Genomic DNA, 57,671 nt, shown 5'->3' with positions numbered 1-57,671 from the left:
TTTATTGCCATGCCCCTATTAACGCTGATGTTTAATTTGGTCGGTATTTGGGGCGGGTTCTTAGTTGGCGTGGAATGGTTGGGGGTCGATAACGGCAGCTTTTGGTCGATTACCGCAGCATCCATAGAGTTTGGCCAAGATATTGGTAATGGGATTATCAAGAGTGCGGTGTTTGCGATTACGGTGGTTTGGGTAGCATTATTCAATGGTTACGACTCAACCCCTAGCGCTCAGGGGATTAGTCAGGCGACGACGCGAAGTGTGGTGCATGCTTCGTTGCTGGTTTTGGCTTTAGATTTTGTATTAACTGCACTAATGTTTGGCAGCTAGGTTTAGGGAATAACATGAAAGTAAATAAAGTTGAGTTGTCGGTTGGATTGTTTGTATTACTGGGTTTCGCTGCGCTATTAATCTTGTCGTTGAAAATTGCGAATAGTCAGTTTAGTAGCAGTAATGATCTGTATACGCTGTATGCTAAGTTTGACAATATTGGAGGGCTTAAAGTACGCGCGCCAGTAAAAGTGGGAGGGGTCGTGGTTGGTCGAGTTGAAGCGATTGAACTTGATGTTGATGATTATATGCCAAAGGTGACTTTGAATATGTATCGCCAATACGGTTTTTACCCAGAGACAAGTTCTCTTTCGATCCTTACCGCGGGCTTGTTAGGAGAGCAATACATTGGTCTCACCCCTGGCTTTGTCGTTGAAGGTATTGAGCACCTCAATGATGGTGCGTTGATTGAAGATACTAAATCAGCGTTGGTGTTGGAAGATTTGATTGGCCAATTTTTATATTCAGCCAAGGAGAAGTAATGATGACCATGAGAGTAGTATTTTTGCTGTTGCTGACGAGTTTGTTTAGTGCCACAAGCCAAGCGGAAAATGTGGATCAAAACCCTTACCGTTTGATGAACTACGTTGCTGAGCAAACTTTTAGTCGCTTGGCTAAAATTGACCGAGATAGCTCTACCGTGGATCAGCAAGTCGAAGATATTGTGCGTCAGCAGCTGATGCCTCATATTGATTATCGCTACGCCGCGTTGGTGGTATTGAGTAAACACCTCAAAAAAACTGATGAACAACAGCGTGCTAGGTTCATTAAGGCATTTCAGGAGTATTTAGTTGCAACTTATACCCAAGCATTAGCTCAGTATAAACAACAGAAAGTACTCATTGAACCGGAACGATCGGTCGAGGGGCAAACTAAGGTCACCGTAAAAGCTCAATTTATTGATGGTGAGCGGCCTCCGATCAACTTGTCTTTTAAATTTAGAAAGCTGAGAAATAAAGATCAATGGTTAGCTTATGATCTGGTTGCGGAAGGCGTTAGTTTGCTGGCGACCAAACAATCAGAAATAGACAGTTTGATCCGCTCTAGCAGTGTGGATGAAGTGATTGAACTCTTAGAGAAAAAGAATTTTGAATCTGTTGGGCCTTCAAAATGAGTGCAATTTTACAAATTGACCCGCAACGCTTAACGATCCGCGGTGACTGGACGGTTTCTCAGGTTGTTAGTCAGTGGCCGCTACTGGCCGAGTGTCAGGCCGCTACGCTCGACTTGTCCAAGTTAAAGCGGATTGACTCTGCTGGAATAGCCGCTATTATCACCGCCTTAAAACCAGAACCTAGTCATCCTTTAAAAATCGAACACTGCCCAGAGCAGGCGAAGCAACTTTTTGAGCTCTATGAACTTAATCCTTTGCTGCAGTTTGAAAAATAAAGCACTTTTGCGGAGCGTCATTATGCAAGCCGAACAAATTGAACAGATATTAATGCAAACGCTTGAACTGGAACATGTGCAGGTAACTGGAGAAGGCAATCACTTTCAGGTGATTGCCGTGGGTACCATGTTTCAGGAATTATCGCGGGTTAAAAAGCAACAAGCGATATATGCACCATTGAAAGACTACATTGCGAGTAACGAAATTCACGCTTTGGGGATTAAGGCTTTCACTCCTGATGAATGGCAAAAACAACAAAAATTTGGCCAACTGTAGTAGGAGTTGAAGTGGATAAATTTAGAATACAAGGCGGCTGTCGTTTACAAGGCGAAGTTGTTATTTCTGGGGCAAAAAATGCCGCGCTACCGATCTTGTTTGCTACCTTGTTATGTGAAGAGCAAGTGGTGTTACACAATGTGCCTCAGTTAAGAGATATTGGCACCACCTGTAAGATGTTACAGCATTTGGGCCGTGAAGTGCTGGTCGATGGTGAAACTGTCACAGTGAAGGCGGGTAAAGCCAACGACTTTGTTGCGCCTTATGAGTTGGTCAAAACTATGCGTGCTTCAATCATGGCGCTTGGCCCTTTAGTCGCTCGCTATGGTGAGGCCGATGTATCCTTGCCTGGTGGTTGTGCAATTGGAGCTCGTCCGGTAAATCTGCATATTCATGGCTTAGAGTTGATGCAAGCCGATATGAATGTGGAAGATGGTTATGTAAAAGCGCGAGTTTCTGGCCGATTACAAGGCGCGCGGATCTTTATGGATATGGTGAGTGTTACAGGCACCGAGAACTTGATGATGGCGGCGGCTCTCGCTGAGGGTCAAACGATTATTGAGAATGCAGCCCGCGAACCTGAAGTGGTTGATTTGGCTAACTTTTTAAACACTCTTGGGGCGGATATTCAAGGTGCCGGAAGTGATACCATTGTGATTCAAGGTGTGGAGCAGTTGCATGGCGGTGAGTACAGTGTACTCCCCGATCGGATTGAAACGGGGACCTACTTGGTGGCCGCTGCAGTGACGGGTGGAAAAGTCCGTTGTACCAATACCGATCCCGCATTAATGGATGCGGTATTGGCGAAGTTAGCGGAAGCTGGCGCTAAGCTTAGCAGTGGTTCGGACTGGATTGAAGTGGATATGCAAGGCTGCGAGCTTAAAGCTGTGAATGTGAAAACAGCACCTCACCCGGCCTTCCCTACTGATATGCAAGCCCAGTTTACAGTATTGAATATTCTCGCTCAGGGAACTGGTCATGTCACCGAGACGATTTTTGAAAATCGTTTTATGCATGTGCCTGAATTGACGCGCATGGGGGCCGAAATAGAGCTGGAGGGTAATACGGCGATTTGTAAGCACACCGAGCAACTCAGTGGTGCACAGGTGATGGCTACCGATTTACGTGCTTCTGCGAGCTTGGTGATAGCAGCCTTAGTTGCAGAAGGTGAGAGCGTGGTCGATAGGATTTATCATATCGACCGGGGCTATCAAGACATCGAAACTAAGTTTGCGCGGCTAGGAGCCAATATTACGCGGTTTAATGAACGTTCTTAGGCCGGGTTGGTAATTTTAATTCGGTTACGGTCACGGGGAGCTCTAGTTGTTCCCCGTTTCTATATAGGCGTATTCGAATTTCGCTACCCGGTCGGGTTTCGGCAACAATATCCATCGCCTGTTTGATTGAGACAATCTCTTGGCCGGCAATATTGACTAGAATATCGTTGGCTTGGATGCCTGCTTTACTGGCTGGCCCCACAGGATCTACACCGCTTACAATGACCCCTTGGGTATCGTGTAATTTTAAGCGAGAAGCGAGAAGTGGGGTGATTTTTTGTCCGTCTAAACCCAGATAGCCACGCACGATAGTGCCATCTTTAATCAGACTCTGCATGATCTTTTTAGCCAGCAAATAAGGAATAGCGAAGCTAATCCCATAGGTATCTGTAGCATCGTTTAGGTGGTAAGCAGAGGTATTAATCCCCACCAGTTCGCCACGGGTATTGACTAATGCACCCCCAGAGTTTCCACGGTTAATTGCGGCATCGGTTTGTAAAAAGTCTTGTCGACCGGTAGAGCTCATGCCGCTGCGTCCAGCCGCACTAATGATCCCTTGAGTGATCGTTTGACCTACATTATAGGGATTGCCGATGGCGAGAACGATATCGCCGACTTGAGTGGTTAGTTGATCATCTTGTGGGATGACGGGTAAGTCAGAAGAGTTATCGATTTTTAACACCGCTAAGTCAGTCACAACATCACCTCCGACTAATTCAGCATTAAAAATGCGTCCATCCTGTAAAGCGATGACAATTTGATCGGAATTTGCGATGACATGGAGATTAGTCAGTACGAAACCTTGACTAGACATAATCACCCCAGAGCCTAAGCCTTGAGATTCCAATTGAGTATCGGCCTTCACGTAAGATTGTAGAAAGCTACGGGTGTAAATGTTAACGACTGCGGGGGCAGCTCGTCTCGAAGCGAGGGCGTAACTACCGAGTGGGGTTTCGGTATAGTCATTTAACAGCTGTTTACTATTTTCCCTAAATTCAGGGAAAGCAAATAGAATGCCGATAGCCATGGCTAAACCAAAAATAGCGGGTTTGAGTAAATACTTGATTATAGCTAACAATTGTTCTTCTCCAGCGACCAACCCAGCATAGCACGCGACTTGTGCAGACAAAAGAAAAGGCGAGCAATATGTCGCCTTTGTTGATTGCGTGGAGCAGGCTTACTGAATGATCCGATAGAGGTTTTCTTCACCGCGCTGGATATTTATCGCCAAGATTCTTGGCTCGCTCTCGAGTAATTCGCGTAAATCAGCGATACTGGAAATGCGAGTTTTGTTGATACCGATAATGATATCACCTTGCTCAAAACCATTGGCGAAAGCCCGCGAATTTCGTTCTACTTTGTTGACCAGTACACCGGCCATTGGTGCGTTTTTGTCGGTAGAGCTAAGACTTGCACCATCTAAGGCTGGGTGCATAATTTTAGCATTTATATTTTGCTCTTCGGCCTGTTGCAAAGTGACTTTGAAGTCAATCGGTTTACCATCCCGAATCGCACCAATCAGGATACTTTTCCCTGCGCCCATGGTGCCAATTTTGGCGCGTAATTCAGCGAAACTTTTCACTTTTTTACCATCAACCGCGATAATAATATCGCCAGCCTTCACACCAGCTTTGTCGGCTGCTGAACCGTGCATGACTTGATTCACAAAGGCGCCATGCTTGGAGTCGGTACCAAAGGCTTTTGCTAAATCACTGTTAAGCTCACCACCTGTCACGCCTAATATCCCACGGCGTACTTCTCCGAATTCAATGATCTGAGCGCTAAGGTTGCTCACCATGTTACTGGGAATGGCAAATCCTATCCCAATATTGCCGCCACTGGGGGCGATGATGGCGGTGTTAATACCGATCAGTTCACCACGTAAGTTGATGAGAGCTCCGCCAGAGTTGCCGCTATTAATTGCAGCATCGGTTTGAATAAAGTTTTCTAAATGCTCAATATTTAAACCGCTGCGACCTAAAGCACTCACAATACCTGAGGTGGCCGTTTGTCCTAAGCCGAAGGGATTACCAATGGCAATGGTAAAATCACCGACCCGCAATTCATCAGAATCGGCGAGTTTCATATCGGTTAAGTTATCAGCTTCAATTTGCAGTAGTGCGATATCGGTTTGGCGGTCACTGCCTAATACTTTGGCATCGAAGCTGCGGCCATCTTTTAAGCTGACGACAATCTCGTCGGCCTGATGGATCACATGATAGTTGGTGATCACATAACCTTTGCTGGCGTTAAGCACCACCCCAGAACCGAGGCCTTGAAAAGGCTGCTTTTGTTCTGCACTGCTTGGGGCTTCTCCTGGACCAAAGAAATATTTAAATAATTCTGGAAGTTGTTGTTGCGAGACTTTGGTCCCTGCGACCGAAATGCTGACTACTGCTGGGGTCACTTGCTCTAAGACTGGCGCTAGGCTGGGGAGCTCTTGTTCACCAACGGCCATGGGTAACGCGGCTTGCGCTGGTAGTGTATTAAATCCAAAAACTAATGATAAGCACAAGATAGCGAATTTCTTGGTGCGATAGTGCATAAATACCCTCGATAGACAAATATATTAAGCTAAGCTGGATCTGTTAGATCTAGCTTAGCTAATAAAGTTCAACGAATTAGCCCGCTTTACGTTGCGCTTCGGTAAATAAACCTGATGGTTCGTTAGAGTAGTCTTTAGGTTGTGCTTCTGTTTCTGTCGCCACCGTGTCATCTAATTCTAACTTTTGCTGATAGTCGGCAAATAATTGCGGTTGAGCGACTTCATCACCGATTAAAGCTTTCGATTGACTCGCCATATGCTCATACATGCCTTGATATTGCTTGGCCATGTCTTCTAATAACTGGGCACTGGCAGAAAAATGTTGCTGAACTTGTTCCTTATAGCTGTCTAATTCGGCTTTATTGTTCTCGAATTCTTGTTTCATTTTGGCATCGTTAACAACAGGCTTAGACGCGACACGACTAAGGAAGAAGCCAATAGCGACACCAATAAGAAGAAAAATTATACTGCTAATTGCGCTCATATTATTCCTTTGTTGATCTTGATGAACTTTCAATATACTTGAGAATGCTTTCACATGGTACTATCAATTCTGCTCTAATTTTAGTGGGTTTTAGGAATAGGGAAAGGATGACACCACAGCTTCAATACCAACAAGATTTACAGCGCAGTGATTTTATCCATGACAAGGCGCAAGCCTATGCAGTTGCTCAACTTCAGCAGATTTTTCAGCAATTAACTGATAATACTCAGCTTGAAATCGAGTCGCCATCATTATTTGGCAAATTTAAAAAGCGTTTTGTGAGCCCTCCAAAGCTAAATAAGCCAAGGGTCAAGGGTTTATATATGTGGGGCGGCGTTGGTAGAGGTAAGACCTATTTAATGGATACCTTTTTTAACTGTCTGCCTGTTGAAAACAAAATGCGGGTGCATTTTCATCGTTTTATGCAACGAATTCATCAAGACTTAAAGCAACTTGCTGGCCATCGAGATCCGCTGTTAGCGGTTGCTGCCGGGATCCGAGCAGAGGCGGAAGTGATCTGCTTTGATGAGTTTTTTGTATCAGATATTACCGATGCAATGTTATTGGGAACTTTATTTGAGGCCTTGTTTGCGCAAGGGGTTACCTTGATCGCAACCTCTAATATCCCACCAGAAGAGCTCTATCGAAATGGATTACAACGTCAGCGCTTTCTCCCAACGATAACTCTGATTCAAGAGCATTGTCAGGTTATTAATGTGGATGGCGGTCATGATTATCGAATGCGTACGCTTACCGAAGCAGAGATATATCACTACCCTTTAGGTGAGGCGGCGGAGCAAAATTTGGCTCATTACTTTATGCAATTGTCCAATGAGCCGAGGCAACATTTAGGCGAGATTGAAATTAATCAGCGGATGATTGGTTTTGTCAACGAAGCCGACAGCGTCATACATCTGGAATTTGCTGAGCTATGTGAAGGGGCTCGTAGTCAACTTGACTATATTGAATTGGCTAAGCTTTATCATACCGTGTTGTTGTCTGGGGTGGTTTCGATGAACGCTAAAAATGATGATGCAGCACGCCGTTTTATTGCCCTGGTTGATGAGTTTTATGAGCGTCATGTGGCCTTGATTATTTCTGCCGAAGTCGAAATGTCAAAACTGTATCAGGGGGGACGCTTAAGTTTCGAGTTTGAACGCTGCTTATCTCGCTTACAAGAAATGCAATCCCACGAATATCTTGAGAGAGAACATTTACCGTAAATAAAGTCGATTAGGGGTGGTTTTTTTTTGTACTTCCCCTATAATCTTGCAACCCCACGTTACATGTCACCGATTTGGTGATACTAACAGTCCAGCTTACTCCGTATTCGAAGGGATATAATGAGTGGCTATTTTCACGTTTGTGGTTTCACAAACACGTGTGTAACAGTTATTTTGGGTTATATATACAAATGAAAACTTTTGTAGCCAAACCAGAAAGCGTAAAACGCGACTGGTATGTTGTTGATGCAGATGGTAAAACTCTGGGTCGTATCGCAACTGAAATCGCTTCTCGCCTACGCGGTAAGCATAAAGCTGAATATACTCCTCACGTTGATACTGGTGATTACATCATCGTTGTTAATGCAGAGAAAGTAGCCGTAACAGGCAACAAAGCGAAAGGTAAAATTTACCACTCGCACACTGGTTACCCTGGTGGTTTGAAATCAATTAGCTTTGAAAAGTTGATTGAGAAAGCACCTGAGCGTGTTATCCAGTCTGCAGTGAAAGGTATGTTGCCAAAAGGTCCTCTAGGCCGTGCAATGTTCCGTAAACTGAAAGTATTCGCTGGACCTGAGCACACTCATGCGGCTCAGCAACCACAAGTATTAGACATTTAAGTTACGGAATTTTAATAATGGCTGAGAATCAATACTACGGCACTGGCCGTCGCAAAAGCTCTACTGCTCGCGTATTTATGAAAGCAGGTAGTGGTAAAATCACAGTAAACGACCGCACTTTAGAAGTTTACTTTGGCCGTGAAACAGCTCGTATGGTTGTTCGTCAACCACTAGAGTTGACTGAATTGTCAGAGAAAATTGACTTGCTCATCACTGTTAAAGGTGGTGGTACTACAGGTCAAGCTGGTGCTATCCGTCACGGTATCACTCGTGCACTTATGGAATATGACGAAAGTCTACGTCCTGAATTACGTAAAGCTGGCTTCGTTACTCGCGATGCTCGTAAAGTTGAACGTAAGAAAGTGGGTCTACGTAAAGCACGTCGTCGTCCGCAATTCTCTAAACGTTAATTGCTATCACACGATATGTTACAAAAAGCTCGGCTATGCCGGGCTTTTCTTCATTCTGAAACGTTAAAATCTTTGATTTCCCTTGTCAATTTGTGTGTTTTTTATTACTATTTTGTTCGCATTTATCTGCAATAATGTAGTACTACGTAAATGCAACCAGTAGCAGAAAAACGCTACCTTGTGCAGTAAGCCGCAAGGAAAATTACAATAATTGCGCGGATCCTTACCGGAGAGACATTGGATGAGCAACGCTCCAGTCGACGCTGGCCGACGTCGTTTCCTCACCTGGACAACAGCTGTTGTCGGTGGTGTAGGTGCAACGTTTGCCGCAGTACCTTTTATCAGTTCATGGAACCCTAGTGCTAAAGCTAAAGCAGCAGGTGCACCAGTGGAAGTGGATATTAGTAAAATAGAACCAGGACAGTTACTTCGTGTTGAATGGCGCGGAAAACCTGTTTGGGTGGTGAAACGCCCTCAAGCTGTTTTGGATAATTTAAGCACTATTGGTGATAAGTTACGGGATCCTCAATCAGAGGAACCTCAGCAACCCGATTATGCCACCAACGAGTACCGTTCTATTAAGCCCGAGTTGTTTATTAGTGTCGGGATTTGTACTCATTTAGGTTGTTCTCCTACCTACTTGCCGGGCAGTTTCGCCGAACAAGTAGAAGGCGTGGAATACGGGTTCTTCTGTCCTTGTCATGGCTCTAAATTTGATATGGCTGGACGTGTATTTCAAGGCGTACCTGCCCCCCTAAATTTGGTTATTCCTCCTCATTATTACATTGATGAGACAACCGTTTTAGTTGGTTTGGACCAGGGAGAAGCATAAGATGAAAGCACTTATCGCTTGGATCGACGAAAGGATCCCGTTGACGAAAACCTACAATAAGCACGTAGGTCAGTATCCAACACCGAAAAACTTTAATTTTTGGTATATTTTTGGCTTCATTGCCATGGTGGTGTTAGTTAACCAAATTCTTACTGGGATATGGTTAACTATGAACTATAACCCATCGGGTGATGGGGCATTTGCATCGGTCGAATACATCATGCGTGATGTCGATTACGGCTGGTTATTACGTTACATGCACTCCACCGGGGCTTCGGCTTTCTTTGTGGTGATTTATCTGCACATGTATCGTGGTTTGATTTACGGCTCCTATCAAAAACCTCGTGAATTAATATGGCTGTTTGGCATGTTAATTTTCTTAGTGTTGATGGCCGAAGCATTTATGGGTTATTTACTGCCTTGGGGACAAATGTCCTATTGGGGCGCGCAGGTGATTATTTCACTGTTTGGCGCAATTCCGGTGATTGGCGACGATTTGACCCTGTGGATCCGAGGTGACTATGTAATCTCTGGGGCCACGCTCAATCGCTTCTTTGCCTTACATGTGATTGCCTTACCATTAGTATTGGTGATGTTGGTGTTCTTGCATATTGTCGCCTTACACGAAGTTGGCTCTAATAATCCCGATGGTATCGAGATCAAAGCGAACAAAGATGAGAATGGTTGGCCGAAAGATGGTATTCCTTTCCATCCTTATTTTACGGTTAAAGATTTAGCCGCCATTGTTGGTTTCTTATTTTTCTTCTGTTGGGTGATGTTTTTCTTCCCCGATGGCGGAGGTTATTTCTTGGAAGCGCCAAACTTTGAAGCCGCTAACCCGTTGAAAACGCCGCCTCATATCGCACCCGTTTGGTATTTTACCCCGTTTTATGCAATTTTACGGGCGGTGCCGAACAAGTTGGCGGGAGTTGGCTTGATGGGGGCATCCATTGTGATCCTGTTTGTGTTGCCGTGGTTAGATCGCTGTAAAGTGAAATCGATACGTTATCGCAGTACCTTGCATAAATTGAATATTGCTCAGTTTATTATTTGTTTTGTGATTCTGGGCGTTCTGGGGGCTTTGCCATCGACACCCGCTTTAACGGTATTGGCGCAAGTCACTTCATTTGGTTATTTTGCTTACTTTTTACTGCTGTGGATTTACAGTAAAAACGAAAAAACCAAGCCACTTCCAGACAGGGTGACCAAATGATGAAGAACTTTTTTTTAGCATTCGTGTTACTTGTTCCTAGTTTAGCATTTGCATCTGGCGGCAATGAACACTTAGATGAAGCCAATTATGATTTAAGCGATAAAGCCTCATTACAAAATGGCGCCAAATTGTTCATGAATTATTGTTTCGGCTGTCACAGTACTCAGTACCAACGATATAATCGAGTGGCCGAAGATTTGGGTATTCCTATTAATTTAATGCAAGAAAACTTGATTTTCACCGGGGTAAAACCGGGCCAATTAATGGAAAATGCTATTCCAGAGAAAGATGCTGCCAAATGGTTTGGCGCTGCGCCACCTGACTTAACGTTAGTTGCTCGAGTCAGAGGTGCAGATTGGATCTATACTTATTTACGTTCGTTTTATGTTGATGAGAGCCGCCCATTTGGGGTGAACAATATAGTTTTCCCAAGTGTCGGCATGCCGCATGTTTTGCAAGAGCTGCAAGGGGTGCCTAGCGCGGTCTATGAGCAGAAAATGATCGATGGTGAAGAACATCACGTCTATGTTGGCATCGAATCTGATGGTAGCGGCGAGATGAGTAATGATGAATATGATCAAGCGGTTTTAGACTTAGTTAACTTTTTAGTTTATTCTGCTGAGCCTATTCAACTTGAACGTAAGCGCTTGGGTTATTGGGTGTTGGGTTTCTTATTTATCTTCTTCATCGTTAGTTATTTATTGAAGAGAGAATACTGGCGCGACATACATTAAGTCGTAAGCGAGTGTTCAGTGATCGGCAACAGCAGTTATGCTGTTGCCGTTTGTGTATTTTTTTTTATGGTTTTTGGAGGGTTCAATGGCTGTAGCTGCCAATAAGCGTTCGGTAATGACGCTATACTCTGGTGCTAACGACTTATATAGTCATCAGGTACGCATCGTTTTAGCCGAAAAAGGCGTCAGCGTAGAGATTAATCAAGTTGACCCGGATAACTTGCCGGAAGATTTAATTGATCTGAATCCGTACAGCTCAGTTCCTACTTTGGTTGATCGTGAATTAGTTTTATACCAATCACAGATCATCATGGAGTATCTGGACGAGCGCTTTCCTCATCCACCATTAATGCCTGTTTACCCCGTATCTCGTGGTTCTAGTCGTTTGATGATGCATCGCATCAAGAATGATTGGTACAGCCTAGTGGCGCAAATTGAGAAAGATCAAAATGCGGATGCTGCACGTAAACAATTAACTGAAAGTCTATTAACTATCGCTCCGGTGTTTGCTGAGATGCCTTATTTCATGAGCGAAGAGTTTAGCCTCGTAGATTGTTATTTAGCACCTTTATTGTGGCGTTTGCCGACTTTAGGTATTGAACTACAAGGTATCGGTGCGAAAGAAATCAAATCGTATATGATCCGGGTATTTGATCGTGAATCTTTCCAAGCTTCATTGACTGATTCCGAACGTGAAATACGCGATGGGTTTCTTGGCTAATGAATATTGAAATGACGCCAAATCGACCGTATTTGTTACGGGCGTTTTTTGATTGGTTGTTAGACAATGAGCTTACGCCACACTTGGTTGTGGACGCGACACAGGCGAATGTGACAGTCCCTACTCAGTTTGTGAACGATGGTCAAATCGTGTTAAATATTGCACCTTCGGCAGTCGTAGCATTTGATATGGACCTGCACCATGTGGGATTTAATGCCCGCTTTGGCGGTAAACCATTTCAAATTTATGTACCTATGTCGGCAGTGGTTGCGGTTTATGCGCGTGAAAATGGTGCCGGCATGGTATTTGAGCCGGAAGCCGCTTATGAGGCGGAGCAAGTCGAATCTGCTGAACAGGCTGAGTCGCCTGAAAAAAGGACTGACGACGCACCTAAAAAGCCAAGCTTAACCATCGTAAAATAAAAAAAGCGCCTATTGGCGCTTTTTTATTGCTTAGCGATTATTTAATCGTCTATCACCAGTTCAAATAATTTCACTACCTTGCTCACACCGGCTTCATTACGGGCAATATTAATTGCTAAACTCTGTTCTTGTTCGGTGACAAATCCAATCAAAAACACTTCGCTATCTTCGGTAATTACTTTTATTTTTCCCGGTGCTAATTCATTATCACCATAGATTTTTAGCTTGATTTTAGTGGTGATCCAAGCGTCATTGCTGCGAGTGCTTAACGACACAGGATCTTTGATTCGAACTTCGTTCAATACCTCTTGAACACCTTCTGTGGCACGAACGATTTGAGTTATTTGGTTGTAATTTTCTTGACTCGGAGTCTGTCCAACAATCAAAACTCGGCCACTTAAAGAGACGATCGAAAGTTTACTTTCTTGCCATATTTTTTCTGATTTACCCAGTGCGCTGAGGGTTTGTAATTCAATGGTTTGGTCATCGATTTGGGTGCCGATGGTTCGTCGGTCGGTCGCCGCACCAGCGGCGACGCTGGCCCCTACAACGACTGCTCCAGCACAGGCCTGTAATAGGCCTGCTAGTACTACAATGGTGATAATTCGCAACATTCTCTAATCCTCTTGTTGGGGGAATAAGGTTCGGTCGATTAAGTCACATAAACTATTTAAGGCCAGCAGGTGTACCTCGTTTATTCTTATGCTTTGCTCTGCTGGGACTCTAACTTCAACATCTTGCTCGCTCAGTAATCCGGCCATTTCGCCGCCATCTTTTCCGGTGAGAGCGATAATGCTCATGTCGCGGTTCACCGCAGCTTCCATTGCTTTAATTACATTACGACAGTTACCAGAATCAGAAATAGCAACCAGTACATCACCTTGTTGTCCTAAGGCGCGAATTTGTTTGGCAAATACTTCGTCAAACGAATAATCATTGGCGATTGCTGATAATAAGGAATTATCGGTGTTGAGGGCTAAGGCTGGGAGGCTTGGGCGTTCGGTGTCAAAACGGTTTACTAAACTTGCGGCAAATTGCTGGGCTAAGGCAGCCGCCGAACCATTGCCAGCAATTAATAATTTATTCCCATTTAGCAGGGCGTGAGCAATGATAATGGTTGCTTTTTCGATGGCGTCTGGTAGCGCTTCGGCAGCAGCGATTTTGGTTTGAATACTCTCTCGGAATATCTCTTTAATACGTTCTTGCATGTTTATTCCCCAAATGCGTTTTGGAACCATTCTAGATAGGGAGCTTGTGCTTGTATGGCGATCACATCGAAACGCATGGCTGTATCAAATTGGTTTAAATTTTGTTGCTGTAAGTAGTATTGAGCACTTAGTATAATTCGGCGGATCTTATGTTGGTCAACGGCCGCGACCGCCCCTCCAAAAGTATTCGCACTACGATACTTTACTTCGACAAATACCCAAATATCGTTTTGTTTACAAATTAAATCTATCTCGCCGCGGCGGCAGTGATAATTTTTTTCAATCAGCTTTAAACCTTGTTGTGTTAGGTAACGAGCTGCTTGCTGTTCTGCTTGTTGCCCACTATTCAAGGGATTTTGGTTTTGCTTGGATGTCCAAGGGAACCAGTTTGCCATTTTCATATTGAGTCCAGATCAGCTGTCGAGCAACGAGACCTTTTGGATCAACACTTAAGTTGCCAGTAAGTCCCTGAAATTGATAGTCGGAATAGCCGCGCATTTGGGCTAATTGACCAATTAGGTTGAAGGCATCATAACCCAAAGCGTAAAGCCGTTTTTGAGTATCTGTTGAACTGGGCCAAAGCTGTTGGTAACGAATTGCGTTAACCGATTGTAGATCTAGCGCCCAAGGCATTTCACTGATTAGCATACCATCAAGTTCGTTCTCGCTGGTCTGGTCATTTTTGTTATAGCTGCGAGAGCTTGCATATAAGCGTGGGCTCATAGCAAAGGGACTCACCGTTACATCAATAAAGGCTTTGATGAGTTTAGTCTCGGTATTATCGCCAACTAAATATAAGGCTTGTGCATCGCTGCGCGAGCGCAGTTCGGTTTTCAGGTTTTGACCAATTATTTGTTTAAATTGATTGATGCGCTGTTGGCTTTGGTCGGTATGCAATAATTTGGTTACGGCCGCCTGTAATTGGCTACGATTGGCGTAATACACCACATCAACAGGCGCGGAAGAAAGCATTTGCCATTGCTGGCTAAATGCTTCTGCCATACGCTCTCCTAAGTTATTTTGAGGGACTAATAACAAAGGGTTCGTTTCTTCTCGCTGAGCCATGAATTGTGCAGCCTGTTTGGCTTCTGTTTCGGGAGACAAAGGAAAGAAAAAGCGTTGTTCGGTGTTACTACTGAGCACATCATTTAAGCCCAGCAGCGGAATAGTTGGTTGTAGCGTAAGTAGATTGGTTAATTGAGATTTAAGCAGCGGACCGAGGATAAAGTTGATTTGCTGTTCTTCCAATTGTGCATATAAATTTGCCATGGCTTGTGTTTGCGTATCAAAAAATATCAGTTGGGTATCGCTTGCGTTATTTTGCTGTTGGTCTAAGTAAGCCGAAATCAAGCCATCTTTTAGCGCTAAACCGTTATTTTTATATTTTCCAGACAAGGGGAGGAGCACCGCAATTTTCTTCGGTGAATAGGGTTCAATGCTTAAAGCTTTTGCTAGATCTCCATCAATATAATCGAGAGCAGGATGATTAGGATAGTCACGTTTCCACTGCTGCAATGCGGCAATTAGAGCCGCAGGGGATGGTTTAGGCTCATTGCTGATAGCCACAATCTCTAACCAGCCATTTTTTAAGTCACTAGAGACCTGTTGGAAGCTACGAAGGGTAAATGCGGTGAGTGGTTTGAGTTGTTGCCAAATCACTTGATGATTTGTGGCGCGCAGCGCTTCTGGTAAATAACGGTCCAGTTCTATATAAGCGCCTGCAGCGGCTAATGGGTTGTTTTGTTGTTTAAAGATATCACCACGCGTTTGGTAATAGCTTTGCCAGTAATCACGAGGCAAATCCCATATCGGGTCAAAGTCTAATAATTCTAAGGCTTGGGAATAGTGGCCTTGACGCTGCAGAGCGTAGCCTTGAACTAAGCGAAGCGCAGCGATACGTTGTGGGCTGTTGGTTTGAGCCTTTAACGATGAAACAATCGCATCACCAGCTTGGTATAAGCCCTGCTGGTAGTAAGCCTTCGCTGCGAGTAATTCCCAATCATAAGTATGCTGTAACTCTGCGATAGCCGCCTGGTCTAAATAAAATTGAGCATTGTGCTCTAAAGTTGAAGCTAAGGACGGTAGAGGTATAGCTGTAATCGGTTGTTTTGTTGGGCCAGTACTACAAGCCGCTAATAAAAGCACCACCGTTAAACTGACATAACGTAGTGCTGAAATCAGGTTCGTTTTCAAAGTCTATACCACCAGTATCGTTTCAATAGTGCATATAGTAAGAGGCTCGCGACAAATAATCCACAATCGCGGTGTTGAAAGATTGAGGCTAGCCCGTCTTTTCATTAAAGTAGGGGCCGAATTAACGAGAGGCACTCCCTATGTCCGCAATTGGAACTTTATATATTGTTGCAACTCCAATTGGCAATTTAGCCGATATTACTTTGCGTGCATTAGACGTACTCAAGAGCGTGTCGATGATTGCTGCAGAAGATACTCGTAATACAGGTCGTCTGTTGGCTCACTACGAAATTGGTACTCGTTGTGTGGCAGTACATGATCATAACGAGCAACAAAAAATCGCTTGGTTGGAGAAATGTTTGTTGGAAGGGCAAGACATTGCGCTTGTTTCGGATGCAGGCACACCACTGATTAACGATCCGGGTTATCACCTGGTGGCAGCGTTTCGTGCCAAAGGCTACACGGTGGTGCCGTTGCCTGGAGCTTGCGCTGCAATTGCAGCTTTATCTGTCGCCGGTTTACCCACCGACCGTTTTTTGTATGAAGGATTTTTGCCGGCGAAAAGTAATGCGCGTCAAGCTCGATTGGCTGAGTTACGTCAAGAGGTTCGTACCGTGGTTTTTTATGAGTCGCCACATCGTATTGTCGAAAGCTTAAAAGATATTGTTCAATGTTTGGGTGAGGAGCGCCAAGTCGTGATGGCGCGTGAGCTGACGAAAACCTTTGAGACGGTGAAATCTTTAGCTGCTGCTGAATTACTGGCATGGGTACAGGCCGATCCAAATCAGCAAAAAGGTGAGATGGTCTTGATCGTGGCCGGTTTTGACAAATCCACTCAGGGCTTGCCTGTGGAAGCGCTAGATACCTTGAGTTTGTTACAACAAGAACTCCCTTTAAAAAAAGCCGCCGCTCTCACTGCTAAAATTTATGGTTTAAAGAAAAATGCGCTTTACGAACATGGCCTAAATCACTCGAAGTAAGGGCGGAGAAAGCGCTATTCTTAAGTGCAGGAGTTTGCTATAGTCCGCCACCGGAGTTGGCTAGACAATCGCTGCTTCGTCGTTGTGTACTCTTTCGGGAGTGGCAAACGGGCGAAGGGGAGGAAAGTCCGGGCTCTATAGGGTAGGGTGCCAGGTAACGCCTGGGAGGCGCAAGCCTACGACAAGTGCAGCAGAGAGAAGACCGCCGATGGCGACTCTTTCTTCGGAAAGGGTTGATACAGGTAAGGCTGAAAGGGTGCGGTAAGAGCGCACCGCACAACTGGTAACAGTTTGTGGCGAGGTAAACTCCACCCGGAGCAAGGCCAAATAGGCCCCCTTAAGGCGCGACCCGCGTTGGGGGCGGGTAGGCTGCTTGAGCCGTTAAGCGATTAACGGCCTAGACGAATGATTGTTCACGACAAAACCCGGCTTATCGGCCAACTCCTACTTCTTTAAAAGCCCCGTTGCTAAAACGGGGCTTTTTTAATTTTTGATAAGTAAATGCTCGCTATCCCCTCCGACATTGACCCTTGTGATTCTAGTCTTGATAACTTTTTACTAAATAAAACGATTTATTTTTACTCATTTGTAGGCCCGGTTGCTTTGTATATCAGCCCTTTAGCTGAGGTCTTTGAATCCTTGGTGGAATTTTGTTCATTTTCTTGCTCATGGTCGCTTGCAAAGGGGGAGACTCGTCCTTAAACTTAGTGAATTGTGGGATAAAGTGGATCATAGTGGATCTATTACCCCTTTAAATCTGATATTAGCATGTGAGGGGAGTCAACACCGGATGTTACGCGGCGCAAGTTCAATCAATCTCGATGCGAAGGGGCGAATGACAATGCCCACGCGTTATCGTGAGTGGTTGATTGAAGAGTGCCAAGGGCAGTTGGTGTGCACCATTGATATCAATCATCGCTGTTTATTACTTTATCCACTGGCCGAGTGGGAAGAGATTGAGCGGAAGTTGAAGAAATTATCAAGTATGAATCCAGCTGAGCGTCGCTTACAGCGCTTGTTGTTAGGTTATGCGGATGATTGTGAGATGGATAAAAATGGCCGTTTGTTGATCCCCCCTCCACTACGCCAACATGCGAGTTTGCAGAAAAAAATTATGCTGGTCGGCCAACTCAATAAGTTTGAGCTGTGGTCTGAAGAGCAATGGCAGCAACAGATTGCTGCCGATATCGCCTTAGATGAGGATGTTGATATGTTAACCGATAACCTAAAAGATTTTTCACTTTAATATGAGTAATGAATTTGCCCATACCTCGGTACTTTTGCAAGAGTGTATTGATGGTTTAGCCATCAAAAAAGATGGTATTTACGTCGATGGTACTTTTGGTCGAGGAGGCCATAGCCGTGAGATCTTAAAGGCGCTTGGGCCGCAGGGGCGTTTGATCGCTATCGATAGAGATCCTCGAGCGATTGAAGCAGCGAAACAATTTGCCGATGATCCGCGTTTTCAGATTGTTCATGGTCCCTTTTCTGGCATCGAGCAATATATTAGCGAGTTAGGTTTAGCTAAAAAGATTGATGGTGTATTGCTGGATTTAGGGGTGTCGTCGCCACAACTCGACGATGCAGAGCGAGGTTTCAGCTTTTTACGTGATGGTCCCTTGGATATGCGGATGGATACATCGCGAGGCCAAACGGCTGGAGAGTGGCTCACCCATGCTGCGGAAGAAGACATTACCTGGGTGATTAAAACCTTTGGTGAAGAAAAATTTGGCAAGCGGATCGCACACGGCATTGTTAACGCGCGTCAATTGGAACCGCTAACCAGTACCCTGCAGCTCGCCAAAATTATCGATTTAGCTTGTCCGGTTAAAGATAAACATAAACATCCTGCGACCCGCAGTTTTCAGGCGATTCGTATTTATATCAATAGTGAACTTGATGAAATCGAAAAGGCCTTATTAGGTGCAATGAACTGCTTAGCCACCGATGGTCGTCTGGCTGTGATTAGCTTCCATTCTTTAGAAGATCGGATGGTCAAACGTTTTATTCGAAAACAAGAGAAGGGTGAGCAATTCCCGCGAGGATTTCCGTTAACTGAACAACAGTTAGCCAGCGGTCGTTATTTAAAAAGTGTTGGGCGAGCGATTAAACCGAGTGCTGCCGAAATTGAAGTTAATCCGCGCTCGCGTAGCTCGGTATTGCGGATAGCTCGTCGCTTGTAATGAGCGAAGTTAACCGCCAGCCCAATCTGTTACGGGCGATACTGAAAGATTTTTGGCGTCATAAGCAGCAGCTAGGGCTACTGATACTGGTAGTGATCTCTGCTTTTGCAGTGGTTTGGACAACCCATCATACGCGGATGTTTGTTGAGCAAAGAGAACGTTTAATGATGAATCGCGATGCAATCAATGTGGAGTGGCGGCACCTACTCATTGAACAAAATACACTTGCAGAACATAGCCGTATAGAGAGTATCGCTCGAAAGCGTTTGGCGATGCATCGACCCAAGTTAGAAGAACAAGTGGTAATTAGTAAGTAATGAGCAATAAGGCAAATAAACAAGGACTGTTCATCCATTGGCGCTTTGTGCTAGTGATGGTCGTGGTTTGTTTGGTATTTACTGCCCTAGTAAGTCGTGCCGCTTATATTCAGGTGATCGCACCGGATAAACTGATCTACGAAGGGGATTTACGTTCTATTCGTACCAAAACCGGTTATGCGGAACGAGGTGTGATTACCGATCGTTTTGGTAACGAACTTGCGGTAAGTGTACCTGTTCGTGCTATTTGGGCGGATCCGAAGCATGTGGTTGAGCAAAATAGCTTCGCAGATGGTGAAGCTTGGGCCGCCTTAGCCAAGGTGTTAGAGACCGATGTCGCTAGTTTACAGAGCCGTGTCAGCGATCCGCATCGGCGTTTTGTATATTTACAGCGACAGGTAAGTTCCGCAGTAGCGAATTATGTTGATAAACTCAAAATCAAAGGTGTTTATCTCAAACCTGAATCAAGAAGGTTCTACCCTACTGGCGAAGTGAGTGCTCACTTGGTTGGTTTTACTAATATTGATGACCATGGTCTGGAAGGGATTGAGGGAAGTTACGACGACTGGCTTACCGGTGAACCGGGTAAGCGCCAAGTTCGAAAAGATCGACTGGGTCGTGTGGTTGAAGATCTTGCGGTTATCCATCAAGCCAAGCAAGCGCAAGATATTGCCTTGAGCATTGACCAGCGTATTCAAGCCCTAGCATATCGTGAGTTGAAGAAAGCAGTGGCTGATACCCGAGCGACTTCGGGGAGCGTTGTGGTATTAGATATCGACACCGGTGAAGTCTTGGCAATGGTCAATAGTCCTTCATTTAATCCGAACAATCGCAATGAATTTCAAAGTTATCGCTATCGTAATCGCGCGATCTCCGACAGTTATGAACCAGGTTCGACGGTCAAACCCTTATCGGTACTTGCAGCATTGGAAGCTGGTCATGTTAAAACCAATAGTATGATCAATACCAATCCCGGGTGGATGCGCATTGGTGGCCGTCGAGTCCGTGATTCTCATAATTATGGTGAAATCAGTCTTACTAAAGTGATTCAAAAGTCGAGTAATGTTGGAACCAGCCAGTTGGCACTAAAAGTTGGTGTTGAGGGTTTGCTGGATACATTTTATCGCGTCGGTTTTGGCAATGGTGCAGGCTTAGGCTTGGTGGGGGAATCGGCTGGATTGATGCCACAACGTCGACGCTGGTCTGATTTTGAATTGGCAACCTTGTCCTTTGGTTACGGTTTAATGGTCACGCCGCTCCAATTGGCACAAGCCTATGCCACGATTGGCGCTGGTGGCATATTTCGCCCCGCATCGATTATTAAGTTACAAAAAGCGGCGCCGGGTGAACGGGTTTTTAAAGAATCCACTGCCAAAGCGGTGTTACAGATGATGGAGTCTGTGGTCCATGAAGGTGGCACAGGGCTTAAAGCTGCTGTGCCTGGATTTCGTATCGCCGGTAAAACCGGAACTAGCCGTAAAGCGATTCGTGGTGGCTATGGTGATGATTATGTGGCGATCTTTGCTGGAGTCGCGCCTGCGAGTCACCCTAAGCTTGCGGTCGTGGTGTTTGTGAATGAGCCCAAAACGGACAGCTATTACGGTGGCGTGGTTGCGGCACCAGTATTTTCTAAAGTGATGCAGGCTGGATTGCAATATTTAAATGTCGCGCCAGATGACGATGACGGTCGTATTGTGAAGTTGAGTGGGGGCGTTGATAGTGAAACCTGATTTATCAGCACTACTCGCAAAATTTGCCGTGACTCAGGCGCCTAAGCTGAGCTTTGAGCACTTATCCTTGAATAGTCGTGAGCTTCGTTCTGGCGATGTATTTGTGGCTATTCATGGTCATCAGGTCGATGGTCGTGATTACATCGATGCAGCCATTATTGCGGGTGCCGTAGCTGTGATCGTTGAAGCTGATACTGAACAACAGCATGGTCAAATTGAATGGCGTGGAGAGATCCCCTGTATTGCCTTCTGGCGTTTAAGTCAGCAACTCTCTCAGTTAGCCTCTGCCAGATACTTTCCTGAGGGGAATCACTTAAATCTGGTCGGAGTGACTGGAACCAATGGTAAGAGTACTGTCACTCATCTGATTGCTAATCTGGCCAATTTAAGCGGTATTAAAGCTGCAGTGATGGGGACCTTGGGAAATGGTAAGCCTGGTCAGCTCGAGCAGAGCCATAATACCACCGCTGATGCGATTACGATTCAACGTCAGTTGAGTGAGATGCAGCAACAGGGCTATCAATTAGTGGCGATGGAAATATCTTCCCATGGTTTGGTACAACAACGGGTTGCAAGTGTTCCTTTCTCGGTCGCTATTTTTACCAATCTCAGTCGCGACCACCTCGATTATCATGGCAGTATGGCTGAATATGGCCGTGCTAAGCAGGCCTTGTTTGACTGGCCAAGTTTGCAGTGTCGTCTGATTAATGCTGACGATGGTTTCGGAAAGCAATTACTGCAGCATTACCCTGATGCCCAAGCTTTGTCCTTAGAAGATAGCAGAGCACAATGGCAGATCGCTGATTTACACTTTAGTGAACGCGGTGTTCGTGGTTACTTGCTAAGTCCCGAGGCAAGCCATGAACGGGTTGCGTTACACAGTCCCCTATTGGGGCGGTTCAATGCCGAGAACTTGCTCAGTGCGATTGCTTGTCTTCACCACTTTGGGGTCGATTTAGCAAAACTAATGGATTTACTTCCTTGTTTAAATGCAGTACCGGGTCGGATGGAGTTGTTTGTCGGAAAATCTTCGGTAGTGGTGGATTATGCGCATACTCCGGATGCATTAGATAAAGCCTTGACGGCCTTACGTTTACATTGTCGCGGGAAGTTGTGGTGTATCTTTGGTTGTGGCGGCGACCGTGATAAAGGCAAGCGGCCTTTAATGGCGGCGGTTGCCGAGCAAAAAGCTGACCAAGTCATCGTGACGGATGACAATCCTCGTTACGAAGATGCGGTGGCGATTGTTGAAGATATCATGGCGGGCTTTTGTCATCCTGAGCGAGTCGCGGTTGAACATCAACGGACCGTCGCGATTCAACAGGCCATTCAGCAAAGTGGTTCACAAGACATCATCTTGGTGGCAGGAAAAGGCCATGAGAGTTATCAAATTATTGCTGCGCAAGTTCTCGATTATGACGAGCGGGCGGTCGTACAAAGCTTAGTCGGGAGAGCACAATGATCCCATTGAAGCTGTCTGAGCTGCTCAAGCCCTTGCAAACTAAACTAATCGGTGATGATCAGACCATACTGAGGGTTGATACTGATTCTCGTAAGCCGATGCCACAAAGTCTGTTTGTCGCCTTAAGCGGTGAACGTTTCGACGCCCATGACTTCGCTGGGAAAGCCGTCGAACAAGGTGCTATTGCTTTGGTTGTGGAACGGCTTCTGCCGCTCGATGTACCGCAATTAGTGGTCGCTGACTGCCGAATAGCCCTAGGTTTGCTCGCGAGTTATTTACGTGAAAAATTGAGCTTGCCTTGTTGCGCAATCACTGGCAGTAATGGCAAAACTACCGTGAAGGAAATGACGACAAAGATTTTAGCGCAGGCTAAATCGGTGTTAGCTACTCAAGGTAATTTTAACAATGACATCGGTGTTCCCCTGTCGTTATTGCGAGCCACCGAACAACATCAAGTGGGCGTGCTTGAACTGGGCGCGAATCATATGGGTGAAATTGCCTATACCGTGGCCTTGGTGAAACCGCGGGCAGCACTGATCAATAATGTGTCAGCCGCGCATATTGAAGGTTTTGGCGATCAAACGGGGGTATTACGCGCTAAATCAGAGTTGTTTGTTGGTTTGGCGAAGGGCCAAGTGGCGATCTGTGAAGCTGGCGCTGATTATCAGCAGCCGCTGATGGATGCGGCCAGCCCAGCCAAGGTTCAACTATTTTCTTTGGATCAGCCGAATGCTGATTTTTACGCCAGTGAGATCCACTCATTGGGTCTCTCGGGAAGTCGGTTCACCCTCAATACACCCCAAGGTCGAGTGCAAGTGCAGATAAACCTTGCGGGTCAACATAATGTGAAGAATGCGGTGGCTGCGTCTGCTTTGGCTATCGCGATGGGGGCGAGTTTAAGCGAGGTGAAATTAGGCTTGGCCGACTTGGAGGAAGTCCCTGGGCGGGTGAATGTGCAGACGCTTAGTCCACAGCTTCAGTTGATTGATGATAGTTATAACGCCAATCCCGCTTCATTTAAGGCGGCTGTCGATATTTTAGCCAGTTTTGAGGGTAAGCGCTTGCTTATCGCTGGCGCCATGGGAGAAATGGGCGAGCAAACGGAACTGGCGCACAAAGACTTAATTGCGCAAGCACTTGACAGAAACATTAGCTTGTATTCTTATGGCGCGTCTTTTCAGTCGGCGCTGGCCGATTTAGGACGTTCAGAGCTGGTTTTTGACTCCCACGAGCATTTAATTTCGCAGCTGATTGAGGACTTGAATCAGGCGCCTAATCAGGCTTGTTTGATATTGGTGAAAGGTTCTCGTTCAAGCAAAATGGAAACGGTGGTCCAGCACTTACAACAATATTATAAGAAGGGTTTCGAATGTTAGTTTGGTTAGCTGAATATCTGCAGCAATATTACAGCGGATTTTCGCTATTTGGTTATTTAACCTTTAGGGCGATTGTGAGTATCTTAACTGCCTTAGTGTTTGGCCTGTGGATGGGACCGAAGCTTATCCGTAGTTTACAACGTTTGCAGATTGGACAAACGGTACGTAACGACGGTCCTGAATCTCATTTAAGTAAATCTGGGACACCGACCATGGGCGGCGTTCTGATCATCGCTTCGGTATTTTTATCGACCCTGTTGTGGGCTCGTTTAGACAATCCTTACGTGTGGGTGATGCTGTTTGTGTTTGGCAGTTACGGCGCCATTGGTTTTATCGACGACTATCGCAAAGTGATCCGCAAAGATCCAGCTGGCCTAATCGCGCGCTGGAAGTATTTTTGGCAATCGGTGGTTGCTTTAGTGGTGGCGCTTTACCTATTTTGGAGCGCAGATTCAGCAGCGCATACCCAGTTGGTGTTGCCATTTATCAAAAATGTGATGCCACAGCTTGGCTGGTTATTTATTCCCCTGACTTACCTCGTCATAGTTGGTAGCAGTAATGCCGTTAACTTAACCGATGGTTTAGATGGCTTGGCAATTATGCCCAGTGTGATGGTGGCCTCGGCCTTTGCCTTAATCGCTTATCTTACCGGACATGTTAATTTCTCAAGTTATTTGTTCATTCCTTATATTCCTGCCGCCAGTGAATTGGTGGTGGTGTGTACCGCGATGGTCGGGGCTGGTTTAGCCTTTCTTTGGTTTAATACCTATCCAGCCCAAGTATTCATGGGCGATGTTGGCTCGCTTGCCTTAGGGGCAGCCTTAGGTACGGTTGCGGTGCTGGTGCGCCAAGAGTTGCTGTTGGTGATTATGGGGGGCGTGTTCGTAATGGAAACGGTTTCGGTGATCTTACAGGTTGGCTCTTATAAGCTGCGTGGTCAGCGGATTTTCCGTATGGCTCCAATTCACCATCATTATGAGTTGAAAGGCTGGCCTGAGCCTCGAGTGATTGTGCGTTTTTGGATTATTTCATTGATTTTAGTGTTGATTGGTCTTGCGACTTTAAAAGTAAGATAACAGATAGGATTGAGTGGGTTGGTGAGTAAATTACAGTCACAAAAGCGATATGCGGTGGTTGGCCTTGGTGCTAGCGGACTCAGTAGTGTCCGTTTTTTGCTGCGTCACGGGATTTCTCCCTTGGTTTGTGATACCCGAGCAGAGCCACCGGGTTTGGTTAATTTGCCCACTGAATTGCCAGTAATTTGTGGCGAGCTGCCTCTGGCTCAATTACTCGATTGTGATGTGGTGATTGTCAGTCCTGGTGTTGCCTTGGCCCACCCGGTTCTACAAACCCTTGCCAAAGCAGGCATTGCTTTGATCGGTGATGTGGAGTTGTTTAGTCATTATGCGGCAGCACCAGTGGTGGCGATTACTGGCTCTAACGGCAAGAGTACCGTTACTACACTGCTGGGCGAAATGGCTAAACAGGCCGGTCTTAAGGTGGCGGTTGGCGGTAATATTGGCGTGCCCGCGTTGGATTTGCTCAATGATGAGGTGCAGCTATATGTATTGGAGTTATCAAGTTTCCAATTAGAGACCACTGAACATTTGCAGACGGCAGCGGCCACTCTACTCAATGTTAGCGAAGATCATATGGATCGCTATGATGATTTAGATGCTTATATTGCAGCGAAGCAAAAAGTTTATCAGCACGCGATGACCGCAGTTGTGAACTTGGATGATGTTCAATCGACACCAATTACCACGACTGAAAATAGACTTAGTTTTTCTGTCACTCAACCCGCCGACTTTTGTCTTAGCTGCGATCAAAAACAGTTACTCCACGGAACTAAAGTACTGCTTGATATTAGCGATTTGGCCTTAGTTGGAACCCACAATTATGCCAATATACTGGCAGCTCTCGCCTTAGCTGAGTCGCTCGCCATTCCCATGCAAGCTTGCTTAGCCGCAGTAAAGCAGTTTGCTGGCTTAACCCACCGCTGCCAATTGGTTTCTCGTAAAAGAGATATCCGGTGGATTAATGATTCTAAGGCTACCAATGTTGGCGCCACTTTGGCGGCGCTCATCGGACTGAAAGATAGCGCGGCTCAACTCTGGTTGATTGTGGGCGGGGATAGTAAGGCTGGCGATTTAAGTGAGCTTAAGTCTGCATTTTCTGAAGTGGCAGGGGTGGTTGCCTTTGGTCGAGATAAGTTGCGTTTTCAACAATTGGATCCGCAAGTCGTCTTAGTTGATGACCTATCTGGAGCGTTGAATTGGTGCGCTGAACAAGCTAGAGCTGGTGATACGGTATTGTTATCGCCTGCCTGTGCCAGTCTGGATATGTATCGTAATTTTGAAGCGCGCGGTGAGCACTTTTGCCAATTGGTGGAGGCGCTATGAATTTACTTGCTAAACCACGCTTAGGATTTCAACTGTTGGTCAGTCGGTTTCAGGTGGAGCCTGCAGCGCGTGCCGAACCACAGTTATTCGATCGTCACTTATTGTGGTTAGCGCTATGTTTGATGGTATTTGGTTTAGTGATGGTGGCGTCTTCTTCTATCCCAGAAGGTATTGCCATCAATGACGATCCGTTCCGTTTTGCCAAGCGTCATGGTATCTACCTACTGATCTGCTTAGCGACGATGGCGGTGGTGGTGCAGATCCCGATCGCCTGGTGGCAGTCACATAACGCAACATTTTTGCTGCTGGCGGGGCTCGCGCTGGTGTTGGTGTTATTGGTGGGGCGGAATATTAACGGTAGTAGTCGCTGGATAGGTTTTGGTCCGATTAATATCCAGCCCGCTGAGTTTTCAAAGCTGGCGCTGTTTACCTACTTGGCTGGTTATTTGGTTCGCCGTCATGAACAGGTAAGAGAGAATTTAAAAGGTTTCTTAAAGCCGCTAGTGGTGTTTTTTCTGATGGCTGTTTTATTATTGGCGCAACCCGATTTGGGTAGCGTGATTGTGATGTTTGTGACGACGGTGGGCATGTTGTTTTTAGCTGGCGCGAAGCTGATCCAGTTCTTTGGTTTAATGTTTACCGGTGTGGTTTCGGTGGTGACTTTGGTGATTGCCGAACCTTATCGAATGCGTCGAGTTTCTTCGTTCTTGGACCCTTGGCAAGATCCCTTTGGTAGCGGTTATCAACTCACGCAATCTCTGATGGCCTTTGGTCGCGGAGATTGGTTGGGGGAAGGTTTGGGGAACTCAATTCAAAAACTTGAATACTTACCTGAAGCCCACACCGATTTTGTGGTGGCGGTGCTTGCGGAAGAACTTGGTTTTGTGGGGGTTTGTGCGGTACTCCTGTTACTCATTTTATTGGTTAGCCGAGCGATGAAAATAGGCAAGCAGGCTTTATTAGCAGAACAAGCTTTTGCGGGTTACTTAGCTTGCGGCATTGGTATTTGGTTTAGTTTTCAAACGATGGTGAATGTGGGGGCTGCATCGGGCTTGGTGCCGACCAAAGGCTTAACCTTACCTTTGGTGAGTTATGGTGGTTCCAGTTTGTTGGTGATGTCGATAGCGGTCGCAGTGTTATTGCGCATTGACCATGAGTTCCGTTTGGCTCGTTGCCAAGCCTATACGAGGGACTCCCATGGCTGAACAGAAGCGTCCCAAGTTATTGGTTATGGCCGGCGGGACTGGTGGTCATGTATTTCCTGGTTTGGCGGTAGCGGATCATCTGTGTCAGCAAGGTTGGCAGATATCGTGGTTGGGAACCGCCGAACGAATGGAAGCTCAGTTGGTACCGAAACATGGCTATGCTATTGATTTTATAAGTATCAAGGGGGTTCGTGGCAATGGCCTGTTGCGTAAGCTAGCCGCGCCTTTTAAGTTGTTGAATGCGATAAGGCAGGCGCTGTTGCTGATGCTGCGTTTGCAACCTGATGTGGTGCTTGGCATGGGCGGCTTTGCCAGTGGACCCGGTGGAATAGCGGCATGGTTGATGAGAAAACCTCTGGTATTACATGAGCAAAATGCCGCCGCCGGATTAACCAATAGAATGTTGGCCAAAATTGCCACTAAGACTTTGATTGCTTTTCCTGGTGCTCTCGCTAAGGGCAAAGTGGTGGGTAATCCGGTGAGACCTGCGGTATTGGCATTACCTGAAAAAAGCTTAAGCGAAAGTCGCGATTATAATCTGCTAGTGATTGGCGGAAGTTTAGGGGCGCAAGTTTTTAATCAGCATTTGGCTGCTGGAATTAAAGCCAGTGGTTTAGATCTTCGTATTTGTCATCAAGCGGGTAAAAATAAGTTGGCAAGTGCCGAACAAGCTTATCAGGATGCCAAGCTTGAAGAACACTTGAGTCAAGCGCCGAAAATAGTCGAGTTTATTGATGATATGGCAGCAGCTTACCAGTGGGCGGATGTGATACTCTGTCGCGCTGGCGCGCTCACGGTGTCGGAGGTGGCGGCCGCGGGTTTAGCTGCGATTTTTGTTCCGCTTCCCTATGCGGTGGACGATCATCAAACTAAAAATGCCCAATATTTGGTGGATGCAGAGGCTGCCCAATTGTTGGCTCAAAGCGATTTTTCGTCACAGCGGATAGCGACGATATTAAATGAATTTGCTGATCCGGGATTGCGCCATCGTTATGGTTGTAATGCGAGAAAGCAGGCGGCCATTGATGCGACAGAGAAAGTCGCCGCAGTTTGCCAAGACTTAATGAAGAGTAGTTAGATGAGTAAAATTGAATTAGCCAAATTACGGACCATGATCCCAGAGATGCGCAAGGTGAAGCGGATTCACTTCGTGGGGATTGGAGGTGCAGGTATGGGGGGGATTGCCGAAGTATTGGCTAATGAAGGTTATCAAATCTCAGGCTCGGATCAGGCGCAAAATACAATGACGGATCGTTTGCTGACGGTCGGTGCTGAAATTTATGTTGGTCATGCTGCAAGCAACATTGCGGGGGCACACGTGGTGGTGGTGTCAACTGCGATTCGAGACGATAACCCAGAAGTTGTTGCTGCAAGAGCTGCTCGGATTCCGGTGGTTCGTCGCGCAGAAATGTTGGCTGAATTGATGCGCTATCGGCATGGCGTTGCCGTTGCGGGCACGCATGGTAAAACCACTACGACTAGTTTGCTTGCCAGTATCTATGCGCAGGCTGACCGTGACCCCACCTTTGTGATTGGTGGTTTGCTAAATAGCGCGGGTACCAATGCACGCTTGGGCAGTAGCCGTTACCTTATCGCCGAAGCTGATGAAAGTGATGCCTCATTTTTGCACTTGCAGCCGATGGTTGCAGTGGTCACCAATGTTGAACCAGACCATATGGAAACTTATGGTGGTGATGAAGCTCAGCTGCATGCCACCTTCATCGATTTTTTACATAACCTGCCTTTCTATGGCGTGGCGGTGATGTGTATTGATGATCCTGGCGTGCAGGAGCTATTGCCTAAAATTGGTCGACATATTATTACTTACGGTTTTTCAGAGCAGGCGGATGTGCGGGTTCAGGCATTTGTGCAACAAGGTGACCGTTGCTCGTTTACGGTGCAGCGCATTGGTCGTCCAGCCTTAGAGATTGAGCTTAATATGCCGGGGCAGCATAATGCGCTTAACGCGGCGGCTGCAATCGCGGTCTCGAGCGAAGATGGTATCGAAGATCGGGCGATTATTGATGCTTTGAATGGTTTTGAAGGTATTGGTCGTCGATTCCAGCAGTATGGTGAATTTGCCACCGGCAATGGTTCTGCTCTGTTGGTGGATGATTATGGTCACCACCCAACCGAGGTATTGGCAACTCTGAAAGCGGCGCGAGCTGCTTGGCCAGCGCGGCGTTTGGTGATGGCGTTTCAGCCGCACCGTTATAGTCGTACGCGTGATTTATACGAAGATTTTGTGGATGTATTGGCTCAAGTGGACAGCTTATTGCTTTTGGAAGTGTACTCGGCAGGTGAGGATGTGATTGCTGGTGCGGATAGTCGTTCATTATGCCGTAGTCTACGCCAACGAGGTTTAGAGCCTATTTATGTGAAACAACCCGATGAATTGGCGAGTTTGCTTGCTGACGTGATCGAAGATGGTGATGTCGTATTAACCCAAGGTGCTGGTAATATTGGCGTCTTGGCGCGGCACTTGGGTGAGCTGCAGCTCAACATCAATAGAATGAAGAATAATTAATGGGTAGTTTAGTTATGAAACGAGTGGCGGTGCTGTTTGGTGGTGATTCAGCCGAGCGTGAAGTATCACTTAAATCGGGGCGCGCGGTGTTATCGGGTTTGCTTCGAGCAGGTATTCATGCGGAAGGTATCGATACTCAAGGTTTTGATCTAAACACGCTAAAACAGAATCACTATAGTCATGTGTTTATTGCCTTGCATGGACGAGGTGGTGAGGACGGTACTTTGCAAGGTGCCTTAGAATATCTGGGGCTTCCGTATACCGGCAGTCGGGTACTTGGTTCTGCCTTGGCGATGGATAAAATCCGTTGTAAGCAAATTTGGCAAACTCTTGGTCTGCCTACGGCTGCTTATCGGATTGTTGATCAAGCCTCTTATCAAGCTGCTCAGGCGGAAGATATTTTGCAACAGTTATCGGGAGTAGTGATTGTTAAACCCGCTTTAGAGGGGTCAAGCATTGGAATGGCCAAGGCGGAGACGGTTGAGCAATTGCAACAAGCGATAGTGAGTGCTTTTGAATATGATTCTCGAGTACTAATCGAACAGTGGATTAGCGGTGCTGAATATACGGTAGCCATTGTTGGGGAGCGGGTATTACCTTCGATTAGGATGCAAACACCGCATACCTTTTACGATTATCAGGCGAAGTATCAAAGCGCTTCCACCGAGTATTTTTGCCCAAGCGGTTTGGACGCGCAACAAGAGCAACAATTGGCAGAGATTGCGATGCAAGCTTTTAAAGCCACTGACTGTGAAGGGTGGGGACGAGTTGACTTGATGGCTGATCAACAAGGGAATTGGTATTTACTCGAAGTGAATACGTCCCCGGGAATGACCGAAAAAAGTTTAGTACCGATGGCGGCTGAACAGGCAGGCCTGAGCTTTGATCAGTTAGTCGCGAGTATTTTGGATTTGGCGCATTAATTATGCAAATGACCCATCAACAAAAGCAACTTTGGGCCTATTGGGCGGGAGTGACCTTTTTTGTGTCGGTTATTTTAGTATTGAGTTATGCGGCTTACTCGGTATATCGAGGGGTGAGTGATAAACGGCTTAGCCCGATGAATCGCTTATTGGTATCGGGTCAGCGCGAGTATGTATTAGATCAAGAATTACAGCATGCCTTAGCGGCATTACCTGAGGCTGGCAATTTTTTTAGCTTGGATGTGTCGCAAGTGAAAGCACAGATTGAACACTTGCCTTGGGTACGGCAGGTTACGGTACGTAAGCAGTGGCCAGATAAGTTATCGATCGCTTTACAAGAGCAGCAAGTCGTTGCTCGTTGGAATAATGCCGCTTTGCTTAATCAGCAAGGTCAGATATTTGATGCGCCACAGCAACGTGTAAAAACGGCCTTGGTATCTTTAAGTGGTCCGGATGAGCAGGCTGAAATGGTATTGAGCACCTTTCGACAATTGCAACAGCGTTTGCAGAGTCGAAATTTAAATATTGTAAGCCTTGCGTTAAATGAGCGCCATGCTTGGCAAATACAACTGGCTGGTGGTATGCGACTGCATTTAGGAAAAGAAGATAAGTTCAATCGTATTGAACGTTTTGTCGATATTTACCCGCAGTTGAAGAATGCGGCAGTCGCTTATGTTGATTTACGTTATGACACCGGCTTTGCCGTAGGTTGGAAGAAACAAGAAGGTTTGGTAATTAATGACCAAAGTAACGGATAGAAAACTGATCGTTGGCCTCGATATTGGCAGCGCAAAAATCACCGCATTGATCGGTGAGGTCTTGCCGAGCAACGAGATGAGCATTATCGGTGTAGGCAGTCATCCGGCAAAGGGTATGGATAAAGGCGGGGTTAACGACCTTGATTCGGTGGTTAAAACCGTACAGCGAGCACTGCAAGAAGCGGAGTTAATGGCCGATTGCAAGATTAGCTCGGTGTATTTGGGGGTCTCGGGACGCCACATCCGTTGTTTAAATGAAAAAGGCATGGTGCCGATTAGTGATGAAGAGGTTACTCAGGATGATGTGGATAACGCCATCCACACTGCTAAATCGGTGAAACTGCCCGATGAACACCGCATCTTGCATGTATTGCCGCAAGAGTTTGCCATCGATTTCCAAGAAGGTATCAAAAACCCGATTGGTTTATCGGGAGTTCGTATGGAAGCCAAGGTGCATCTTATTGCTTGCCATAACGATATGGTGAAGAACATCGTGAAGTGTGTTGAGCGTTGTGATCTTAAAGTCGATCAACTGATTTTTTCTGCCTTGGCTTCAAGTTATGCGGTGCTTACTGAAGACGAGAAAGAGCTTGGTGTGTGTGTGGTTGATATTGGCTCTGGCACCATGGATATTGCGGTTTATACTAGCGGCGCTTTGCGTCATACCTCAGTGGTTCCATTTGCTGGTAATTCGGTGACTCGTGATATAGCGACCGTATTTGGTACGCCATTAAATGATGCTGAGGCCGTCAAGGTTCGTTATGGTTGCGCCTTAGGCAGTATGGTGAGTCGAGACGATACCATTGAAGTCCCCAGTGTGGGAGGACGTCCGTCTCGTAGCTTGCAACGGCAAACTTTGGCGGAGGTGATTGAACCTCGATATAGTGAGCTGTTTGCGATGATTAAAGTCAAGCTGGATGAGCTTGCGGATGATTTACAAGCGCAAGGTACTAAATTGCAGTTGGGTGCCGGTGTGGTTTTAACCGGTGGTGCAGCACAGATAGAGGGCGTTGTTGAATGCGCCGAGAAAATTTTACAATGTCAGGTGCGAGTTGGTTCTGCCAATAAAGTAGCTGGTCTTACCGAATATGTACAAGCGCCTACCTACTCAACAGCTGTAGGCTTGTTACATTACGGAATGGAAAATCAAACTGAAAAGCCAATTGAAGCGAAAAATATAAGCAGCGTTGGTAATATCGCGAAGCGTTTACACAGTTGGTTTAAAGGTGAATTTTAGTTTTTGCTAATTGGCGAAAATAAAGCGGAGAGAGAACTATGTTTGAGATTATGGATAGTCATACCGATGAAGCGGTTATTAAAGTGGTTGGTGTTGGCGGTGGTGGCGGTAACGCCGTTGAGCACATGGTGGCGCAGTCGATTGAAGGGGTGGAATTCATCACGATCAATACCGATGCGCAAGCGCTACGTAACTCTGGTGCCGATAATACCTTACAAATTGGTGGGGCCATCACCAAAGGTTTAGGGGCGGGTGCAAACCCTGAAGTAGGTCGTGAAGCAGCGATGGAAGATCGAGATGCGATCATGAGCCAATTACAAGGCGCAGATATGGTGTTTATTGCTGCCGGAATGGGAGGCGGGACTGGTACTGGTGCCGCTCCGATTGTTGCGGAAGTGGCTAAAGAGCTAGGGATCTTAACCGTAGCGGTAGTAACTAAACCTTTCGGTTTTGAGGGCAAAAAACGCACCAGTTATGCTCAGCAGGGGATTGAGCAGCTGAGTAAGAGTGTTGATTCATTAATTACGATCCCTAACGATAAGCTGTTAAAAGTATTGGGTCGAGGGGTGTCTCTGCTGGATGCTTTTAAGGCCGCAAATAACGTATTACTAGGTGCCGTGCAGGGGATCGCCGAGTTGATTACTCGCCCTGGCTTAATTAACGTGGATTTCGCCGATGTTCGCACGGTGATGCGTGAAATGGGCACTGCAATGATGGGGACCGGGATCGCTTCTGGTGAAGACCGCGCTGAAGAAGCTGCCGAGCTTGCTATTTCTAGCCCCTTGTTGGAAGACGTAGATCTAGCTGGTGCGCGTGGCATTTTGGTCAACATCACCGCTGGTTTCGATATGAGCATTGAAGAGTTTGAAACGGTGGGCAACGCCGTGAAAGGTTTTGCCTCTGAGAATGCGACTGTTGTGGTTGGGGCCGTGATTGACCCAGAAATGAGCGATGAATTAAGAGTGACCGTGGTTGCGACTGGTATTGGTGCAGAACGCCGCCCTGATATTTCTATTGTTAAACCACAACAAGCGGTGAATGCGGAACCAGTTACGCGTACCTTACCAGCCGATTCTGCACCGATGATGGATGAATCCGCTGCGGTGGTAAATGCGGAACCTAGTCGGGCGAGTAGTGATGGTGATTATTTAGATATCCCAGCATTTTTGCGTCGTCAGGCAGATTAATCTGTTGGTTAATGCTGGAGATTTAGCCAAAAGTTTGTGGTGTATTTCAAACTTATGCTAAGATGTCCGACCATTAACATTTATTTGGTCGTAAAGCAGAGGAATTTTTATGCTTAAACAACGGACTCTTGAAAAGTCAGTACAAGCGACAGGGATCGGTTTGCATTCTGGGCACAAGGTCACGATCGTCTTGCGTCCCGCGCCAGCGAATACCGGTATCCTGTTCAATCGTACCGATTTGGATCCGGTTGTCACGATCCCGGCAAAAGCAGAATTGGTACGCGACACCATGCTTTGTACTTGTCTGATTGATGATGCGGGTAACCGTATTTCAACAGTTGAGCACTTAATGGCGGCAATTGCAGCCCTAGGTTTGGATAATTTAATTATTGATGTCGATGCGCCAGAGCTTCCAGTGATGGATGGTAGTGCTAGCCCCTTTGTATTTTTATTGCAATCGGCTGGTATTACAGAACAATCTGCGGCGAAGAAGTTTATTCGAATTAAACAAGCTATTCGTGTTGAACATGAAGATAAGTGGGCCGAGTTACTGCCGAACAACGACGGCTTTAAAATCGATTTCTCTATTGATTTTGATCATCCTGCGATGGAAGGCCGTAATCAGGCGATTTCGATGATGTTTTCTGCCGATAAGTTTGTGAAAGAAATCAGCCGTGCTAGAACCTTTGGGTTTATGCGTGATATTGAGTATTTGCAATCTAAAAATCTAGCCCTAGGTGGCGGATTAGAAAATGCAATTGTGCTGGATGATTACCGGATTCTTAACGAAGATGGCCTTCGTTATGAAGATGAGTTTGTTAAACACAAGTTACTCGATGCGGTGGGTGATTTGTTTATGGCTGGTTTACCCATCTTGGGTCACTTAAGAGCACATAAATCGGGTCATGCCTTGAATAATAATCTGGTTCGAGCAATGCTTGAGCAACAACATGCTTGGGAAATTGTCACTTTTGAAGACAAGTCCGAAGCGCCTGCTGCATACCAACTGCCGGTATTCAGTTTCTAGTTATTTGGTCGGCGCTGGCTAACTCTCTCCGCTCAGCGCCGCTAATTTTTTCAACTTTTCCTTCAGTTCATCAGGCACATGCTTGGATAATTCTGTGATATGTCTAGCTGCTTCAGCGCTTAGCTGGCGTTTTCCAGTGCTTTTTACTTCAGGTTCTGGTTTAATGTGCTTTAACTCCGGATTTATTTTTAATTCTAAACTGACAACCCCCGGGATAGCTTTGCGTAAGTCACTCAGTAGTTCAAATCGGAACTGTTTTAGTCGAGTGAGCCAAGCGGAACTCGGTGCTTCGATAATAGCGACTCCTTGACGCATATTAACGATACGGCATTGCTGTAGTTTGTAGTGTGCCAAAATATCGCTGCCCAGTTGTTGCAGCTGAAGTCGGCGTTGTAAGGGCTGTTCGATTTGCGAAAATTGTTTCTGATGAAACAGACGATTAATCGAAATCGGTTGGTGTTGTCGCTTGGACATAATAATTAGTATATTTTCAATATGAAGTTAAGTTTAGTATACGCCCATAAAGGCGAGACCAGAACCATTCGCGTAAATCCCTTCCGTTTATTATGGCTGGGATTTCTGCTGGCACTGCTATTGTCCAGTATTGGTTTGTGGGGTGTTCAACAGTATCGAGACTTAGCACAGCAACAGGCGCGGTTGATTAGTCAGTTGGATAGTTTACAAGCGGAACCAAAGCTACATCAGTTTGAGCAACAATTACGTGAGCGTTATCGTGGGTTAGCGCTTCGAGTGGGGCAAATGCAAGTCGAGATGACCCGTTTGAATGCCCTTGGCGCTCGCTTAGTGGAAGATAGCGAACTTGCCGCAGAGTTTGATTTTTCTCATACACCTCCTATTGGCGGGCCGATGATGGACATTGACAGCAGTCGTGAACGCGATAGCCATTTGTTGTTTGGCCTGTATCAACTAGAACAACAGCTTGGTAAAAACAAAAAATCTCTTACCGCGCTTGAATCTTGGCAACAAAGTCTCCATTTATTAGACAATAGTTTTATCTCTGGTTGGCCGGCAAAAGGCCCCGGCATTTGGATTTCTTCACCCTTTGGTTCGCGGCTCGATCCTTTTACGCAGCGCTTGTCGGTGCATAATGGAGTCGATATTGCTGGGAAGGAAGGGACAGCGATTTACGCAGTGGGTAGTGGCGTGGTTGTTTGGGCCGGAACGCGTTCTGGTTATGGCAACTTCGTTGAAATAGCGCATGGTAACGGAATGGTAACGCGTTACGGGCATGCTAAAGCAGTATTAGTAAAAGAAGGTGATGTGGTAAATAAAGGGGACGAGATCGCGTTGATGGGCAGTACTGGCCGCTCAACCGGTCCTCATGTGCATTTTGAGGTGCTTAAAAATGGCCGACCTCTGAATCCCAGTAAATTTATTTATCGCAAAGCCAGTGCATAGAAAATTGGATTTCGTCTTAGCAGAAGTAGTTTTTCATGATTAGTAAATTAGTAACAAAGATAGTTGGTACCCGAAACGACCGTACCATCAAGAAGATGCGTAAAATAGTAAATGCTATTAACGCCCTAGAGCCCGAATACGAAAAATTGTCAGCAGAAGACATCAAAGCGAAGGCCGTCGAATTTAGAGAGCGGGTGGAGCAAGGTGAAACGCTAGAGTCAATTTTGCCAGAAGCGTTTGCGGTGGTTCGTGAGGCCTCAAAACGGGTATTCGAAATGCGTCATTTCGATGTCCAGATGATTGGTGGCATGGTTCTTAACGATAATAAAATCGCAGAGATGCGCACTGGTGAAGGTAAAACCTTGACCGCGACTTTGCCTGCTTACCTGAACGGGATTACCGGTAAGGGCGTACATGTGATTACCGTGAATGACTATTTGGCACAACGTGATGCGGAATGGAATCGCCCTCTATTTGAATACTTAGGTTTATCCGTTGCAGTGAATATTGCGGGAATGGACCATGAAGCCAAGAAGGCGTCCTACGCCGCTGATATTACCTATGGTACTAACAACGAATTTGGTTTTGATTATCTGCGTGACAATATGGCTTTTGCGCCTGAGCAACGAGTGCAACGACCTTTAAATTATGCAGTTGTGGATGAAGTCGACTCGATCCTCATCGACGAGGCTCGTACACCGTTGATTATTTCTGGTCCAGCGGAAGATAGCTCAGAGCTTTATAAAAAAATTAATGATGTGATCCCACTTTTGGTTCGCCAAGAGGAAGAAGATACTGAAGAACATACGGGTGACGGTCACTACACCCTCGACGAAAAAAATAAGCAGGTTCATTTGACCGAAACTGGTCAAATTTTTGTCGAAGAAACCTTGATTGAGCGGGGCATGCTCGAAGAGGGGGATTCACTTTATAATGCAGCCAATATTAGCCTGTTACACCATGTGAATGCTGGTCTACGCGCGCATACCTTATTCGAACGTAACGTCGATTATATCGTGAGTGATAGTGGCGAGATCGTGATTGTTGATGAACACACCGGCCGTACCATGCCAGGGCGTCGTTGGTCCGAAGGGCTACATCAATCGGTGGAAGCGAAAGAAGGGGTGGCAATTCAAAATGAAAACCAAACCTTAGCGTCAATCACCTTCCAAAACTATTTCCGCCTATATCAAAAACTGTCTGGAATGACTGGTACTGCCGACACCGAAGCTTTTGAGTTTCAATCTATTTACGGCCTCGATACGGTGGTTGTACCAACCAATAAACCGATGGTTCGTGATGACAAAGGGGATTTAGTCTATCTGACCGCAGAAGAGAAATATCACGCCATTGTCGAGGATATTCGCGAGTGTGTGAAGGCTCAGCGTCCAGTGTTAGTCGGTACCGTATCGATCGAAAATTCGGAACTATTGTCGAATATTTTAAACAAAGAAAAAATTAAACATAACGTGCTGAACGCTAAGTTCCATGAGAAGGAAGCGGAAATTGTCGCCTCAGCGGGTATGGCTGGTGCGGTGACCATCGCCACGAATATGGCGGGCCGGGGAACAGATATTGTGTTGGGCGGTAGCCTTCAAGCCGAGCTGAGTGCTTTAGGTGAGGAAGTGAGCGAGCAGCAAATTGCCGAGATTAAACACCAGTGGCAGCAGCGTCATGATGCAGTATTAGCCAGTGGTGGTTTACATATTATTGGCACCGAGCGTCATGAATCCCGTCGTATTGATAACCAGCTTCGTGGTCGTTCGGGTCGCCAAGGGGATCCCGGTTCGACTCGCTTCTACCTCTCGATGGAAGATAGCTTGATGCGTATTTTTGCATCAGATCGAGTTACCGGAATGATGAAAAAACTCGGCATGGAAGAGGGTGAAGCGATTGAGCATCCTTGGGTCACTCGCGCCATTGAAAATGCTCAGCGTAAAGTTGAAGGGCGTAACTTTGATGTGCGTAAGTCTTTGCTGCAATTTGATGATGTGGCTAACGATCAGCGCAAGGTTGTTTACGAGCAACGCAACGATCTTATGGATAGTGAAAGTATTTCTGAAACCATCGAAGTGATCCGTCAAGATGTATATTCAGCGGTGCTTGATGAATACATTCCCCCTCAGTCTCTCGACGAAATGTGGCAAATCACTGAGTTGGAACAACGTTTGAAGAGTGATTTTGGACTGGATTTACCAATTCAAAAATGGCTGGATGAAGACGATAAGTTACATGAAGAAAGCTTGCGTGAGCGAGTTATCGAAGCAGCCGTGAAAGAGTACCAAGATAAAATTGATAAAGTGGGCGCGGATAGTATCAAACAGTTTGAGAAATCGGTGATGTTGCAAACTCTTGATCAGCTTTGGAAGGAGCATCTCGCAGCGATGGATCATCTGCGTCAAGGGATCCACTTACGTGGTTATGCTCAGAAGGATCCTAAGCAAGAATACAAACGGGAATCTTTTGAATTATTCACCCAGATGCTTGAAGCACTCAAGCTAGATGTGATTAGTATTTTGAGTCGGGTGCAGGTTCAAGCGCCAGAAGAAGTGGAAGCGATGGAAGCGAAACGTCGTGAAGCCGAACAACGCGCTATGGAATATCGTCATCAACAAGCTCAAAATCAGCTCGAGGATGAAGCAACAACGGCATCAAATCAACCGGTTGTTCGTGAAGGGCAAAAAGTGGGGCGCAATGATCCTTGTCCCTGTGGTTCCGGTAAGAAATATAAGCAATGCCATGGTAAGTTATCCTGATTTGAGGATAGTTATGCTGTAAAGAAGGAGAGCCTTGGCTCTCCTTTTTGTTGATGTGAGGTGCGGTTTAGATTGTGCTTGTGAGCTTAGCTCTTGGGGGGAGGTTGGTTATATGCGCCACGAGAGTGAAATTCGGTGTCGTTTTTGGTTTAGACGCGCCGTCAACGGTTAAGGGCTAAATTTGGGAGTAGCAATGAAAACAGTGAATGTGGCGGTAGGGGTTATCTTCAAGCAACAACAAATTTTGTTGAGCTTAAGGCACCAAGCGCAGCATCAGGGAGGAAAGTGGGAGTTTCCCGGAGGAAAAGTTGAGCCTGAAGAAACGGTGCTTGAAGCTTTGGCCCGTGAGCTAAAAGAAGAACTGCTGATCGATATTGATGTGAGTAGCTGTAAAGCGTTGACACGTATTGAGCACGATTATGTGGATAAACGAGTGTGTTTACACGTTTATACCATTGAACGCTTTACAGGAGAGGCACAAGGCGCAGAACAGCAGGAAATACGCTGGGTGATGGCAAAAAATTTGAGTGATTACACTTTTCCTGAGGCAAATCTTGCTATTTTGCAGGCGATTGGGCGCTTAGAGACGAATCAGAGCTGAGCTACTACACATTAAAACTCCCAGCTGTCAGGTTTATCTTCATCTTCTACGATATGCTGTCCGGGAATGGCTTTCTCTTGGTTTGCCCATTCCCCTAAATCGATGAGTTTACAGCGCTCACTACAAAAGGGTCTGAACTCGCTACTGCTTTGCCAGATGACGTCGTCGTTACAAGTGGGGCATTTAACTACTGGGGGGTTCTGGTTTTTCATTAGTTGATCTTACAGCAATAAAGGCGGCAGTGAATATTGTCTATTTCTAGATTGGCCGCACTGATGAATTTGATAGCAAAGCGGTGTTTATGTCCGCTCACGGTTGGATAGGCTTGATAGTCGGTATCGACTTCGATCCGTAATAGGCCGCAGTGTTGTGCTACGCCTTGATAGAAGCCCTTGTTGGCAATCACTTCAATGGCTTGATGTTGCTCGCGGACAAGTTTGAGCAACTGCTTAATCGCTTCAACGACCATTTGAAAGGGTTGTAGCCACCCTTCTACTTGAGCTCTAAGCTGTGACGGTGGTTGATTTAGCCAGTAGTGAAGGTAGGGAAGATCAAAACTACTATTCCCGCCCGGTAAGGCTAAACGTTGGCGAATGCTGGCTAATAAACGGTCATTTTTAAGGTGGTCGGTTACGCGAACATGTTTACTGATGGCTACCGACAGACTTTTAACCTCAAGGATTAGCTGCTCTATTTTGCTGGTATCAACATTTGGCATGGATGCCCATTGATCTAGTTTTTCGGTTTGAGTCGCTAAATCTTTGAGTAAATCACTGCGCCATTCACAGCGTTCTAAAACTTCGGCAACTTCAAACAAAATCCGAAAAAATTGCTGTTGTTGCAAAGGGTGTTGCAGGGGTTTAGCCAACATGAGTTGCTCAAATAACTGCTCTAAGCGTAAGTAGTTTCTTACTTTCTCATTTAAAGGGTGCTCGAATATGAGTGCGGCCATGACGATTCATTACACTAAGTTAAAGACTTATCTAAACTAGTGTACCCACTGATCTTTCAACTGTCATGGCTTTTGGCAAGATTAAGGTAAATGCGGTGAAATTCCTTTACTTTGTCGGCTAATAACGACAGTTCGCCATCGTTTACGATGATATCTGTAGCGGCGGCGAGTTTAGCCTCTCGATCCATTTGGGCACCAATAATTTGCTCGGCTTGGCTTTGATTGACCTTGTCGCGCGCCATGGTTCGGGCAATTTGTAGGGCAACTGGCGTATCGATCATGAGCACTCGATCGACAAGTTTATCCAGCTTGTTTTCTAGGAGTAGCGGGGCAACCAAGATCTTGTAGGGGCCTTCTGCTGCGTCAAGCTGTTGTTGCATTTGTTGGCGGATTAGTGGATGAAGCAAATGGTTCAGCCAAGTTTTTTGTTCGGGCTCACTAAAAATAATCTTGCGTAATGCGGCTCGGTCCAATTGACCATTCGCAAGCTGTAGCTGCGGGCCAAAGTGCTTGATGATCTGATTTAGTGCTGGCTGGCCGGGTTCAACCAATTGCCGAGCAACAACGTCAGCATCCACCACCGCCACCCCAAGCGCTTCAAACAGGGCGGATGCTTGACTCTTACCGCTGGCGATGCCGCCAGTTAATCCAATGATCATGCACGGTGCCCTCGTGTGCGATGCTCGGAGATGAGGCCCGCCATCACGCTAAACCGATGTAGTTGAAGTACCAATCTTGAATACTCTGGCCAAAAAATAGATAGGTGACGGCAGCAATTGCCAAATAGGGACCAAAGGGAATCGGTTTTTGTTGTTGATGTCGGCCGAACAAGATCAGTGCAATGCCAATACCCGCGCCGATCAGTGATGATAACAGGATGGTTAGCGGTAGGGCCTGCCAACCAAACCATGCGCCAATCATCGCCAATAGTTTAAAATCTCCGTAGCCCATGCCTTCTTTGCCCGTCAGTAGTTTAAACAGCCAAAATAAGCACCATAAGAAACCATAGCCAATTGCTGCGCCGAGCACTGCACTTTCAAGGCTGACAAAGCCGCCGACGAGATTCAGCAGCAGGCCAAACCACAGGCCGGGTAGGGTGAGTTGGTCGGGCAAATACATGGTATCCAAATCGATTAAGGCTAAACACAGTAGCAGCATGCAAAAGATGCTGGCGAAGATGAATGGCAAGCTAAAACCAAACTGCCACCAGCTGGCTAGGGTTAAGGCCGCACACGCTGCTTCTACCAATGGATAACGGATACTGATTGGCGCTTTGCAGTTGGCACACTTACCGCGTAGTAGCAACCAACTGATGAGTGGAATATTTTGCCAGGCCAGAATTAAGTGATGACAGTGCGGACAAGTTGAGCGCGGTAGCGCCAAATTATAAGTTTGGGGAGAAACGGGCGTATCGCCATCAAGCTCATCGGCTAAAAACTGCCGGCACTCTTGTTTCCATTGTCGCTCTAGCATCACCGGCAGGCGATGGATCACCACGTTACTAAAAGAGCCGATACACAGCGCGACTAACAAACAGAAACCCAGCGCTAAGGCTGGGTAAAATTCAATGAACTCTTGCATTTTAACTGACGACCGATCCCAGTTTGAAAATAGGTAAATACATGGCCACTACCATACCACCAACTAATACCCCAAGCACAGCCATAATCAAGGGTTCGATTAAGCTGGTGAGGCCATCAACCGCGTCATCAACTTGCTGTTCATAGATATTGGCGACTTTATCGAGCATGCTATCCAAGGAGCCTGATTCTTCGCCAATCATCACCATCTGGGTCACCATATCGGGAAAGATGTTGACGGTACGCATCGCCACATTCATCTGCATCCCACCGGTAACTTCCACCCGGATGGCGTTGATAGCATTGCGGTAGACGACGTTACCAGAAGCACCAGCTGCGGAGCGCAACGCATCGATTAGCGGGATCCCGGCGGCAAAGGTGGTAGACAAGGTGCGCGCAAAACGGGCCATCGCAGCTTTGTGTAAGATGGGATTAATCACCGGAATTTTTAAAATAAAGCGGTCGGTGGCATCTTTCACCCCCTGCGAGCGGCGAAAGGCTTGCACATAGCCAAAGCCTGCCGCAAAAATCCCGCCAAAGAGGAACGGCCAATAATCTTGCAGGAAGCGTGAGATCCCAATAACGAATAGTGTAAAAGCCGGGAGTTCGGCATTAAAGCTGGCAAAAATTTCTTCAAACTGGGGGATCACAAACAGTAATAAAATGGTGGTCACGATGATGGCGACGATGATTACCGAGACTGGATAAAACATCGCCTTCTTAATTTTGGACTTCAGCGATTCGGCCTTTTCCTTATAGATGGCCACCCGATCATAAATTGCCTCGAGGGCTCCACTTTGCTCACCGGCATCGATCAGGTCACAGTAGAGATCGTCGAAGTAGCGAGGATGTTTACGCAGGGCTTCGGAAAGTGCGGTGCCTGATTCTACTTCGGCACTAATCTCTCCTATTAGTTGACGCATCGCCGGCTTTTCGACACTCTTGGCGATAATATTAAAACTCTGCACCAGTGGCACGCCAGCCGACAGCATGGTGGCGATTTGTCGAGATACCACCGCGATGTCCATCGGCTTGATCTTATTACCCAATTGGCTAAGAAAACTCTCACTTTTTTTCTTGATTTTGGTAACGGTGATGCCCTGGCGACGCAGGTCGACTCGAACATGGTTCATGGTTTCGGCTTGATATTCACCGCTAACCTTACCGCCTCGGCGATTAATCCCACTCCAGCTAAAGGCATTGATTTTTTTAACGGCGACTTTACGCTTGGTGCTTGTGGCGGCCATAATATCCCTGCGAACAATGGGTCTTAACACATAAGTTTAATTTATCAAATAATCAGTGATGTGGTGTGAGTGAATCATACATTTGTGACTCGCTCGACTTCTGCTAAGCTGGTGACGCCTAAACGGGCCTTTTCTAAGGCGGACATGCGCAGCGAATACATCCCTTCGGTAATTGCCTGTTCGGCGATTTGAATGGAATTACCTTGCTCCATAATCAGTTTAGCAATTGCACTGCTCATGGGCATCACCTCGTAAATCCCAACTCGTCCCTTATAACCGCCGGTACACTTATCACAACCCTCCGGTTCAAATAATTGAACTCCTGCGCTGATTTGGTCTTGATTAAAGCCGATCTTGGGTAATAAATGCGCCTCGATTATCTTCGGTTTTTTACAGTGTTCACAGAGTCGTCGCGCCAAACGCTGGGCGATGATCAAGCTGACCGAGGATGCGATGTTAAAGGCTGGGACCCCCATATTCAGCATCCGGGTCAGGGTTTCGGCGGCGGAATTAGTATGCAGGGTCGACAGCACTAAGTGGCCGGTTTGCGCCGCTTTAATCGATATTTCTGCGGTTTCTAAATCGCGGATCTCCCCAACCATTACCACATCAGGATCTTGACGTAGAAAGGCGCGTAGAGCGCTGGCAAAGCTTAGTCCAGCGCGATTATTAATCTGTACTTGGTTAACCCCTGGCAGGTTAATCTCCACCGGATCTTCGGCGGTGGAAATATTAATTTCACTGGTATTGAGAATACTTAAGCCAGTATACAACGACACGGTTTTACCGGAACCGGTGGGGCCGGTGACTAAAATCATCCCTTGCGGGCGAGCTAAGGCGTCTAAATATAGCTTTTTTTGTTGCTCATCGTAGCCAAGCGCGTCGATGTTTAGCTTGGCCGCCGAAGAGTCGAGGATCCGGATCACGATTTTTTCGCCCCACATGGTGGGCAGAGAATTCACCCGCATGTCGATGGCCTTGTTACGGCCGGTCTTGAGTTTTATTCGACCATCCTGTGGTAGTCGACGTTCGGCGATGTCCATTCGCGCCATTACTTTGAGCCGAGCCGAGAAGCGATTGGCCAGGTTAATCGGTGGGCTGGCGATTTCGTGTAACAGTCCGTCGATGCGAAATCGGATCCGGTATTTATGCTCATAGGGCTCAAAGTGTAAATCGGAAGCGCCGCGGCGGATCGCGTCCATCAAGATCTTATTGATGTAAACCACGATGGGGGCATCGTCTTGTTTATTGGTTTGCTGCTCATCGAGGCGTGAGCCTTCCTCACTAACTTCTAAATCGTTGATATCCTCATCAGAAATCTCGCCTAAATCGAGGTTGGCGCTGTCATCGACTAGCGATTGAATGGCGTTAAATAGCTTGTTTTCTTCAACCAGTAGCGCTTCGACGTGCAGGCCGAAGCTAAAGCCAAAATCTTCGAGGGCGGTCACATTGCTGGGATCGGCCATCGCCACATACAGGGTCTGTCCCTGGCTATAAACCGGCAAGACGTGGTGTTTAAAAATCAATTTTTCGTTGAGATATTTCTGCGGGATCTCACTAAGCTCGATGGCATCTAAATCTAGCAGTGGAATGCCAAATTGGCTTTCACAAAAATCCGCCAGCTGTTTGCTGGAGAGCAGTTCATTCTCGACCAATACGCTGGTAAAAGCACGCTGCTCTTGCTTACTGCGTTGATACAGTTCGACGAGGCGTTGTTCTTTGTCGGGAAAAGAAACGGCCAAGCTGGAAGCAAGGCCGTTGAGTTGAGTTGCTGTTGCCATTAAATTCTTAGCACAGACCAGCAGCTCGGCAGGAGCCACCGATGGTCCAAGTGATCTGGCTGTTTGTCGAAACAGCGGCTTGCATGGTGTAAGTTGCGCTGGCAAATGTAGCAGCTGAACCAGTCGCTGTTAATAGTCCAGTATCAGCCATGGATACCGAAGCTACGTTAGTGGTATCAAATGCGCCGGCTACAGCCGCGGTAGCTGCTTCATCACACTTAGCTGCGAGCGCTAATGCTAAAGTAGTGTAGCCACCACTTTGCACACAAATTTCAAATGAAGTTTTTGCGGGTCCGGCTGCTGCGACGACTTCAGTGAATTTGGCGCGCTTGGTATAAGTTTGATACGCAGGCAAGGCTACTGCGGCGAGGATTGCGATAATTGCGACTACAATCATTAATTCGATGAGCGTAAAACCGCTTTGTTTGTTGGCTACTTTGATTTGAAGATTTTTGACTGTTTTCATTGCGTCTTTCCTTTACACAAGTTTTAAGTTGTTTATCTACCGTTTTATTATCGGGTTGCAATAAATTAACGCCGTTAATTCAGCCACATCCCTTACTGTACGGTGCTGCAAATCTATACTGATTAAAGCACACGAATGTTATAAGTATAGTTATTTTTAGAAAAAGACAATTAAATCGTGATCTTAGCGGGGCTTTGATTTGAGAGGCTGTAAATGTATTTATACAGCCTTGTTTAACTAATCGATTTTATTCGGCGACAAAGCGCATACTTAGGTCTAGCGCTTTGACATGTTTGGTTAAAGCGCCTACCGAAATATAGTCAACCCCTGTTTCGGCATACTGGCGAATGGTGCTTAGGGTCATATTGCCAGAGGCCTCTAACTTTGCTCGGCCCTGGTTGAGCTCAACCGCTTGACGCATCAACTCGACGCTGAAATTATCTAACATTACCACATCGCTGCCTGCATCGAGCGCTTGGTTTAACTCGTCGAGGTTTTCCACTTCCACTTCCACTTTTTTCCCCGGTGACAACTGGCGCGCCTTGTCTATTGCAGCTTTAATACTGCCACAGGCCATGATGTGGTTTTCTTTTATGAGAAAAGCATCGAACAGTCCGAAACGATGATTATGGCCGCCGCCGCAGCGAACCGCATATTTTGAGGCAAAGCGTAAGCCCGGTAGCGTTTTTCGGGTATCCAGTAATTGGCATTGGGTGCCAGTAAGCAAGTCACAATAGGCAGCCACTTGCGTGGCAATTCCGGATAGGGTTTGAATAAAGTTGAGTGCACAGCGCTCACCGGTTAATAAAATCCGCGCAGGACCACTTAAATAGCAAAGGCTTTGGTTTTCGACAACCTTGTCGCCGTCTTCAACCAACCACTCTATGCTGACTTGTCCACCGAGTTGGCGAAACACTTCATCGGCAAATTGGCGACCCACAAATACCGCATCTTCGCGGCTGATAATTTTAGCCCTACTGACTTGTTGTTCGGGAATCAGCCCCGCGGTGATATCTAGCTGCGGGTCTAAGTGACTTAAATCTTCAATGAGGGCTGCGCTGACATTAGCGCGCAATTGTTCGAGGTTCATGCATCGATTCTCTGATAGTTGCGATAGTGATGATGGTTTGTAGAGTATATACCCTAGCATGTAGCGCATTCTAACTTAGAAGGCTTAAGCTTGCATGGGCAAATATTGGCTTTATGATAAGCGAATTGTCAGGCGCTATTGTTTTATGGCTAAGGAGAGAGTTTTGCAGATTAATCAGCAGCATCAACTGGTACAGGCGCAGCAGCTGCCAAGTCAGTTTCATAATCAGCGACCTGAAGATGAGATCAGCCTGTTGGTTGTGCATTGTATCAGTTTACCACAGGGCGTTTATGGCAATGGCTATGTTGATCAGCTGTTTAGCGGTACTTTAGATTGTAGTGCTGAGCCGAGTTTTGCCGACTTAGCTGGCTTAGAGGTCTCTGCGCACCTGTTGATTGAGCGTGATGGTCAATTGAAACAATATGTGCCATTTAATCGGCGCGCATGGCATGCTGGGGTATCGACTTACCGTGGGCGGGAAGCTTGCAATGACTTTTCCATTGGGATTGAATTAGAAGGAACCGACCATAGCGCCTTTACTCAGGCTCAATATCAAGCCCTGGTAGCGGTGACTCAAACACTATTGGCGCATTATCCACAAATGAGCAAGCAAGCAATTGTTGGGCATAGTGAGATAGCGCCGGGAAGAAAATCAGATCCCGGAGAGGCGTTTGATTGGGAGGCGTATCTCGCGGCTTTATGAGCATGCTTGGTTTGCCATGAGAATTGACTTACTATTTGTTTGCATGGCAGACATTTATGGAGAGCAATCAATCAGATGTCATTAATATCACTATTATTAGCATTAAGTTTAGAGCGGGCCAGACGGATTGGTGCTAATTGGTGGTGGCAGCATGTCTTCCATTGGTGGTTGCAGCGCTTCGATAGTAAGACGGCATTTTGGCAAATTATGATGACGGTGATCTTCCCTACCGGATTGCTTGCGGGTTTGCAGTTTGGCTTAAGCGGTTGGTTATTTGGTATTCCTAGTTTGTTGTTGTGGATCTTTGTGCCGCTATTTACGCTAGGTTGTCCGCCTTTACAACAGGCTTACCGGGACTATTTACGTTTAGCTGCCGCTGGTAAGCAACAGGCTTGTCTCGAATTTAATCAATTATTGCTCAATCAAATGCATCCCATGCATCAAGTAGAGGAGAATCAGCCCTTGGCGGTCTCCACCGGAACGCAACTGATGTGGTTAAATTATCGTTATTATTTTGCAGTGATATTTTTCTATGTACTGGCGGGGCCCGCAGGCGCGGTATTTTATGGCTGTTGTCGTAGCTTATATTTGCATAAGAGCACTGAAGTTCAGGCTTTGTCTCCTGCGGTGAATGTGTTTATGCATTATATTGATTGGTTGCCAAGTCGCTTGGCGAGTCTGTGTTATTTAACGGTCGGTCATACCCATCCCGCGCTGCCGATTTGGTTGCGCTCATTAACCGATCGCCACCACAGTAATGGTTACTGGTTAAGCAAGGTGGCGGTTGCCGCTGAGCTTTCCAATAGCGATTTAGTGAGCGACATGTTATGCGTGACAACCACCAGTCGTTTTGTGAGTCTGGCTAAACATGGCATCTTATTGGCGATTGCGGTGATTGCCGCACTCACCATTGGTGGATGGTTGATTTAGGATTCTAGCCTGCAAGCCGTAGATTTTGTTTATCGATTGGGGGCGCAGATCAGCGCATTGATTTGCCTCAGGCGAAGCGCTCGTTGTTGATTAGCTTTTACTGCGAACAAGTCAAATCGAATTTAACAGATTAAGCAGCAGTGAAGTCGATGGCGTTCATCCCAAGGGATTCATTTGATCCGGTTATTTGCAGCACTCGCTGTGCTTAAATAAATCACAAATATACACGACCAGCTCTTGTTGAAGTACTCCGAGGTTTTGATTGGCTGCTGGTGGCGCATAACGCGACGACATATTTATTTCACATTATCCCCCTATCTTTGGTTTTGTTGTTACATCGTAGTGATCTGCATCACAAAAAAAGGTCTGACCAAGTATATTTGTACGACAAATGCATTTACAATGAATTGGCTTTGTTGTGGGGCTATTTGATGTAGATCAATTTTTCTAGACAAGGTGTTTCCTATTTGTTAATTTGCTTCGGGTAAATTGGTAATACCAATCATTAACTAGATGGAAATAGATGAGCTACCAACGAATTAAGCCGCTAAAACTTGCTGAAGTGATTGCAAAGCAACTGGAGCGAATGATCTTAGAAGGTAGTTTACCACCAGGAGAACGCTTACCTGCGGAGCGAGAGCTGGCGAAACAGTTTGACGTGTCTCGGCCATCTCTGCGTGAGGCGATTCAGCAGTTAGAAGCAAAAGGTTTAGTGGTTCGTAAACAAGGGGGCGGGACCTATGTACAACAAAAGTTGCGCGAAGCCTTAACCGACCCTTTGTTTGAGTTGTTGGCGAGTCATGATGAAAGCCAACTTGATTTACTAGAGTTTCGTCACGCCGTTGAAGGCATTTCAGCTTACTACGCTGCGTTACGCGGCACTGAAGCCGATTTGGAAAAAATCCAAGTTTGTCATGAGAAAATTGAACTTGCCCAACAAGATGGAAATACGGCCAATGAAGCAAAAGCAGTCTTAAGTTTTTATGAAGCGATTACCGAAGCTTCACATAACTTAGTGTTGTTTCATTTAATTCGAGGTTTAAGCCCACTGTTGGAAAAAAACATCATGGACAATTTTCAGGTTTTGTATCGGCGTCCAAATGTTGCGGAGAAAATCCGTTACCACCGCGGCTTGATGCTACAAGCTATACTCGATAGCAAACCTGATGATGCCCGTGAAGCCTCACATAAACATTTGGCGTTTATTGAAGAAACGCTATTGGAAATCGAGCGAGAAGAGAGCCGAGTTGAGCGCTCTAATCGTCGTTTAAAACAATTGAAAGTTTAGCCCAAGCTTCGGTTTGGATAATCATAAATTACTGATAAGGAAACAGCCATGTCAGAGGTACTGAAGCATGATATCGACTCAGTCGAAACTGCTGAGTGGATAGATGCCATAGAATCTGTGATCAAAGAAGAAGGCGTAGAGCGTGCCCAGTTTTTGTTAGAGCAGGTTATCGCTAACGCTAAGATTGATGGTTTATCTGCCGCTGGCGGGGCCATTACCACGGATTACATCAACACTATTGCGGTTGGTGAACAGCCTGAATACCCTGGTGACAGCGTGATTGAACGTCGGATTCGTTCTATCATTCGTTGGAATGCGATTATGATCGTATTGCGTGCTTCTAAAAAAGACTTAGACCTTGGTGGCCATATGGCTTCTTATCAGTCTTCAGCGGCCTTTTATGAAGTTTGTTTTAACCACTTCTTCCGTGCGCGTAATGAGCAAGACGGTGGTGATTTAGTTTATTATCAAGGGCATATTTCTCCAGGGATTTACGCTCGAGCCTTTGTTGAGGGGCGTTTAACTGCCGAACAGCTTGATAACTTCCGCCAGGAAGTGGGTGGTAATGGCCTGAGCTCTTATCCGCATCCCAAGTTAATGCCAGAGTTTTGGCAGTTCCCAACAGTATCGATGGGTCTGGGTCCTATTTCTGCGATTTATCAAGCTCGTTTCTTAAAATATCTGACAGGACGTGGTCTTAAAGATTGTACCCAACAACGGGTATACGCCTTCTTGGGTGATGGCGAGATGGATGAGCCAGAATCACGCGGCGCGATTTCTTTTGCTGCACGCGAGAAGTTAGACAACTTATGTTTCTTGATTAACTGTAACTTGCAGCGCCTTGATGGTCCGGTTATGGGGAACGGTAAAATCATTCAAGAGCTCGAAGGCCTATTCAGAGGCGCTGGCTGGAATGTGATTAAGGTCGTTTGGGGGAGCGAATGGGATAGCCTACTGGCTAAAGATAGCTCCGGTAAATTATTGCAATTAATGAACGAAACCATTGATGGTGATTACCAAACCTTTAAGGCTAAATATGGTGCCTATGTGCGTGAGCACTTCTTTGGCAAGTACAGCGAAACCGCTGAGCTAGTTAAAGACATGTCTGACGATGAGATTTTTGCCCTGCGTCGTGGCGGACATGATCCAGTCAAGCTTTACGCCGCCTTTGATAAAGCACGTAATACTTCAGGTGTTCCAACGGTTATTTTAGCTAAAACCGTGAAAGGTTATGGCATGGGCGAAGCCGCACAAGGTAAGAATATTGCGCACGGCGTGAAGAAAATGGATATGAACTATGTTCAGCAGTTCCGCGATCGTCTCGGTGTTGATGTGAGCAATGATGATTTACCTAGCTTGCCTTACATTGAGTTAAAGCCCGGCACTCCAGAGCACGATTATTTGCATGCTCGCCGTAGCGAATTGAAAGGTTACACGCCAACTCGTTTAACTAAGTTTAGCCAAGCTTTAGATATTCCCGAGTTGAGTGAGTTTGATGCCTTATTAGGTGAACAAAAACGCGAAATCTCAACTACGATGGCTTACGTTCGAGCCTTGAATGTGATGTTGAAGAACAAAGGTATTGGCAAAAATATCGTACCAATTATTGCCGATGAAGCGCGTACTTTTGGGATGGAAGGTTTGTTCCGCCAAGTGGGTATCTATAATCCAGGTGGTCAGGTTTATACCCCGCAAGATAGAGAGCAGGTGTCTTACTATAAAGAAGATACCAGCGGTCAGGTCTTGCAAGAAGGGATTAACGAACTGGGGGCGATGAGTTCTTGGGTTGCAGCTGCAACTTCATACAGCACTAACGATGTACCCATGATCCCGTTCTACATTTACTACTCTATGTTTGGTTTCCAACGTGTCGGTGATATGTGTTGGATGGCCGGTGACCAACAAGCACGTGGTTTCTTATTGGGTGCCACGGCAGGTCGAACCACCTTGAACGGTGAGGGCTTGCAACATGAAGATGGTCACAGCTTAATTTTAGCGAATACCATTCCAAACTGTCTTTCTTACGACCCAAGTTTTGCTTTTGAAGTGGCGGTTGTATTACAAGACGGTTTACGTCGGATGTACGGTGAGCAAGAGAATGTTTATTACTACTTGACCTTAATGAATGAGAATTACCATCAACCTGCGATGCCAGAAGGTGCAGAAGAAGGTATTCGTAAAGGTATCTACAAGTTTGAAAGTAATCAGGGTAGTAAAGCCAGTGTTCAATTACTGGGTTCAGGTACCATCATGCAGCAAGTATTAAAAGCGGCTAAGGTATTAAGCGAAGAATACGATATTGCGTCTGATGTATTTAGTGTGACTTCGTTCAACGAGTTAACTCGTGAAGGGCAAGCGATTGAGCGTTCCAATATGCTGCACCCTGAAGCTGCTGAGCAAGTTCCATTTATCACCGAAACTTTAAGTGATTTGCCAACAATTGCGGCTACCGATTACATGAAGCAATACGCTGAGCAAGTTCGAGCCTATGTGCCGGGTAGCTATAAAGTTTTGGGAACTGACGGTTTTGGCCGCAGTGATAGCCGTGAAAACTTGCGTCGTCACTTTGAGGTGAATGCCGATTATATTGTGGTTGCCTCGCTAGCTGAACTAGCCAAAGCAGGTACTGTTGATAAGAAGTTAGTTGTTGAAGCAATTGAAAAATATGGCATCGATGCTGACAAAGTTAACCCTCTCTACGCGTAAGGGCGAAGTGATATGAGTATTGAAATTTTTGTACCTGATATTGGTGCCGATGAAGTCGAAGTGACCGAAGTTCTTGTCCAAGTAGGCGACAGTGTAGAGTTAGAGCAATCGCTTATTTCGGTTGAAGGCGACAAAGCTGCGATGGAAGTTCCGGCATCGCAGGCTGGTGTGGTGAAAGAAATTAAAGTTGCGGTGGGTGACAGTGTTGCCACCAACAGCTTGATTATGATTTTTGAAGCGGCAGGTAGTACCGCTGCGGAGGCCTCAATTGAGGCGGCTGCTCCAGTTGCAGCCGAGCCTGCCGCCAGTGCGGTCGAGCCTGTTCATGTTCCCGATATCGGCGATGATGAAGTAGAAATTACTGAAATCGCAGTGAAAGTGGGTGATGTGGTTGAAGCGGAACAGACCCTGATTTCTGTTGAAGGTGATAAAGCGGCGATGGAAGTTCCTGCGCCTATCGCCGGAACCGTGAAGTCGATTAGTGTTGCAGTTGGCGATAAGGTGACCACCGGTTCGTTGATTATGGAATTTGAAGTGGCGGGTAGTGCACCTGCTGCTAGCGCTCCTGTTGCAGCTTCTGCGCCAGCAGCCCCTGCCGCGAAACAAGAACAACAAGTCGTTATTCCAGATATTGGTGATGATGAAGTTGAAGTGACTGAAGTTGCGGTCGCGGTCGGTGACAGCATTGAACTGGAGCAAACTTTAATTTCGGTTGAAGGCGACAAAGCTGCGATGGAAGTTCCGGCACCGTTTGCTGGCGTTGTGACTGCACTTAAGGTTGCTGTTGGCGATAAAGTGAAAACGGGTTCGTTGATCATGCTGTTTGAAGTAGAAGCGGCCGCTCCTGAGGCTCCAGCTCCAACAGTCGCCCCAGCAGCAGCGCCTGCAGCGGCGAAACCAAGCCCAGCACCAGTGGCGGCTTCAGCATCGGCGCAGGCCAGCGAATTTGTCGAAAATAACGCTTACTTCCATGCCTCTCCGGTGATCCGCCGTTTAGCCCGTGAGTTTGGCGTTGATCTCGCTAAGATTAAAGGCTCGGGCCGTAAAGGCCGCATCGTTAAAGAAGACGTACAAGCTTATGTCAAGCAAGCCGTTAAACTATTAGAGTCGGGCGCCAAGGCTGGCGGCGGTTCTGGTATGGACGTCATGGCGTGGCCAAGTGTAGATTATTCAAAGTTTGGTGAAGTGGAAGAAGTGCCACTTTCCCGAATTCAGAAAATATCGGGCCCTGCACTGCACCGTAACTGGGTTAAAATTCCACACGTTACTCAGTTTGATGAAGCTGATATCAGCGAAATGGAAGCTTTCCGTAAAGAGCAAAATGTGATTGCTGAGAAGCAACAAATGGGGTTCAAAATTACCCCGTTGGTGTTCATGTTAAAAGCTGCTGCGAAAACTTTGGAAAGCTTACCCAAGTTTAATTCGGCTTTATCGGATGATGGCAATAGCCTAATTATGAAGAAGTACATTCATATTGGTATTGCGGTAGATACGCCAAACGGTTTAGTCGTACCGGTGGTCCGTGATGTCAATAAGAAAGGTATTTATCAACTCTCTGAAGAGCTGGTTGAGATTTCTAAGAAGGCACGAGCGGGTAAGTTGACGGCTTCAGATATGCAAGGCGGCTGTTTTACTATTTCTAGCCTAGGCGGAATTGGCGGAACGCAATTTACACCTATTGTGAATGCGCCAGAAGTGGCAATATTAGGGGTATCGCGTAGCGAGATGAAGCCAAAGTGGAATGGCAAAGACTTTGTGCCTAAGTTGATGTTGCCATTGGCATTATCTTACGACCACCGAGTGATTGATGGCGCTGATGGTGCTCGTTTCATCTCTACGCTGAGTGGTTTATTGGGCGATATTCGCCGATTAGTACTTTAGTCAGTTGGGCTGGGTGTTTTGCATCCAGCTCTTCTTTTTTATCGTGATTAACCGTAAACTCAGTTGAGCTGTATGTACGAATACAAATACCCTACAGCGGCTTAACAACATAACAATACCAAGAGGTCATCGATGAGTAAGGAAATTAAGACCCAGGTGGTAGTACTAGGAGCAGGCCCTGCAGGTTACTCTGCCGCCTTCCGTGCTGCTGATTTAGGTTTGGAAACTGTAATTGTAGAACGTTACGCAACCCTTGGCGGAGTCTGTTTAAACGTAGGCTGTATTCCATCAAAAGCATTATTGCATGTTGCTAAAGTGATTGAAGAAGCAAAATCGCTGGCCGAACATGGCATCGTTTTTGGTGAGCCTCAGACTGACATTAATAAAATCCGTACCTGGAAAGAGAAAGTGATTAGCCAGTTGACGACGGGCCTTTCTGGTATGGCTAAAATGCGTAAGGTTCAAGTTGTACAAGGATTGGGTAAATTTACTGGCGCAAACTCTTTAGAAGTTGAAGGTGAAGAGGGTGTCACTACCATTAACTTTGACAATGCGATTATTGCCGCAGGCTCGCGTCCTGTGAAGTTGCCATTTATCCCGCATAACGATCCGCGCGTATGGGACTCAACTGATGCTTTAGAGCTGAAAGAAGTTCCGGGTAAGTTGCTAGTGCTAGGTGGTGGTATTATTGGTCTAGAAATGGGCACAGTATATGGAGCCTTAGGCAGTGCAATTGATGTTGTAGAATTTGCTGACCAACTAGTTCCAGCTGCCGATAAAGATGTAGTGCGGGCATACACCAAGAAGGTGAAAAGCAAGTTCAACATTATGCTAGAAACGAAAGTGATAGCCGTCGAATCGAAGACCGATGGTCTATATGTGACTTACGAAGGTAAGCAAGCGCCACATGAGCCGGTGCGTTACGACGCTGTATTAGTTGCAGTAGGTCGGGTTCCAAATGGTCTTGGCTTAGATGCGGAAAAAGCCGGTATCGAAGTGACGGAACGGGGCTTTATCGAAGTGGATAAACAGCTGCGTACTAACGTACCACATATTCATGCGATTGGTGACATTGTGGGTCAACCGATGTTGGCGCATAAAGGGGTGCACGAAGGCCACGTGGCTGCGGAAGTGATTTCTGGTAAGAAACATTTCTTCGATCCTAAAGTTATTCCTTCGATTGCTTACACCGAGCCAGAGATGGCATGGGTTGGTTTAACCGAGAAAGAAGCCAAGGCGCAAGGTATTAACTACGAAGCCTCGGTGTTCCCATGGGCCGCTTCTGGTCGTGCGATTGCTTCTGATTGTCCCGATGGGATGACCAAAATGATTTTTGATAAAGAATCAGGTCGAGTGATTGGTGGTGCCGTTGTGGGGACTAACGGTGGTGAATTACTCGGTGAAATTGGTTTAGCAATCGAAATGGGTTGTGATGCCGAAGATATTGCCTTGACCATTCATGCTCACCCAACTTTACATGAGTCGGTTGGCTTGGCTGCTGAAGTATTTGAGGGAAGTATTACCGACTTACCAAATGCTAAAGCCAAGAAAAAGAAAAAATAGACCGAAAACCTCTAAATATATAGTTTAATAAAGGCAGCCTCGGCTGCCTTTATTGTTTTTATTTTCAAGGAATGAATGATGCGGACGCTATGCAATAGCTTGGTTTTTCTGGTTTTGGTGAGTGTCTCGTCCAGCCTTATGGCTCGACCCAAAATCGGTTTAGCCTTAAGTGGAGGAGGTGCAAAAGGTGCCGCTCATCTTGGTGTGATTCAGTTACTTGAAGAATATCATGTGCCCATCGACTATGTCGCAGGCACCAGTATGGGGGCGTATTTTGGAGCGATGCTAGCAATGGGCTACAGCGCTCAAGAAATTGAGCAGCGCACTTTTGCGCTGAATTGGGCTCGTGGTTTTGTGGATGATGTGACGCGCAGTGAACTGTCGTTACGCAGCAAGAAACAGCAAGATAATTATCAGATCCCACTTCCGATAGGATTGAATAAGCAAGGTTTGCAGATGCCTAAGGGGGCAGTGCAGGGGCAAACCATGGCTGAATTATTAAGAGATGCAAGTGGTAATTTGGAGGCGCTGAGCAGTTTCGATCAATTAGCGATTCCCTATCGCGCGGTTGCTACCGATATGGCGACGATGCAGCCTTATATCTTAGGTCGCGGCGATTTGGCGGTGGCAATGCAGGCTAGTATGTCGGTACCAGGGCGCTTCGTCCTGTAGAGCTGGATGGTAAGTTATTATCTGATGGTGGGGTTGTAAATAACCTGCCAGTCGATGTGCTGCAGCAGATGGGCGCAGATATTATTATCGCGGTAGACATTGGTGACCACCTTAAACCACAAAGTGAATTGTCTACCGCGATGGCGATGGTCGACCAGCTATCGACCTTCTTGACTCGTTCCGGCACCGAGCGGCAAATAGCATTGCTTGGTCCTGATGATCTGTTAATCAGTCCAGACATGAGTGGCATCGATACCGCTGACTTTGGCTTGATGCCGCTAGCGGTCGAACGCGGTAAGCAGACCGCGCGTGATCACATCGAACAATTAGCTAAACGTTTAAACTTATCTGCACCAGCTGAAGACTATGCTAAGTATCAACAACAGGTGGCTCAGCGACGGGCACAATTGAAGCTGCATGAGCGCTTCCTCGTCAGTCGGGTTGAGTTAAATAATCATTCAGCTTTAAGTGACCAAGTGATATTAACCCGTTTGCAGCTGCAAACCGGGGAGTTGTTATCGAAGGCCGAATTGGAACAGCGGATCCGGCAACTATATGCTTTGGGTACCTTTGAACGGGTTGATTACCGGATCAGTAGCGACCATGGCGATAATGTCATCTACCTCGACACCCAAGAAAAAAGTTGGGGACCTGGCTATTTCGATATGAAGTTTGCTTTACAAGAGAACTTTGTCGATCGAACCGAGGTTAATTTGGGCTTGGGGTTTAGCTTAAGCAACTTAAATGATTTAGGGGCCGAATGGCGAAGCGAAATCGAGATGGGCGAGATAAAACGAGTCTTTACTGAGTTTTACACGCCAATGAGTGATAATTTGCGTTATTC

58 protein-coding genes and 1 other RNA gene (2 of these 59 cut by a window edge) are annotated in these 57,671 nt (G+C 46.3%); 43 read left to right on the top strand and 16 right to left on the bottom strand.

The genetic code is table 11. The annotated features are described in order from the left end of the window. The 6 genes in view from mlaE to murA are tightly spaced (at most 22 nt apart) and all read left to right on the top strand, a layout consistent with a single transcriptional unit that may run on beyond the window. Positions 1-330: the 3' portion of a lipid asymmetry maintenance ABC transporter permease subunit MlaE gene (gene mlaE / locus ACRRSW_RS18895; protein WP_432456014.1), read on the top strand. Its footprint begins 447 nt before the window's first position; 330 of the gene's 777 nt are visible here — the last part of the coding sequence; its start codon lies beyond the left edge, outside the window; the stop codon is at positions 328-330. Between the two features lie 14 nt (positions 331-344). Beyond that, a complete protein-coding gene (gene mlaD, locus ACRRSW_RS18890) occupies positions 345-812 on the top strand; it encodes an outer membrane lipid asymmetry maintenance protein MlaD (RefSeq protein WP_432456015.1) in 468 nt (155 codons plus the stop codon). Beyond that, positions 812-1,444: an MlaC/ttg2D family ABC transporter substrate-binding protein gene (locus tag ACRRSW_RS18885; protein ID WP_432456016.1), complete on the top strand. Its 633-nt coding sequence runs from the start codon at positions 812-814 to the stop codon at positions 1,442-1,444. Before mlaD ends, ACRRSW_RS18885 begins: the two co-directional genes overlap by 1 nt. Beyond that, on the top strand, positions 1,441-1,719 hold the full coding sequence (locus ACRRSW_RS18880; RefSeq protein ID WP_432456017.1) for an STAS domain-containing protein: 279 nt from the start codon (positions 1,441-1,443) through the stop codon (positions 1,717-1,719). Before ACRRSW_RS18885 ends, ACRRSW_RS18880 begins: the two co-directional genes overlap by 4 nt. 22 nt (positions 1,720-1,741) lie before the next feature. Next, entirely contained in the window at positions 1,742-1,996 is a 255-nt protein-coding gene (locus ACRRSW_RS18875) for a BolA family protein (protein WP_432456018.1), read from the top strand. A gap of 11 nt (positions 1,997-2,007) precedes the next feature. Beyond that, positions 2,008-3,273 carry a UDP-N-acetylglucosamine 1-carboxyvinyltransferase gene (gene murA, locus ACRRSW_RS18870; protein ID WP_432456019.1) on the top strand — a complete coding sequence of 422 codons (1,266 nt, stop codon included), beginning with the start codon at positions 2,008-2,010 and terminating at the stop codon, positions 3,271-3,273. Here murA and degS read toward each other — a convergent pair. From degS to ACRRSW_RS18855, 3 genes are all read right to left on the bottom strand, one after another. After that, the gene (gene degS, locus ACRRSW_RS18865; RefSeq protein WP_432456020.1) at positions 3,257-4,351 is read right to left on the bottom strand and encodes an outer membrane-stress sensor serine endopeptidase DegS; all 1,095 of its coding nucleotides are present in this window, start codon (positions 4,349-4,351) and stop codon (positions 3,257-3,259) included. The two genes, murA and degS, sit on opposite strands and share 17 nt — an antisense overlap. Before the next feature lie 99 nt (positions 4,352-4,450). Further along, positions 4,451-5,818, bottom strand: a complete 1,368-nt coding sequence (locus tag ACRRSW_RS18860) for a Do family serine endopeptidase (protein WP_432456021.1) — start codon at positions 5,816-5,818, stop codon at positions 4,451-4,453. A 76-nt stretch (positions 5,819-5,894) separates the two neighbouring features. Continuing rightward, complete coding sequence (locus tag ACRRSW_RS18855; protein ID WP_432460142.1) at positions 5,895-6,302, bottom strand: YhcB family protein; 408 nt, start codon at positions 6,300-6,302, stop codon at positions 5,895-5,897. A 107-nt stretch (positions 6,303-6,409) separates the two neighbouring features. Between ACRRSW_RS18855 and zapE the strand changes: the two genes are divergently transcribed. The 8 genes from zapE (at position 6,410) to ACRRSW_RS18815 (ending at position 12,477) form a co-directional block, all read left to right on the top strand. Then, positions 6,410-7,525, top strand: a complete 1,116-nt coding sequence (gene zapE / locus ACRRSW_RS18850; RefSeq protein WP_432456023.1) for a cell division protein ZapE — start codon at positions 6,410-6,412, stop codon at positions 7,523-7,525. A 191-nt stretch (positions 7,526-7,716) separates the two neighbouring features. Further along, on the top strand, positions 7,717-8,145 hold the full coding sequence (rplM, locus tag ACRRSW_RS18845) for a 50S ribosomal protein L13 (RefSeq protein WP_432456024.1): 429 nt from the start codon (positions 7,717-7,719) through the stop codon (positions 8,143-8,145). Between the two features lie 17 nt (positions 8,146-8,162). Continuing rightward, positions 8,163-8,555: a 30S ribosomal protein S9 gene (rpsI, locus tag ACRRSW_RS18840; protein ID WP_432456025.1), complete on the top strand. Its 393-nt coding sequence runs from the start codon at positions 8,163-8,165 to the stop codon at positions 8,553-8,555. Positions 8,556-8,796: 241 nt separating this feature from the next. Further along, positions 8,797-9,387, top strand: coding sequence for a ubiquinol-cytochrome c reductase iron-sulfur subunit (gene petA, locus ACRRSW_RS18835; protein ID WP_432456026.1), 591 nt, complete (start codon positions 8,797-8,799; stop codon positions 9,385-9,387). 1 nt (position 9,388) lies between these two features. Next, complete coding sequence (locus ACRRSW_RS18830) at positions 9,389-10,600, top strand: cytochrome b (protein WP_432456027.1); 1,212 nt, start codon at positions 9,389-9,391, stop codon at positions 10,598-10,600. After that, entirely contained in the window at positions 10,600-11,334 is a 735-nt protein-coding gene (locus tag ACRRSW_RS18825) for a cytochrome c1 (protein ID WP_432456137.1), read from the top strand. The genes ACRRSW_RS18830 and ACRRSW_RS18825 overlap by 1 nt, the downstream gene beginning before the upstream one ends. A gap of 85 nt (positions 11,335-11,419) precedes the next feature. Next, positions 11,420-12,055, top strand: coding sequence for a stringent starvation protein SspA (gene sspA / locus ACRRSW_RS18820; protein WP_432456028.1), 636 nt, complete (start codon positions 11,420-11,422; stop codon positions 12,053-12,055). Positions 12,056-12,066: 11 nt separating this feature from the next. Next, complete coding sequence (locus ACRRSW_RS18815) at positions 12,067-12,477, top strand: ClpXP protease specificity-enhancing factor (RefSeq protein WP_432461083.1); 411 nt, start codon at positions 12,067-12,069, stop codon at positions 12,475-12,477. Between the two features lie 41 nt (positions 12,478-12,518). Here ACRRSW_RS18815 and dolP read toward each other — a convergent pair whose 3' ends face one another. The 4 genes from dolP to ACRRSW_RS18795 are packed head-to-tail and all read right to left on the bottom strand — an operon-like array spanning position 12,519 to position 15,878. Then, positions 12,519-13,091, bottom strand: a complete 573-nt coding sequence (dolP, locus tag ACRRSW_RS18810; protein ID WP_432460141.1) for a division/outer membrane stress-associated lipid-binding lipoprotein — start codon at positions 13,089-13,091, stop codon at positions 12,519-12,521. Between the two features lie 3 nt (positions 13,092-13,094). Next, positions 13,095-13,685, bottom strand: a complete 591-nt coding sequence (locus ACRRSW_RS18805; protein ID WP_432456030.1) for an SIS domain-containing protein — start codon at positions 13,683-13,685, stop codon at positions 13,095-13,097. A 2-nt stretch (positions 13,686-13,687) separates the two neighbouring features. Continuing rightward, on the bottom strand, positions 13,688-14,086 hold the full coding sequence (locus tag ACRRSW_RS18800) for a YraN family protein (RefSeq protein ID WP_432456031.1): 399 nt from the start codon (positions 14,084-14,086) through the stop codon (positions 13,688-13,690). Further along, on the bottom strand, positions 14,028-15,878 hold the full coding sequence (locus tag ACRRSW_RS18795) for a penicillin-binding protein activator (protein WP_432460140.1): 1,851 nt from the start codon (positions 15,876-15,878) through the stop codon (positions 14,028-14,030). Before ACRRSW_RS18795 ends, ACRRSW_RS18800 begins: the two co-directional genes overlap by 59 nt. Before the next feature lie 140 nt (positions 15,879-16,018). On the opposite strand from ACRRSW_RS18795, the gene rsmI reads away from it, so the two are divergent. The 18 genes from rsmI (at position 16,019) to lpxC (ending at position 35,192) form a co-directional block, all read left to right on the top strand. Then, a complete protein-coding gene (gene rsmI / locus ACRRSW_RS18790; protein WP_432456033.1) occupies positions 16,019-16,858 on the top strand; it encodes a 16S rRNA (cytidine(1402)-2'-O)-methyltransferase in 840 nt (279 codons plus the stop codon). 52 nt (positions 16,859-16,910) lie between these two features. Beyond that, an RNA gene (gene rnpB / locus ACRRSW_RS18785) (RNase P RNA component class A) lies at positions 16,911-17,307 on the top strand. A gap of 341 nt (positions 17,308-17,648) precedes the next feature. Then, complete coding sequence (gene mraZ, locus ACRRSW_RS18780) at positions 17,649-18,104, top strand: division/cell wall cluster transcriptional repressor MraZ (RefSeq protein ID WP_432456139.1); 456 nt, start codon at positions 17,649-17,651, stop codon at positions 18,102-18,104. A gap of 1 nt (position 18,105) precedes the next feature. After that, positions 18,106-19,041, top strand: a complete 936-nt coding sequence (gene rsmH, locus ACRRSW_RS18775) for a 16S rRNA (cytosine(1402)-N(4))-methyltransferase RsmH (RefSeq protein ID WP_432456034.1) — start codon at positions 18,106-18,108, stop codon at positions 19,039-19,041. Further along, the gene (gene ftsL, locus ACRRSW_RS18770; RefSeq protein ID WP_432456035.1) at positions 19,041-19,358 is read left to right on the top strand and encodes a cell division protein FtsL; all 318 of its coding nucleotides are present in this window, start codon (positions 19,041-19,043) and stop codon (positions 19,356-19,358) included. Before rsmH ends, ftsL begins: the two co-directional genes overlap by 1 nt. Then, positions 19,358-21,088, top strand: a complete 1,731-nt coding sequence (locus tag ACRRSW_RS18765; protein WP_432456036.1) for a penicillin-binding transpeptidase domain-containing protein — start codon at positions 19,358-19,360, stop codon at positions 21,086-21,088. Before ftsL ends, ACRRSW_RS18765 begins: the two co-directional genes overlap by 1 nt. Continuing rightward, positions 21,078-22,550 (top strand): UDP-N-acetylmuramoyl-L-alanyl-D-glutamate--2,6-diaminopimelate ligase, encoded by a 1,473-nt coding sequence (gene murE / locus ACRRSW_RS18760; RefSeq protein WP_432460139.1) that lies wholly within the window; start codon positions 21,078-21,080, stop codon positions 22,548-22,550. Before ACRRSW_RS18765 ends, murE begins: the two co-directional genes overlap by 11 nt. Beyond that, the gene (locus ACRRSW_RS18755) at positions 22,547-23,926 is read left to right on the top strand and encodes a UDP-N-acetylmuramoyl-tripeptide--D-alanyl-D-alanine ligase (RefSeq protein WP_432456038.1); all 1,380 of its coding nucleotides are present in this window, start codon (positions 22,547-22,549) and stop codon (positions 23,924-23,926) included. The genes murE and ACRRSW_RS18755 overlap by 4 nt, the downstream gene beginning before the upstream one ends. Then, positions 23,920-25,002 carry a phospho-N-acetylmuramoyl-pentapeptide-transferase gene (mraY, locus tag ACRRSW_RS18750; RefSeq protein ID WP_432456039.1) on the top strand — a complete coding sequence of 361 codons (1,083 nt, stop codon included), beginning with the start codon at positions 23,920-23,922 and terminating at the stop codon, positions 25,000-25,002. The genes ACRRSW_RS18755 and mraY overlap by 7 nt, the downstream gene beginning before the upstream one ends. 21 nt (positions 25,003-25,023) lie before the next feature. Continuing rightward, positions 25,024-26,328, top strand: a complete 1,305-nt coding sequence (murD, locus tag ACRRSW_RS18745; RefSeq protein ID WP_432460138.1) for a UDP-N-acetylmuramoyl-L-alanine--D-glutamate ligase — start codon at positions 25,024-25,026, stop codon at positions 26,326-26,328. Continuing rightward, positions 26,325-27,533, top strand: coding sequence for a cell division protein FtsW (ftsW, locus tag ACRRSW_RS18740; protein WP_432460137.1), 1,209 nt, complete (start codon positions 26,325-26,327; stop codon positions 27,531-27,533). The genes murD and ftsW overlap by 4 nt, the downstream gene beginning before the upstream one ends. Further along, positions 27,526-28,611, top strand: coding sequence for an undecaprenyldiphospho-muramoylpentapeptide beta-N-acetylglucosaminyltransferase (gene murG / locus ACRRSW_RS18735; protein ID WP_432460136.1), 1,086 nt, complete (start codon positions 27,526-27,528; stop codon positions 28,609-28,611). Before ftsW ends, murG begins: the two co-directional genes overlap by 8 nt. Further along, positions 28,612-30,060: a UDP-N-acetylmuramate--L-alanine ligase gene (gene murC, locus ACRRSW_RS18730; RefSeq protein ID WP_432460135.1), complete on the top strand. Its 1,449-nt coding sequence runs from the start codon at positions 28,612-28,614 to the stop codon at positions 30,058-30,060. After that, positions 30,060-30,983, top strand: coding sequence for a D-alanine--D-alanine ligase (locus ACRRSW_RS18725; protein ID WP_432460134.1), 924 nt, complete (start codon positions 30,060-30,062; stop codon positions 30,981-30,983). The genes murC and ACRRSW_RS18725 overlap by 1 nt, the downstream gene beginning before the upstream one ends. Positions 30,984-30,985: 2 nt before the next feature. Then, positions 30,986-31,741, top strand: coding sequence for a cell division protein FtsQ/DivIB (locus ACRRSW_RS18720; RefSeq protein WP_432460133.1), 756 nt, complete (start codon positions 30,986-30,988; stop codon positions 31,739-31,741). Continuing rightward, complete coding sequence (gene ftsA / locus ACRRSW_RS18715) at positions 31,722-32,978, top strand: cell division protein FtsA (protein ID WP_432460131.1); 1,257 nt, start codon at positions 31,722-31,724, stop codon at positions 32,976-32,978. Before ACRRSW_RS18720 ends, ftsA begins: the two co-directional genes overlap by 20 nt. Positions 32,979-33,016: 38 nt before the next feature. Further along, complete coding sequence (gene ftsZ / locus ACRRSW_RS18710; protein WP_432456047.1) at positions 33,017-34,165, top strand: cell division protein FtsZ; 1,149 nt, start codon at positions 33,017-33,019, stop codon at positions 34,163-34,165. A gap of 109 nt (positions 34,166-34,274) precedes the next feature. Beyond that, a complete protein-coding gene (lpxC, locus tag ACRRSW_RS18705) occupies positions 34,275-35,192 on the top strand; it encodes a UDP-3-O-acyl-N-acetylglucosamine deacetylase (RefSeq protein ID WP_432456048.1) in 918 nt (305 codons plus the stop codon). An 18-nt stretch (positions 35,193-35,210) separates the two neighbouring features. On the opposite strand, the gene ACRRSW_RS18700 is transcribed toward lpxC, so the two are convergent. Further along, positions 35,211-35,666 (bottom strand): DUF721 domain-containing protein, encoded by a 456-nt coding sequence (locus ACRRSW_RS18700; RefSeq protein ID WP_432460130.1) that lies wholly within the window; start codon positions 35,664-35,666, stop codon positions 35,211-35,213. A 21-nt stretch (positions 35,667-35,687) separates the two neighbouring features. Between ACRRSW_RS18700 and ACRRSW_RS18695 the strand changes: the two genes are divergently transcribed. The 3 genes from ACRRSW_RS18695 (at position 35,688) to mutT (ending at position 39,968) form a co-directional block, all read left to right on the top strand. Next, positions 35,688-36,611 carry a M23 family metallopeptidase gene (locus ACRRSW_RS18695; RefSeq protein WP_432460129.1) on the top strand — a complete coding sequence of 308 codons (924 nt, stop codon included), beginning with the start codon at positions 35,688-35,690 and terminating at the stop codon, positions 36,609-36,611. A gap of 35 nt (positions 36,612-36,646) precedes the next feature. Continuing rightward, positions 36,647-39,367: a preprotein translocase subunit SecA gene (secA, locus tag ACRRSW_RS18690; RefSeq protein WP_432460128.1), complete on the top strand. Its 2,721-nt coding sequence runs from the start codon at positions 36,647-36,649 to the stop codon at positions 39,365-39,367. A gap of 193 nt (positions 39,368-39,560) precedes the next feature. Further along, positions 39,561-39,968 (top strand): 8-oxo-dGTP diphosphatase MutT, encoded by a 408-nt coding sequence (gene mutT, locus ACRRSW_RS18685; protein WP_432460127.1) that lies wholly within the window; start codon positions 39,561-39,563, stop codon positions 39,966-39,968. 11 nt (positions 39,969-39,979) lie between these two features. On the opposite strand, the gene yacG is transcribed toward mutT, so the two are convergent. The 8 genes from yacG to nadC all read right to left on the bottom strand — a co-directional run bounded on the left by yacG (position 39,980) and on the right by nadC (position 47,084). After that, entirely contained in the window at positions 39,980-40,180 is a 201-nt protein-coding gene (yacG, locus tag ACRRSW_RS18680; protein WP_432456053.1) for a DNA gyrase inhibitor YacG, read from the bottom strand. Beyond that, positions 40,180-40,920 carry a cell division protein ZapD gene (gene zapD / locus ACRRSW_RS18675; RefSeq protein ID WP_432460126.1) on the bottom strand — a complete coding sequence of 247 codons (741 nt, stop codon included), beginning with the start codon at positions 40,918-40,920 and terminating at the stop codon, positions 40,180-40,182. Before zapD ends, yacG begins: the two co-directional genes overlap by 1 nt. Before the next feature lie 56 nt (positions 40,921-40,976). Next, positions 40,977-41,579: a dephospho-CoA kinase gene (gene coaE, locus ACRRSW_RS18670; RefSeq protein WP_432460125.1), complete on the bottom strand. Its 603-nt coding sequence runs from the start codon at positions 41,577-41,579 to the stop codon at positions 40,977-40,979. A 43-nt stretch (positions 41,580-41,622) separates the two neighbouring features. Next, positions 41,623-42,501, bottom strand: a complete 879-nt coding sequence (locus tag ACRRSW_RS18665; RefSeq protein ID WP_432460124.1) for a prepilin peptidase — start codon at positions 42,499-42,501, stop codon at positions 41,623-41,625. 1 nt (position 42,502) lies between these two features. After that, complete coding sequence (locus ACRRSW_RS18660) at positions 42,503-43,747, bottom strand: type II secretion system F family protein (protein WP_432460123.1); 1,245 nt, start codon at positions 43,745-43,747, stop codon at positions 42,503-42,505. Between the two features lie 74 nt (positions 43,748-43,821). Further along, positions 43,822-45,528, bottom strand: coding sequence for a type IV-A pilus assembly ATPase PilB (pilB, locus tag ACRRSW_RS18655; RefSeq protein ID WP_432460122.1), 1,707 nt, complete (start codon positions 45,526-45,528; stop codon positions 43,822-43,824). 7 nt (positions 45,529-45,535) lie between these two features. Further along, a complete protein-coding gene (locus ACRRSW_RS18650) occupies positions 45,536-45,994 on the bottom strand; it encodes a pilin (RefSeq protein ID WP_432460121.1) in 459 nt (152 codons plus the stop codon). A 247-nt stretch (positions 45,995-46,241) separates the two neighbouring features. Next, a complete protein-coding gene (gene nadC / locus ACRRSW_RS18645) occupies positions 46,242-47,084 on the bottom strand; it encodes a carboxylating nicotinate-nucleotide diphosphorylase (RefSeq protein ID WP_432460120.1) in 843 nt (280 codons plus the stop codon). Positions 47,085-47,247: 163 nt separating this feature from the next. Between nadC and ampD the strand changes: the two genes are divergently transcribed. The 8 genes from ampD to ACRRSW_RS18605 form a co-directional block, all read left to right on the top strand. Beyond that, positions 47,248-47,787: a 1,6-anhydro-N-acetylmuramyl-L-alanine amidase AmpD gene (gene ampD, locus ACRRSW_RS18640; protein ID WP_432460119.1), complete on the top strand. Its 540-nt coding sequence runs from the start codon at positions 47,248-47,250 to the stop codon at positions 47,785-47,787. Between the two features lie 75 nt (positions 47,788-47,862). After that, on the top strand, positions 47,863-48,717 hold the full coding sequence (gene ampE / locus ACRRSW_RS18635) for a regulatory signaling modulator protein AmpE (protein ID WP_432460118.1): 855 nt from the start codon (positions 47,863-47,865) through the stop codon (positions 48,715-48,717). Between the two features lie 523 nt (positions 48,718-49,240). Then, positions 49,241-50,005: a pyruvate dehydrogenase complex transcriptional repressor PdhR gene (pdhR, locus tag ACRRSW_RS18630; RefSeq protein ID WP_432456063.1), complete on the top strand. Its 765-nt coding sequence runs from the start codon at positions 49,241-49,243 to the stop codon at positions 50,003-50,005. A gap of 48 nt (positions 50,006-50,053) precedes the next feature. Beyond that, positions 50,054-52,711 (top strand): pyruvate dehydrogenase (acetyl-transferring), homodimeric type, encoded by a 2,658-nt coding sequence (aceE, locus tag ACRRSW_RS18625; protein ID WP_432456064.1) that lies wholly within the window; start codon positions 50,054-50,056, stop codon positions 52,709-52,711. A gap of 12 nt (positions 52,712-52,723) precedes the next feature. Next, positions 52,724-54,592: a pyruvate dehydrogenase complex dihydrolipoyllysine-residue acetyltransferase gene (gene aceF / locus ACRRSW_RS18620; RefSeq protein ID WP_432460117.1), complete on the top strand. Its 1,869-nt coding sequence runs from the start codon at positions 52,724-52,726 to the stop codon at positions 54,590-54,592. 132 nt (positions 54,593-54,724) lie between these two features. Next, a complete protein-coding gene (lpdA, locus tag ACRRSW_RS18615) occupies positions 54,725-56,155 on the top strand; it encodes a dihydrolipoyl dehydrogenase (RefSeq protein WP_432456066.1) in 1,431 nt (476 codons plus the stop codon). Positions 56,156-56,230: 75 nt separating this feature from the next. Beyond that, positions 56,231-56,827: a patatin-like phospholipase family protein gene (locus ACRRSW_RS18610; RefSeq protein ID WP_432460116.1), complete on the top strand. Its 597-nt coding sequence runs from the start codon at positions 56,231-56,233 to the stop codon at positions 56,825-56,827. 68 nt (positions 56,828-56,895) lie between these two features. After that, positions 56,896-57,671, top strand: the beginning of a protein-coding gene (locus tag ACRRSW_RS18605; RefSeq protein WP_432460115.1) for a POTRA domain-containing protein. It continues 778 nt past the right edge of the window; 776 of the gene's 1,554 nt are visible here — the first part of the coding sequence; its start codon is at positions 56,896-56,898; its stop codon lies beyond the right edge, outside the window.

The sequence above is a fragment of the Agarivorans sp. QJM3NY_25 genome, assembly GCF_050870875.2.
Taxonomy (GTDB): domain Bacteria; phylum Pseudomonadota; class Gammaproteobacteria; order Enterobacterales; family Celerinatantimonadaceae; genus Agarivorans.
This window is presented reverse-complemented; position numbering and strand designations above follow the sequence as displayed.

Coding starts and splice junctions, on each gene's coding strand:
- ACRRSW_RS18610 (WP_432460116.1), top strand. CDS start 56,231: ATGATGCGGACGCTATGCAATAGCTTGGTTTTTCTGGTTTTGGTGAGT.
- aceE (WP_432456064.1), top strand. CDS start 50,054: ATGTCAGAGGTACTGAAGCATGATATCGACTCAGTCGAAACTGCTGAG.
- murG (WP_432460136.1), top strand. CDS start 27,526: ATGGCTGAACAGAAGCGTCCCAAGTTATTGGTTATGGCCGGCGGGACT.
- ACRRSW_RS18720 (WP_432460133.1), top strand. CDS start 30,986: ATGCAAATGACCCATCAACAAAAGCAACTTTGGGCCTATTGGGCGGGA.
- ACRRSW_RS18700 (WP_432460130.1), bottom strand. CDS start 35,666: ATGTCCAAGCGACAACACCAACCGATTTCGATTAATCGTCTGTTTCAT.
- mutT (WP_432460127.1), top strand. CDS start 39,561: ATGAAAACAGTGAATGTGGCGGTAGGGGTTATCTTCAAGCAACAACAA.
- ACRRSW_RS18725 (WP_432460134.1), top strand. CDS start 30,060: ATGGGTAGTTTAGTTATGAAACGAGTGGCGGTGCTGTTTGGTGGTGAT.
- mraY (WP_432456039.1), top strand. CDS start 23,920: ATGTTAGTTTGGTTAGCTGAATATCTGCAGCAATATTACAGCGGATTT.
- sspA (WP_432456028.1), top strand. CDS start 11,420: ATGGCTGTAGCTGCCAATAAGCGTTCGGTAATGACGCTATACTCTGGT.
- ACRRSW_RS18855 (WP_432460142.1), bottom strand. CDS start 6,302: ATGAGCGCAATTAGCAGTATAATTTTTCTTCTTATTGGTGTCGCTATT.
- yacG (WP_432456053.1), bottom strand. CDS start 40,180: ATGAAAAACCAGAACCCCCCAGTAGTTAAATGCCCCACTTGTAACGAC.
- lpdA (WP_432456066.1), top strand. CDS start 54,725: ATGAGTAAGGAAATTAAGACCCAGGTGGTAGTACTAGGAGCAGGCCCT.
- murC (WP_432460135.1), top strand. CDS start 28,612: ATGAGTAAAATTGAATTAGCCAAATTACGGACCATGATCCCAGAGATG.
- ACRRSW_RS18765 (WP_432456036.1), top strand. CDS start 19,358: ATGAGCAATAAGGCAAATAAACAAGGACTGTTCATCCATTGGCGCTTT.
- ampE (WP_432460118.1), top strand. CDS start 47,863: ATGTCATTAATATCACTATTATTAGCATTAAGTTTAGAGCGGGCCAGA.
- ACRRSW_RS18880 (WP_432456017.1), top strand. CDS start 1,441: ATGAGTGCAATTTTACAAATTGACCCGCAACGCTTAACGATCCGCGGT.
- ftsZ (WP_432456047.1), top strand. CDS start 33,017: ATGTTTGAGATTATGGATAGTCATACCGATGAAGCGGTTATTAAAGTG.
- ACRRSW_RS18755 (WP_432456038.1), top strand. CDS start 22,547: ATGATCCCATTGAAGCTGTCTGAGCTGCTCAAGCCCTTGCAAACTAAA.
- ACRRSW_RS18815 (WP_432461083.1), top strand. CDS start 12,067: ATGACGCCAAATCGACCGTATTTGTTACGGGCGTTTTTTGATTGGTTG.
- pdhR (WP_432456063.1), top strand. CDS start 49,241: ATGAGCTACCAACGAATTAAGCCGCTAAAACTTGCTGAAGTGATTGCA.
- ACRRSW_RS18885 (WP_432456016.1), top strand. CDS start 812: ATGATGACCATGAGAGTAGTATTTTTGCTGTTGCTGACGAGTTTGTTT.
- ACRRSW_RS18825 (WP_432456137.1), top strand. CDS start 10,600: ATGAAGAACTTTTTTTTAGCATTCGTGTTACTTGTTCCTAGTTTAGCA.
- coaE (WP_432460125.1), bottom strand. CDS start 41,579: ATGATCATTGGATTAACTGGCGGCATCGCCAGCGGTAAGAGTCAAGCA.
- pilB (WP_432460122.1), bottom strand. CDS start 45,528: ATGGCAACAGCAACTCAACTCAACGGCCTTGCTTCCAGCTTGGCCGTT.
- ACRRSW_RS18695 (WP_432460129.1), top strand. CDS start 35,688: ATGAAGTTAAGTTTAGTATACGCCCATAAAGGCGAGACCAGAACCATT.
- ftsL (WP_432456035.1), top strand. CDS start 19,041: ATGAGCGAAGTTAACCGCCAGCCCAATCTGTTACGGGCGATACTGAAA.
- ACRRSW_RS18665 (WP_432460124.1), bottom strand. CDS start 42,501: ATGCAAGAGTTCATTGAATTTTACCCAGCCTTAGCGCTGGGTTTCTGT.
- secA (WP_432460128.1), top strand. CDS start 36,647: ATGATTAGTAAATTAGTAACAAAGATAGTTGGTACCCGAAACGACCGT.
- ftsW (WP_432460137.1), top strand. CDS start 26,325: ATGAATTTACTTGCTAAACCACGCTTAGGATTTCAACTGTTGGTCAGT.
- rsmI (WP_432456033.1), top strand. CDS start 16,019: ATGTCCGCAATTGGAACTTTATATATTGTTGCAACTCCAATTGGCAAT.
- dolP (WP_432460141.1), bottom strand. CDS start 13,091: ATGTTGCGAATTATCACCATTGTAGTACTAGCAGGCCTATTACAGGCC.
- petA (WP_432456026.1), top strand. CDS start 8,797: ATGAGCAACGCTCCAGTCGACGCTGGCCGACGTCGTTTCCTCACCTGG.
- rplM (WP_432456024.1), top strand. CDS start 7,717: ATGAAAACTTTTGTAGCCAAACCAGAAAGCGTAAAACGCGACTGGTAT.
- ACRRSW_RS18660 (WP_432460123.1), bottom strand. CDS start 43,747: ATGGCCGCCACAAGCACCAAGCGTAAAGTCGCCGTTAAAAAAATCAAT.
- zapD (WP_432460126.1), bottom strand. CDS start 40,920: ATGGCCGCACTCATATTCGAGCACCCTTTAAATGAGAAAGTAAGAAAC.
- lpxC (WP_432456048.1), top strand. CDS start 34,275: ATGCTTAAACAACGGACTCTTGAAAAGTCAGTACAAGCGACAGGGATC.
- rpsI (WP_432456025.1), top strand. CDS start 8,163: ATGGCTGAGAATCAATACTACGGCACTGGCCGTCGCAAAAGCTCTACT.
- ACRRSW_RS18860 (WP_432456021.1), bottom strand. CDS start 5,818: ATGCACTATCGCACCAAGAAATTCGCTATCTTGTGCTTATCATTAGTT.
- mlaD (WP_432456015.1), top strand. CDS start 345: ATGAAAGTAAATAAAGTTGAGTTGTCGGTTGGATTGTTTGTATTACTG.
- rsmH (WP_432456034.1), top strand. CDS start 18,106: ATGAGTAATGAATTTGCCCATACCTCGGTACTTTTGCAAGAGTGTATT.
- nadC (WP_432460120.1), bottom strand. CDS start 47,084: ATGAACCTCGAACAATTGCGCGCTAATGTCAGCGCAGCCCTCATTGAA.
- aceF (WP_432460117.1), top strand. CDS start 52,724: ATGAGTATTGAAATTTTTGTACCTGATATTGGTGCCGATGAAGTCGAA.
- ACRRSW_RS18875 (WP_432456018.1), top strand. CDS start 1,742: ATGCAAGCCGAACAAATTGAACAGATATTAATGCAAACGCTTGAACTG.
- ftsA (WP_432460131.1), top strand. CDS start 31,722: ATGACCAAAGTAACGGATAGAAAACTGATCGTTGGCCTCGATATTGGC.
- ACRRSW_RS18800 (WP_432456031.1), bottom strand. CDS start 14,086: ATGAAAATGGCAAACTGGTTCCCTTGGACATCCAAGCAAAACCAAAAT.
- zapE (WP_432456023.1), top strand. CDS start 6,410: ATGACACCACAGCTTCAATACCAACAAGATTTACAGCGCAGTGATTTT.
- ACRRSW_RS18650 (WP_432460121.1), bottom strand. CDS start 45,994: ATGAAAACAGTCAAAAATCTTCAAATCAAAGTAGCCAACAAACAAAGC.
- ACRRSW_RS18830 (WP_432456027.1), top strand. CDS start 9,389: ATGAAAGCACTTATCGCTTGGATCGACGAAAGGATCCCGTTGACGAAA.
- ACRRSW_RS18805 (WP_432456030.1), bottom strand. CDS start 13,685: ATGCAAGAACGTATTAAAGAGATATTCCGAGAGAGTATTCAAACCAAA.
- mraZ (WP_432456139.1), top strand. CDS start 17,649: ATGTTACGCGGCGCAAGTTCAATCAATCTCGATGCGAAGGGGCGAATG.